This is a genomic window from Phormidium tenue FACHB-1052 (assembly GCF_014696675.1).
GTDB lineage: Bacteria > Cyanobacteriota > Cyanobacteriia > Phormidesmidales > Phormidesmidaceae > Nodosilinea > Nodosilinea tenuis_A.
Map to the genome: position 1 here is coordinate 1 of NZ_JACJQN010000009.1, position 57671 is coordinate 57671.

Annotated in this window: 49 protein-coding genes; 22 read left to right on the forward strand and 27 right to left on the reverse strand. The window is 56.8% G+C overall.

The window, feature by feature from the left end:
• Positions 1 to 252 precede the first annotated feature (252 nt).
• On the forward strand, positions 253 to 462 hold the full coding sequence (locus H6G07_RS13215) for a hypothetical protein (protein ID WP_073608635.1): 210 nt from the start codon (positions 253 to 255) through the stop codon (positions 460 to 462).
• 113 nt (positions 463 to 575) lie between these two features.
• Here the strand turns inward: H6G07_RS13215 and sigC are convergent, their stop codons facing one another.
• On the reverse strand, positions 576 to 1838 hold the full coding sequence (gene sigC, locus H6G07_RS13220) for an RNA polymerase sigma factor SigC (protein ID WP_073608636.1): 1263 nt from the start codon (positions 1836 to 1838) through the stop codon (positions 576 to 578).
• A 306-nt stretch (positions 1839 to 2144) separates the two neighbouring features.
• Here sigC and H6G07_RS13225 point away from each other — a divergent pair, with 306 nt between their 5' ends.
• The 3 genes from H6G07_RS13225 (at position 2145) to H6G07_RS13235 (ending at position 4409) form a co-directional block, all read left to right on the forward strand.
• Positions 2145 to 2315 carry a PCP reductase family protein gene (locus tag H6G07_RS13225; protein WP_073608637.1) on the forward strand — a complete coding sequence of 57 codons (171 nt, stop codon included), beginning with the start codon at positions 2145 to 2147 and terminating at the stop codon, positions 2313 to 2315.
• Positions 2316 to 2643: 328 nt separating this feature from the next.
• Positions 2644 to 3174, forward strand: coding sequence for a DNA starvation/stationary phase protection protein Dps (gene dps, locus H6G07_RS13230; RefSeq protein WP_073608638.1), 531 nt, complete (start codon positions 2644 to 2646; stop codon positions 3172 to 3174).
• Positions 3175 to 3353: 179 nt separating this feature from the next.
• Entirely contained in the window at positions 3354 to 4409 is a 1056-nt protein-coding gene (locus tag H6G07_RS13235) for a cation diffusion facilitator family transporter (RefSeq protein WP_084173166.1), read from the forward strand.
• Positions 4410 to 4550: 141 nt separating this feature from the next.
• Here H6G07_RS13235 and H6G07_RS13240 read toward each other — a convergent pair whose 3' ends face one another.
• The 5 genes from H6G07_RS13240 to tgt all read right to left on the reverse strand — a co-directional run bounded on the left by H6G07_RS13240 (position 4551) and on the right by tgt (position 9555).
• Positions 4551 to 5177 carry a GUN4 domain-containing protein gene (locus tag H6G07_RS13240; protein WP_073608639.1) on the reverse strand — a complete coding sequence of 209 codons (627 nt, stop codon included), beginning with the start codon at positions 5175 to 5177 and terminating at the stop codon, positions 4551 to 4553.
• On the reverse strand, positions 5167 to 6732 hold the full coding sequence (locus H6G07_RS13245; protein WP_073608640.1) for a GUN4 domain-containing protein: 1566 nt from the start codon (positions 6730 to 6732) through the stop codon (positions 5167 to 5169). The genes H6G07_RS13240 and H6G07_RS13245 overlap by 11 nt, the downstream gene beginning before the upstream one ends.
• A 59-nt stretch (positions 6733 to 6791) precedes the next feature.
• Complete coding sequence (locus H6G07_RS13250) at positions 6792 to 7913, reverse strand: hypothetical protein (protein WP_073608641.1); 1122 nt, start codon at positions 7911 to 7913, stop codon at positions 6792 to 6794.
• A gap of 249 nt (positions 7914 to 8162) precedes the next feature.
• Positions 8163 to 8300 (reverse strand): photosystem II reaction center protein K, encoded by a 138-nt coding sequence (locus H6G07_RS13255; protein WP_017299971.1) that lies wholly within the window; start codon positions 8298 to 8300, stop codon positions 8163 to 8165.
• 112 nt (positions 8301 to 8412) lie between these two features.
• A complete protein-coding gene (gene tgt / locus H6G07_RS13260; RefSeq protein ID WP_139297042.1) occupies positions 8413 to 9555 on the reverse strand; it encodes a tRNA guanosine(34) transglycosylase Tgt in 1143 nt (380 codons plus the stop codon).
• Positions 9556 to 9708: 153 nt separating this feature from the next.
• On the opposite strand from tgt, the gene H6G07_RS13265 reads away from it, so the two are divergent.
• A complete protein-coding gene (locus H6G07_RS13265; protein WP_073608642.1) occupies positions 9709 to 9957 on the forward strand; it encodes a UPF0175 family protein in 249 nt (82 codons plus the stop codon).
• A 451-nt stretch (positions 9958 to 10408) separates the two neighbouring features.
• Here H6G07_RS13265 and H6G07_RS13270 read toward each other — a convergent pair whose 3' ends face one another.
• Complete coding sequence (locus H6G07_RS13270) at positions 10409 to 13282, reverse strand: Eco57I restriction-modification methylase domain-containing protein (protein WP_073608643.1); 2874 nt, start codon at positions 13280 to 13282, stop codon at positions 10409 to 10411.
• A 523-nt stretch (positions 13283 to 13805) separates the two neighbouring features.
• Here H6G07_RS13270 and H6G07_RS13275 point away from each other — a divergent pair.
• Positions 13806 to 14141, forward strand: a complete 336-nt coding sequence (locus H6G07_RS13275; protein WP_073608644.1) for an ArsR/SmtB family transcription factor — start codon at positions 13806 to 13808, stop codon at positions 14139 to 14141.
• Positions 14142 to 14192: 51 nt separating this feature from the next.
• Here the strand turns inward: H6G07_RS13275 and H6G07_RS13280 are convergent, their stop codons facing one another.
• On the reverse strand, positions 14193 to 15665 hold the full coding sequence (locus H6G07_RS13280; RefSeq protein WP_084173169.1) for a peroxidase family protein: 1473 nt from the start codon (positions 15663 to 15665) through the stop codon (positions 14193 to 14195).
• 268 nt (positions 15666 to 15933) lie between these two features.
• On the opposite strand from H6G07_RS13280, the gene carB reads away from it, so the two are divergent.
• The 8 genes from carB to H6G07_RS13320 all read left to right on the forward strand — a co-directional run bounded on the left by carB (position 15934) and on the right by H6G07_RS13320 (position 24964).
• On the forward strand, positions 15934 to 19203 hold the full coding sequence (gene carB / locus H6G07_RS13285; RefSeq protein ID WP_073608818.1) for a carbamoyl-phosphate synthase large subunit: 3270 nt from the start codon (positions 15934 to 15936) through the stop codon (positions 19201 to 19203).
• 319 nt (positions 19204 to 19522) lie between these two features.
• Positions 19523 to 20086, forward strand: a complete 564-nt coding sequence (locus H6G07_RS13290; protein ID WP_073608646.1) for a hypothetical protein — start codon at positions 19523 to 19525, stop codon at positions 20084 to 20086.
• 71 nt (positions 20087 to 20157) lie between these two features.
• Positions 20158 to 20397 carry a hypothetical protein gene (locus H6G07_RS13295; protein WP_073608647.1) on the forward strand — a complete coding sequence of 80 codons (240 nt, stop codon included), beginning with the start codon at positions 20158 to 20160 and terminating at the stop codon, positions 20395 to 20397.
• A complete protein-coding gene (locus H6G07_RS13300) occupies positions 20397 to 20816 on the forward strand; it encodes a putative toxin-antitoxin system toxin component, PIN family (RefSeq protein WP_073608648.1) in 420 nt (139 codons plus the stop codon). Before H6G07_RS13295 ends, H6G07_RS13300 begins: the two co-directional genes overlap by 1 nt.
• 62 nt (positions 20817 to 20878) lie before the next feature.
• Entirely contained in the window at positions 20879 to 21073 is a 195-nt protein-coding gene (locus H6G07_RS13305; RefSeq protein ID WP_073608649.1) for a hypothetical protein, read from the forward strand.
• Positions 21074 to 21302: 229 nt separating this feature from the next.
• Positions 21303 to 22985, forward strand: coding sequence for a chaperonin GroEL (gene groL, locus H6G07_RS13310; RefSeq protein ID WP_073608650.1), 1683 nt, complete (start codon positions 21303 to 21305; stop codon positions 22983 to 22985).
• A gap of 97 nt (positions 22986 to 23082) precedes the next feature.
• The gene (gene corA / locus H6G07_RS13315) at positions 23083 to 24327 is read left to right on the forward strand and encodes a magnesium/cobalt transporter CorA (RefSeq protein ID WP_084173171.1); all 1245 of its coding nucleotides are present in this window, start codon (positions 23083 to 23085) and stop codon (positions 24325 to 24327) included.
• Between the two features lie 124 nt (positions 24328 to 24451).
• Complete coding sequence (locus H6G07_RS13320) at positions 24452 to 24964, forward strand: adenine phosphoribosyltransferase (RefSeq protein ID WP_073608651.1); 513 nt, start codon at positions 24452 to 24454, stop codon at positions 24962 to 24964.
• Between the two features lie 116 nt (positions 24965 to 25080).
• Here the strand turns inward: H6G07_RS13320 and H6G07_RS13325 are convergent, their stop codons facing one another.
• Positions 25081 to 25824, reverse strand: coding sequence for a PrsW family intramembrane metalloprotease (locus tag H6G07_RS13325; protein ID WP_073608652.1), 744 nt, complete (start codon positions 25822 to 25824; stop codon positions 25081 to 25083).
• 194 nt (positions 25825 to 26018) lie between these two features.
• On the opposite strand from H6G07_RS13325, the gene crtL reads away from it, so the two are divergent.
• The 3 genes from crtL (at position 26019) to H6G07_RS26915 (ending at position 29639) form a co-directional block, all read left to right on the forward strand.
• Positions 26019 to 27248, forward strand: coding sequence for a lycopene beta cyclase (gene crtL / locus H6G07_RS13330; protein ID WP_073608653.1), 1230 nt, complete (start codon positions 26019 to 26021; stop codon positions 27246 to 27248).
• A gap of 212 nt (positions 27249 to 27460) precedes the next feature.
• Positions 27461 to 28873 carry a type IV pilus twitching motility protein PilT gene (locus H6G07_RS13335; protein ID WP_199312080.1) on the forward strand — a complete coding sequence of 471 codons (1413 nt, stop codon included), beginning with the start codon at positions 27461 to 27463 and terminating at the stop codon, positions 28871 to 28873.
• The gene (locus H6G07_RS26915) at positions 28866 to 29639 is read left to right on the forward strand and encodes a circadian clock KaiB family protein (protein WP_244901925.1); all 774 of its coding nucleotides are present in this window, start codon (positions 28866 to 28868) and stop codon (positions 29637 to 29639) included. Before H6G07_RS13335 ends, H6G07_RS26915 begins: the two co-directional genes overlap by 8 nt.
• A gap of 18 nt (positions 29640 to 29657) precedes the next feature.
• On the opposite strand, the gene H6G07_RS13345 is transcribed toward H6G07_RS26915, so the two are convergent.
• Positions 29658 to 30026, reverse strand: a complete 369-nt coding sequence (locus H6G07_RS13345) for an MliC family protein (RefSeq protein WP_073608655.1) — start codon at positions 30024 to 30026, stop codon at positions 29658 to 29660.
• Between the two features lie 301 nt (positions 30027 to 30327).
• Here H6G07_RS13345 and cax point away from each other — a divergent pair, with 301 nt between their 5' ends.
• Positions 30328 to 31419, forward strand: coding sequence for a calcium/proton exchanger (gene cax / locus H6G07_RS13350; RefSeq protein WP_073608656.1), 1092 nt, complete (start codon positions 30328 to 30330; stop codon positions 31417 to 31419).
• 424 nt (positions 31420 to 31843) lie between these two features.
• Here the strand turns inward: cax and H6G07_RS13355 are convergent, their stop codons facing one another.
• The 3 genes from H6G07_RS13355 to H6G07_RS13365 form a co-directional block, all read right to left on the reverse strand.
• Positions 31844 to 32158 carry a DUF2442 domain-containing protein gene (locus H6G07_RS13355; RefSeq protein ID WP_073608657.1) on the reverse strand — a complete coding sequence of 105 codons (315 nt, stop codon included), beginning with the start codon at positions 32156 to 32158 and terminating at the stop codon, positions 31844 to 31846.
• On the reverse strand, positions 32151 to 32402 hold the full coding sequence (locus H6G07_RS27090) for a DUF4160 domain-containing protein (protein ID WP_073608658.1): 252 nt from the start codon (positions 32400 to 32402) through the stop codon (positions 32151 to 32153). Before H6G07_RS27090 ends, H6G07_RS13355 begins: the two co-directional genes overlap by 8 nt.
• 248 nt (positions 32403 to 32650) lie before the next feature.
• Positions 32651 to 34084, reverse strand: coding sequence for a hypothetical protein (locus H6G07_RS13365; protein WP_171973017.1), 1434 nt, complete (start codon positions 34082 to 34084; stop codon positions 32651 to 32653).
• Positions 34085 to 34290: 206 nt separating this feature from the next.
• Between H6G07_RS13365 and H6G07_RS13370 the strand changes: the two genes are divergently transcribed.
• Entirely contained in the window at positions 34291 to 36741 is a 2451-nt protein-coding gene (locus H6G07_RS13370; protein WP_073608659.1) for a glycoside hydrolase family 31 protein, read from the forward strand.
• A 71-nt stretch (positions 36742 to 36812) separates the two neighbouring features.
• Here H6G07_RS13370 and H6G07_RS13375 read toward each other — a convergent pair whose 3' ends face one another.
• The 5 genes from H6G07_RS13375 to gyrA all read right to left on the reverse strand — a co-directional run bounded on the left by H6G07_RS13375 (position 36813) and on the right by gyrA (position 42096).
• The gene (locus H6G07_RS13375; RefSeq protein WP_139297043.1) at positions 36813 to 37319 is read right to left on the reverse strand and encodes a hypothetical protein; all 507 of its coding nucleotides are present in this window, start codon (positions 37317 to 37319) and stop codon (positions 36813 to 36815) included.
• Positions 37320 to 37489: 170 nt separating this feature from the next.
• A complete protein-coding gene (locus tag H6G07_RS13380) occupies positions 37490 to 38791 on the reverse strand; it encodes an ABC transporter ATP-binding protein (protein ID WP_073608661.1) in 1302 nt (433 codons plus the stop codon).
• Between the two features lie 39 nt (positions 38792 to 38830).
• Positions 38831 to 39265 (reverse strand): PIN domain-containing protein, encoded by a 435-nt coding sequence (locus H6G07_RS13385; RefSeq protein WP_073608662.1) that lies wholly within the window; start codon positions 39263 to 39265, stop codon positions 38831 to 38833.
• The gene (locus H6G07_RS13390) at positions 39249 to 39470 is read right to left on the reverse strand and encodes a hypothetical protein (protein ID WP_084173175.1); all 222 of its coding nucleotides are present in this window, start codon (positions 39468 to 39470) and stop codon (positions 39249 to 39251) included. Before H6G07_RS13390 ends, H6G07_RS13385 begins: the two co-directional genes overlap by 17 nt.
• A gap of 94 nt (positions 39471 to 39564) precedes the next feature.
• On the reverse strand, positions 39565 to 42096 hold the full coding sequence (gyrA, locus tag H6G07_RS13395) for a DNA gyrase subunit A (RefSeq protein WP_073608664.1): 2532 nt from the start codon (positions 42094 to 42096) through the stop codon (positions 39565 to 39567).
• Positions 42097 to 42453: 357 nt separating this feature from the next.
• Between gyrA and H6G07_RS13400 the strand changes: the two genes are divergently transcribed.
• Positions 42454 to 42855, forward strand: coding sequence for a response regulator (locus H6G07_RS13400; RefSeq protein ID WP_073608665.1), 402 nt, complete (start codon positions 42454 to 42456; stop codon positions 42853 to 42855).
• A 79-nt stretch (positions 42856 to 42934) separates the two neighbouring features.
• Here H6G07_RS13400 and H6G07_RS13405 read toward each other — a convergent pair whose 3' ends face one another.
• From H6G07_RS13405 to H6G07_RS13420, 4 genes are all read right to left on the reverse strand, one after another.
• Positions 42935 to 45670, reverse strand: a complete 2736-nt coding sequence (locus H6G07_RS13405) for an MGH1-like glycoside hydrolase domain-containing protein (RefSeq protein ID WP_073608666.1) — start codon at positions 45668 to 45670, stop codon at positions 42935 to 42937.
• Between the two features lie 124 nt (positions 45671 to 45794).
• The gene (gene xseB, locus H6G07_RS13410; protein ID WP_073608667.1) at positions 45795 to 46004 is read right to left on the reverse strand and encodes an exodeoxyribonuclease VII small subunit; all 210 of its coding nucleotides are present in this window, start codon (positions 46002 to 46004) and stop codon (positions 45795 to 45797) included.
• Between the two features lie 53 nt (positions 46005 to 46057).
• Positions 46058 to 47299 carry an exodeoxyribonuclease VII large subunit gene (gene xseA / locus H6G07_RS13415; protein WP_073608668.1) on the reverse strand — a complete coding sequence of 414 codons (1242 nt, stop codon included), beginning with the start codon at positions 47297 to 47299 and terminating at the stop codon, positions 46058 to 46060.
• A 140-nt stretch (positions 47300 to 47439) separates the two neighbouring features.
• The gene (locus tag H6G07_RS13420) at positions 47440 to 49287 is read right to left on the reverse strand and encodes a diguanylate cyclase domain-containing protein (protein WP_073608669.1); all 1848 of its coding nucleotides are present in this window, start codon (positions 49285 to 49287) and stop codon (positions 47440 to 47442) included.
• A 393-nt stretch (positions 49288 to 49680) separates the two neighbouring features.
• Between H6G07_RS13420 and H6G07_RS13425 the strand changes: the two genes are divergently transcribed.
• Complete coding sequence (locus tag H6G07_RS13425; RefSeq protein WP_073608670.1) at positions 49681 to 50241, forward strand: CPBP family glutamic-type intramembrane protease; 561 nt, start codon at positions 49681 to 49683, stop codon at positions 50239 to 50241.
• Positions 50242 to 50379: 138 nt separating this feature from the next.
• Positions 50380 to 52269, forward strand: a complete 1890-nt coding sequence (locus H6G07_RS13430; RefSeq protein WP_073608671.1) for an AAA family ATPase — start codon at positions 50380 to 50382, stop codon at positions 52267 to 52269.
• A gap of 223 nt (positions 52270 to 52492) precedes the next feature.
• Here H6G07_RS13430 and H6G07_RS13435 read toward each other — a convergent pair whose 3' ends face one another.
• The 5 genes from H6G07_RS13435 to H6G07_RS13455 form a co-directional block, all read right to left on the reverse strand.
• Positions 52493 to 53821 (reverse strand): MATE family efflux transporter, encoded by a 1329-nt coding sequence (locus H6G07_RS13435; RefSeq protein WP_073608672.1) that lies wholly within the window; start codon positions 53819 to 53821, stop codon positions 52493 to 52495.
• 31 nt (positions 53822 to 53852) lie between these two features.
• Entirely contained in the window at positions 53853 to 54341 is a 489-nt protein-coding gene (locus H6G07_RS13440; protein WP_073608673.1) for a PIN domain-containing protein, read from the reverse strand.
• Positions 54338 to 54589 carry a UPF0175 family protein gene (locus H6G07_RS13445; protein ID WP_073608674.1) on the reverse strand — a complete coding sequence of 84 codons (252 nt, stop codon included), beginning with the start codon at positions 54587 to 54589 and terminating at the stop codon, positions 54338 to 54340. The genes H6G07_RS13440 and H6G07_RS13445 overlap by 4 nt, the downstream gene beginning before the upstream one ends.
• A gap of 139 nt (positions 54590 to 54728) precedes the next feature.
• Positions 54729 to 55448 carry an ABC transporter ATP-binding protein gene (locus H6G07_RS13450; protein ID WP_073608675.1) on the reverse strand — a complete coding sequence of 240 codons (720 nt, stop codon included), beginning with the start codon at positions 55446 to 55448 and terminating at the stop codon, positions 54729 to 54731.
• 78 nt (positions 55449 to 55526) lie between these two features.
• Positions 55527 to 57305: an ABC transporter ATP-binding protein gene (locus H6G07_RS13455; RefSeq protein WP_073608676.1), complete on the reverse strand. Its 1779-nt coding sequence runs from the start codon at positions 57303 to 57305 to the stop codon at positions 55527 to 55529.
• Between the last annotated feature and the right edge of the window lie 366 nt (positions 57306 to 57671).

Here is a 57671-nt window from a genome sequence, read left to right on the forward strand (position 1 = left end):
CCATGGAAATGAGGGTCCTAGGCTGAACTACTCAAAGCTTAGCGCTCATAGCCCTAGGCAAGCCTAAGCATTATTGCTCATCGCATAACTGGGATGCGCCCGTTGGATTACCCTTGGAATAGATAGTCGAGGTGTTATTCAGGTCGTCATTCACACCTTCGAGCAGGTTAACCCTAGCCTGTGCCAAATTCGGATTATTTCAGCTCGCAAGGCAACTAGAGCAGAGATCTTGCAATATCAGGAGGCTGAGGGATGAAAGCAGAGTACGACTTTTCTAAGGGCGAGAGGGGAAAGTTTTATCACCCCGAGGCCGAGCTTCAGTTCCCTATCTACCTAGAGCCTGATATCAATGCCACAATCAGCCGCCTGGCTGAGGAAAATGGCGTAGAAGTGCAAGCCTTGGTCAATGAGTGGCTGAGGGCTAACCTCAAACTGATAGACAGCGTGAGACGGGCAAGTTAGGCCAGCGGTTGTGCTTAAGAAAAATCCCTTCAAAAAAGGGGACGGGTGCCTGGGCAATAGCTCAAGTTTTGAGCTTGCCCCATAGGCACCCGTCCCCTTAGCGACGAGGGTCTCTAGTTCAGAGCTTCGAGGTAGTCGCGGACGCGGTTGCGGCGCTTGGGCTGGCGCAGCTTTTGCAGCGCCTTAGACTCGATCTGGCGCACTCGCTCGCGGGAAAGCTCCAGGGCACGGCCAATCTCGGCCAGCGAGTAGGGGGTGCCGTCGCCCAAACCAAAGCGCATGTTAATCACATCTTGCTCACGGGTGGTGAGGTCGGCCATCAGCTGTTGCAAATCACGGCGCAGCGACTCGCGAATCAGCATGTCTTCGGGCGACATGCAGTCGGTTTCGAGCAGGTCGCCCAGCTCGGTGTCGCGGTCTTTGCCCACTTTGGTTTCGAGCGAGACGGCGCGGGGTACGCGCAGCAGCACTTCGCGCACCTGGGCGGCGGTCATGTCGAGCTCGCGGGCGATGTCTTCAACCGAGGGGGTGCGGCCTTTCTCTTGGGAGAGCTTGCGCTGGGCCTTTTTGATTTTGTTGAGCTTTTCGGTGATGTGGACGGGCAGGCGAATGGTGCGGCTCTGGGTGGCGATCGCCCGCGTAATTCCCTGGCGAATCCACCAGTAGGCGTAGGTGCTGAAGCGGTAGCCCTTGGTAGGGTCAAACTTTTCCACCGCCCGCTCTAGGCCCAGGGTGCCTTCTTGGATGAGGTCGAGCAGCTCCAAGCCCCGGTTTTGGTACTTTTTGGCCACCGACACCACCAGGCGCAGGTTGGCCTTAATCATGTGCTCTTTGGCGCGAATGCCTTCGGAGATGGCCTTCTCCAGCTCGGGCACGGTGAGGGTAGTGAGGGCAGCCCAGGCACGCTTACCTTCAGCCAGGGTGGGCTTGAGTTCAGCAATGGGCACGTCAGCCTCGGCGGCCCAGCGCTCCAGGGAGGGGCGATAGCCCAGTTGGGAGGAGAGGCGATCGCGGGTTTGCAACAGCTTGCTGTAGGTGGCCAAAATGCCGCCGGTTTTCTCAGCGGCCTGGTTTAGATCGATTAAAAGCTGCATGTAGCCCTGGACGCACTGGGCTTCAGAAACCTCTTCGTGGCGCTCTAGCAGGCGCACTCGGCCAATTTCTTGCAGGTAGAGGCGCACTAGGTCAGTGGTGTGACGCCCTTTTAGCACCTCTACGGCATCGGCTTCGAAGTCGCCCTCGTCGGCGTCGGCAGCGGAGAAACCTTTGAGAGACCGGGATGCCCCCTCATCCTCATCTCCCAGTTTGGAGAGATTAAACTCTCGCTCAGGCCGGGCGGAGGCTTCGTTCTTGCTGTAGTGGGGTGTTGCTACCATGACGTGCTCTAGTAACGTGTACTAAACTTGTGCCGATAGGCCATTTGCCAACCTGGCTTCAGTATTCCCAAACCGCCAGGACTTTAGAACAGTGGTTGGAGTTCCGGGGGCTGGGCGGTGCTTTTGGGGCGGCCCGAGTCTACGGGGGTTGGGCTGAAGGAGGAAATTGCTAACCGACACCGTAATCTACGCCGTTTCTGCGGATAATTCCTGACGGAACGTTACACCTTGGCAAAAACCTTACATTGAACCCAAAGCAACCTATAGGATTAGGGCATTCGTTGCTATTGGGAGCAGACTTCGCTAATGGTTAACGGTCTTCCCTGGACGGCTGATGCCCAGGCCAAGCTCAAAAATATTCCGTTTTTCGTGCGTGCCCAGGCCCGCAAGCGGATTGAAGATGTGGCCCGCGAGACTGAGGCCGAAGCCGTGACGGCAGATTTGGTCGAACAGGTGCGGTTAGAGTTTGGCCAGTAGCCTTGGGGATGCTTTTCCAAACTCTTGCGGATAAACCGCCGACTCTGCCTTGGGGTATAGGCTGCTTTGCCGCCGCAGCGATAGAGTTAGGCTGTGTTCCCATGGCTACTGTAGCCCAGTGTGCTCTAACCCAGCACCCAGCGGTCTACGACCCGGCTAACGTTTCTCCAACTTACCCGACCGACCCAAAGGGTTGCAAGTCGAAGTCATAACGAGTATGATTTAGAAGAGCCGAGGCCTTAGTGGTACGATTTCAAGATTAGGTCCGACGGCAAAAGCACCAGTTTGTTGGTTATTCGTTCGATTGACAGAAACAAAGAGAGGCCCCATGGTTGCAACCGTTGAAAAAACAAAGACTAAGCGTGGGTTTTATCCCACCCGGATCGATATGTCGGCTGAGGTGCGATCGCAGGTTTGTGACGTGCTTAACCAGACTTTGGCCGCCACCCTCGACCTCAAGACCCAGACCAAGCAGGCCCACTGGAATGTCAAGGGCATGGACTTTTACCAGCTACACGAGCTGTTTGACGAGCTGGCCGGTGAGCTAGAAGGCTATGTCGATATGGTGGCCGAGCGGGTTACTGCCCTGGGGGGCACCGCCATGGGCACGGCCCGCATTGCCGCCAGCGAGTCGATTTTGCCCGAATACCCGATCGATGCTGTGGAAGGCGCTGAGCACGTCGAGGCTCTGGCTGAGCGCTTTGCCGCCTATGGGAAGCACGTGCGCGCCGCCATCGACACCACCGATGAGCTGGGCGATGCTGACACCGCTGACCTCTACACTGAGATCTCTCGCACCATTGACATGCGTCTGTGGTTCCTAGAGGCGCACTTGGTGAAGAAGTCCGATCGCGGTTAATGGCCGCAGTTCTCTAGTTCAGGACTAGCTAACGGTCGGGGGGGTAAGCCATACCTTCCCGACTGTGTCGTTTAAAGCAGGATTTTTGCCGACGGACTAGGCTTAAGTCTGCGGCCTTGCGGTGGCAAGACTCGGTTTTAAGCAGGTACCATAACGCTTCAGTAGCGCTGTTGCTCACTATGCCTAACCCGGCTTCTCAAGTTCCCAATTCTGACGCGGTCGAGGGCGCGCTTCGCGAAGCGATTCCTGGGGAAATCGCCCTGGTTGCCGCTGTTGAACACGATCATCACCATGATCACGATCGCCATCATGGTCATGCTCACGGGCACACCCACGGCGCTGTAGATCCTGAGATTGTGGCTTCAGAGCGGGGGCTCTGGGCGGTGAAGTGGTCGTTTGTGGGGCTGGTGATTACGGCGATCGCCCAGGCGGTTGTCTTTGCCCTCTCCGGCAGCGTCGCCCTGATGGCTGACCTGATTCACAACGTGGGCGATGCCATGACCTCGGTGCCCTTGGGGGTGGCGTTTTTGCTAGCTCGCGCTAAACCCTCGCCCCGATTTGCCTATGGCTATGGCCGGGCGGAAGATCTGGCGGGGGTGGCGATCGTAGCGGTGATTTTCTTGAGCGCCCTGATTACTGCCTACGAGTCGATTGAGCGGCTACAGCATCCCCAACCGCTGGATCATTTAGGGGCACTGGCGGCGGCAGCGGTGATTGGTTTCATTGGCAATGAAGTCGTGGCCTTGTTTCGGCTGCGGGTGGGGCGATCGATCAACAGTGCCGCCCTGGTGGCCGACGGGCTGCACGCCCGAGCCGATGGCATGGTGAGCCTAGCGGTATTGGTGAGCGCTCTAGGAGTGGGGCTAGGCTACCCCTGGGCCGACCCGGTGATGGGCTTGGTGATTACCCTGGTGCTGCTGCGGGTGGTGTGGCAATCGACCCAGACGGTGTTTACCCGGCTGCTCGATGGGGTGGAGCCTGAGATGGGCGATCGCTTGCGCCATGAAATCGCGCACGGGGTTGAGGATGCCGCCGCTACGGTGACTCAGGTGAAGGCGCGGTGGCTGGGCCATCGGCTGTATGGCGAGGTGAGTTTGGCGGTAGAGCCGGGGCTGTCGGTGGCGGCGGGGGAGGCGATCGCATCCCACCTCAGGACTCACCTTCACCAGCAATTGCCCTACCTGGCCGAGGTCACCATTCAGGTGCAGCCCCACGAACCTACCGTCTTGGACTAGCGACATTCCTTGAGTCTGTCCACGGTTAGGCGGCTTCAGGACAACTTTCTTGCTCCCCCATGGTGGAATGGTGGGCAGTGCCCACCCTACGGTGGCTACGGTCGCCAGATAAAGGGGGGAGCTGCTTTTCTAGAAGTCTCTCTAGCCGCCGAGTTGGTGGCAGCGCGACAGCCGTAGCATCATGGCGTCGAGGCGGGCCAGATCGCCAAAGGCTCCTCCCTGGCCGGTCAACAGGCCACCCATTTGCAGCGAGGCAATGCGTGGTACCCGCCAGTACCACAAGGCGGGGAGGTGCCCCCGGGGGGCCTCAAGGTCAAAGTCTAGCCAGCTATAAAACCGCAAAAACCCGATAGGCCGCAAGGGAAACAGCATCAGCCACCCCACCTCTTCAAAAAAGGGATGGGGGGTAGACCAGTTGCGTAGGGCCGGGTCAAAGTCGATGGTTTCTAGGGTAGCGGCATAGATCTGAAGCTGGGCCGAAAAGCCAAAATGCCCGCCGCTAGCTCTCTGCCAGCGATCGTCGATAGCGTGCAGCAGTTGGCAAGGCAGACCCGCTAGAGCATCGGTTGTTAGGTGAGGCTGGTGAGGTCGACGGCGCGGCTCTGGCTCGGGCAACAGTACAGGTTCACCGCTGTAGTTCTGCACCGCCGCGTCGAGCAGCAGGTCTGCCGTCAGCCGATCCGCCGTCTCCCAGTCTTCTTCATTAAGCAGCAGGCTGAGTTCGGCGAGGCTTTCGTCTAAATGGTTATGAAGGGAGTTAGACAGCACGGGTTTGCCCTCCGGTGAGCACCGTGGGGGCGGCTGGGTCAACGGCTGGAGTTGGCGCTGGGTCTAGGGGCATGCATAGGCTCAGGTGGTGGATGACGGCGGCCATGACGTCGAGGCTCAGGCGGTAGCGATCGCTCAAACTTAGGCAGCACCAGCGCCAGGTCGGCAGGTGGCCCAGGGGCGCTTCAAGGCTGAAGTTGAGGTCATGGTAGGGCCGGTAGCCTTGGTAGAACAGCGACGGCGGCTCGCGCCAGCCCAACGCCTGCTGAAAGGCCAACCACTGCTGGCGATCGTCCTGCTGAATGTGCTGCTGGGCTCGGTGCACCTGCTGCTGGGCCTTGAATCCAAAGCGCTTGTTGCTGTGGCGGCTCCAGAGGGCATCGATGGTGGCTAGATCGACGGCGGGTAGCCGCTGCACGGTGGCGGCGGTGACGGGCTGCATGTCGCAGTTGAGAGCCTTGAGAATAACGGCTTCTGTTTCCATGTCGGCCTCTTGCCAGGCCTGTTGCAGCAGCAGGTCGCGCAGGCGGCTGTAGTCAACCCCAGCGGCAGACTCAATGCCGCCGTATAGCTCATTGCGCACGGTTGTCTCCAGGGCGATCGCCTCCTCAATAGATAGCCCCCGCAGTCGGCGGGCCTGGTCGAGGCGTCCCTGGTCAAACGCGGAAGGGTACAGGCTGCTGGCCATGGTCTGGCGACAGAGCGCTAGGTACTGCTCTAGGTGTTCTCGGGCCTGCTGCACCTGATGTTGGCGATCGCCCTCGGCTTTAGTCTCAGTGGCCAGGCGGGCCGCTGCAGCGGTTTTGGTGGCCTGCTGCTCGGCTTTGAGTTTGACCTCGTCGCTGTAGCGCTGCCAGTGCTTTTGGTAGATGGCCTCAGCCTCAGGAACCGGCAGGGCCAAGTTTTCAGCCAGTTCTTGCAGTACTGGCCAGGGGTCTTTGGCAGCAAAGGGCTGGTCTGCATCCATCTGGCGCAGACGGTCAAATTCGGCGGCAGCGGTCTCGTCAAAATAGCGGTGTTTTTCGGCCTGGGTTTTATAGGGGCCGACGACTCTGGCATTGAGCCGTTCTGCCTGTTCTGCCGAAAGGCCGAGGCGCTGGCGCAGCAGGTTGAGATTGTCGAGTTCGGTGGACGAGAGTTCACCCTGGGTGCGGCTGTAGGTTTCGGCTTCGGCGAGATAGTCGCGCTCTGGGGAGAACAGCAGCCCGCTTTGGGCGGTGGCCATCAGATCGATGAGGTCGTCGGCGCGATCGGTTTGAATTTGCAGGTTGAGGTCTGAAATCTGGAAGAGAAACCAGGTTTCGAGGGGCTTGTAGTAGAGGCGATCGCGCAGACGCCTCAAGATAGAGACCAACAGATCTGAAGGGGCGACAAACCTGGTGCCTACTTTGACCTGGGCCGCTTCTCTAGTTTCTAAAATGGGGTCAAAGCGAACCTGGCCCATGCCATCGAGATCGCGCAGGTCATCAATTAAGTAGCGAACCTCGGTGTCTAGCTCATCGTGCTTGAGCTGGGGTTCGACAAACTTGATCAAACAGGCGATGTTTTGCGCCAAGTCAACACCTCACAGACGCACCAAGGCTAGGCTCCAGCCAGTGGCTCATTCCTTGCAACCTATAGTAAGTCAGATAATAAATACAGCTCATCTAAAACGGGTTTCTCCAGAGCTTCGGCCTCTTGCGGGTTGAGATGATAAGACTCCCGCGCCTGGGTCAGGCGACCCCGGTTAAAATCAGAACCAGCCATTTGAGCCATGATGCCCTGGCGAAACAGCGCCGCATCGGGGCGGTTTTCAGCGATTCCAATGCGCTCTGGGGCAACACTTTCTGGAGCAACACCTTCTGGGGCAACGCTCTGGGGTTTCAGCGCATCGATGACCATGGCTTCAAACTGGTGGCGGTAGCCCAGCGATCGCTCCTGCTGATCGCGCTGCCGCTGAGCCTCGTCGGCGGCCTTGGCTTCGGCCTGCCGCTGCGTCTGCTCAGCCTCCTGGCGGAGAGTCTTCAGGCGCTCGTCTTTGAGAAACTGAGCATCGGCCATGGGCAAACCCATGGTGACCGCTTTGGCCCGCATCACCTTCCAAAAAGCCTCATCGAGATCGCTGACCTGCTTGCACACCAGCAGTTCTCGGCGAAAGTGCTGATATTTCTCGGCCAGGGTTCTAAATGGCCCCATGGCGGTGGCGTTGAGTTCGTTGGCCTCTTCGGTTGATAGCCCCACCCGCTGCTGCACCAGGCTTAAGTTGGCCTTAGCCGCCGGAGTTAGCTCCCCAAAGGTGCCTATATAGGCCTCGGCCTGGGTGCGATAGAACTCGTGGGGTGGCAGGAGAGCCTCGCCGAGGATGAGCAATTGAGCCAGCGCCCGAGCCTGGTTGGTCTGAATAGTAATAGTGTGGCTGGGCGGAATTTCTAAGACAAAAAGGGTTTTGTGGGCGGTGCGCTCTAGCCAGTTACCCACACACCGCAAAACAACTCTGAGTTTATTCAACGGAATCTCGCACTGAAGGCCAGCATATAGGCTGGGTTCGCCCCCGCTATGGTGGGCCGTGGCCTCGGCCAAAATGCTGTACTGCGGATTGGGAAGAAACGCAAACTTGGTCTGCTCAAGACTGCTCAACTGGGTAATGCGGCTACAGAGAGCCTGCACCCCAGCATGGGTAACCCTCGGGTCTGCCTCAGCCTCTAGGGACTTGATCGACAGCCTAAAACTGTTGCCTGAGCCAAAATTTTCGATCATCGCCGGTGGGTGCCATAGAGCAGATTAGCGCTGGCTCAGTATATCAATGCCTAGCGGTAACAGCTTTGCTATGTCGCAACCTCAACTTGCCGGGGGAAAAGTCGCTGGGTGTTGGGCTCTCAGCCAACCCGGTGGGCTCAATCTAGGGGCTGGGGCGTGCGCGTCTATGGCGGCTTGCTAGAGCCCCTCAAACAAAGCCCCAGCGTTAGTAACGCCGGGGCTGAACTCTATATTAAAAATGTAAAAGGGTTATTTGAAACCGACGGAAGCCTGCCACACAAAGGCCAGCAGCAGGAAAAACACAGGAATGATGGGCAGCACGTCTACCAGGGGGTCGAACAGGGAGTAGGCCTCGGGCAGTTTGGCCAGCAGCATTGCGACTTCCATTGAATGATTATCCTCTCATTACACAGCCGGAACCAGCCTCAGACCTAAGCCGAGCCTTACCCTGAGCGCCCTGGCCGAAATCTGAGAATTGGTAAATTTTCTTCGCATTTTATCACGACGGGGGGGCGTCCAGGTCGGCAGCGATCGCGTTTGGCGCTAACCAGTGGGCAAATTCTGTGGTGAAGCGATCGCCCAAAATCGCCTCCCGGATCCGCTGGGTAAAACGCACCAGCTCGGTGATGTTGTGGATCGAGATCAGCGTAAAGGCCAGCATCTCCTTGGCGTGGATCAGGTGGCAGAGGTAGGCGCGGGTGAAATTTTGGCAGGTGTAGCAGGGGCAGGCGGCGTCGATGGGGGTGTAGTCGCGGCGAAAGCGCTGGTTTTTCAGGTTCCAACGTTCCCCAGCCACCAGTGCCGCGCCGTGGCGGGCCAGCCGGGTGGGGATGACGCAGTCGAACAGGTCTACCCCGGCGGCGATCGCCTGAGTCATCTCCCGATAGGTGCCTACCCCCATTAGATAGCGAGGCTTGTGCTCGGGCAGGCAGGGGGCGGTGGCTTTGACGATGGTTTCGATCAGCTCTGGCGGTTCGCCCACGCTGACGCCGCCGATCGCATAGCCCGGCAGATCCAACGTCGCTAGCTGCTGCGCGGCCTCGGTACGCAGGTCGGGGTAAACGCCCCCCTGCACAATGCCAAATAGCGCTTGATCCGGTCGTTGGTGGGCCTCAACGCAGCGCTGGAGCCAGCGCCAGGTGCGATCGGTGGAGGCTTTGATCGTCTCGCGGCTGCACGGGTAGGGGGGGCATTCGTCGAAGGCCATGATCACATCGGCCCCCAGATCGTTCTGGATCTGAATTGAGGTTTCGGGACGGATATTGATGATGCGACCATCCTTGGGCGATTTAAACGTCACCCCGTCCTCAGTAATCGTGCGCATCTGGCTGAGGCTAAACACCTGAAAGCCGCCCGAGTCGGTCAGCATCGGACCATCCCAGCCCATGAAGCGGTGCAGCCCCCCCGCCTCGGCCACAATGTCTTCCCCCGGTTGCAGGTGCAGGTGATAGGTGTTGGAGAGCACCATCTGCGCCCCGGTAGTGGCGAGTTGGGCGGGGGTGACAGTTTTGACGTTGGCCAGGGTGCCCACGGGCATAAACCGAGGGGTGTGCACGGGGCCGTGGGGGGTGGTGAAGGTGCCTGCCCGCGCCTGGGTGTGGCTACAGCGAGCGTCGCAGCTAAAAGAAAAAGCCTTGGTCAAAATGAAGCGATCCGAAAGTGAGAAAACGGGTCTCATCATATCACCCGACATTCTTGGTTTTATCGATATCCTGGTGCTCAGACTTAGTGTTGTAGCCCTGTCTGCCTAATTTTTGTGAGTTATGCTGAAGTATGAGCTTGCAGGGATAAAGCTATGAGCGTTTTAATTTCAGACGAAATCTTACGAGCGTCTCAACTTACTCCAGCCGAGTTTCGTCAAGAAATTGCTGTGCATTTGTTTCAAACAGGGCGTTTGACCCTGAGCTATGCCAGCCAGCTTGCAGAACTGCCTCTCAATGACTTTCGCCAACTCTTGAAACAGCGAAATATACCTTTCTACGTGTATGACGTTGAAGATTTTGGGTTAGATCTGAAGAATTTACAGTCGTTAGGTCGGTTGTGACTGTTTTTAGCGATACGTCGGCAGTAGCTTAAAAAGCTGTAAGGTGCGTCGTTGCTGTTAAGCCAAATTGGCTCGCTGCCACTACCCGGACGCACCGCTTACTGTAGTGGAGCACCTGCTAATATGCTGCTAGATTTAAATTGGCGATTACAGGTAGCTATAGCAGATCTGTGCTGAGTAACCGTTTAGAGAAGAACAAAATCTCAAAGTTTTCAATTTCGCCAGAGTCAGGGTTTAGGCGAACGACTTATTTCATCGCCAATTTCTTCTGATTCTTGCTCTGGGCAGGGTTGACATTTGCCGATGTAGAGAATGTCGTCGATCTTGTCGCATCGGAATGTTAGCTTTTCTGCTATAGGATTTGACCTCAGGTGACTTCCATTGTTTCTGCGCTCCACATAGGAATACCGTTAGCGTCTCTCTTGCGTCCTTTGTTGAAGAAGAAACCAATCTATAGAGATTCTTCTACAATTGCAATCTCTTCGTCGGTTAAGCCGTACAACCCATAGACTAAACGATCAATTTGTTTGTCCGCTACTTTTATTCTCTGCGATTTTACACCCTTTTCTGATGGAGTTTTTGCTGTTTCAGCTCCCTTGCAAAGCAGCAACATCTGATCCACTAAATCGATAATATTGTCGTAGATAGCTTTTTCTTCAAGAATGTCGAACCTAGGTATTTTTAAGGGCAAAGATGCTATATGCTCTCTTTTTACTTGGGCTAACGCTTCTCCTTCTTCAGAATTAACGATTTTTTGATAAAACCAATTCAGTAACTTGGAATTGATAACTCCTAGCAAAAACCTAAGGCTGAGATTTTCATCTCTAGGAACGATAGTATATGAATTATCTCTGACAATGAATTGTGATGTATCAAGCGTAGCAACTAAAGAATCTCCTGTTTGGCGAATAACTATTTTTTCTAGGGCATCATATTTTGCAGAATATCTTGGCTCTGCTAACCAGTTCCCAAAACTTATCCAATAATTCTTATTCCATAAAATTTTATATTTTTGGATTAGGCTACCCCGAAGTAATGGCCTAAATGTAGAATCTTCTTGCGTATCCGAGACGAAAGGTTTATTGTTGACAACTTCCCTAGTCTGCTTAGGCTTTCCTTTCCCGATCTGAAAGGGCTTCGCTCCCTGAGTTACCAAAAAATTTTTGTCAAGAATAGTCCCCGATCTCATTTTTTTGACTATACAGGAGAATTTAGGATGCTCAAAAACATTAACGGGTTTACCTTTTCTCTCGATCCAGTTGATTTGTGGGATTTCATATGAGATCTCTTTCTTTTTGTCTACTATAGAAATAGAAATAAGGTGATCAGCAGTTGATCTTTTGTTCTCAAGTATCACTACTTCTGTATTGACTGTCACCTTCTTGAAAACTGAAAAAAGATAGTGGCGGACAAATAGTATTTTCTTCTCCTCAAAAAGATAAATTCTAATTCTTTCCGAAAGTAAATTCAACAGCCACGTGTTAGGGATGATCATGCCCCAGAAGCCATTTGGCTTCATCTTTTGGAGTGATCTTTCTAAAAAAGCAAGGTAAGAGTCAAGTTGATAGTTTTGGTACAGGTATGCCTTATTGATATACTTGGCTTCAGACTCACTTAAAAAACTTCCATAAGGGGGATTTCCTATAACGATGTTGAATCCCCCTCTCTTCTTGAAAACCTTGCTAAAGTTATCTTCCCAATTAAAAGCATTAACTCTATATATCTCTTCGTCGTTAAGAAGATGCATTTGTACAGAGTCATAATAATCTTCATCTATAAGAGAATTTCCACATCTAATATTTTCTCCAAGATCAGGAAGCGCCCTATCATGGAGAAAGTCTAATTGCTTAAACAAGGTTTCATTTGACTCATCTTCTAGCAGCTTTAGGCATAAGGATAGTTTGGTTGTTTCGACAGCCTGAAGATCAATATCTATGCCATAGATATTTTTAGTTAAAATATCTTTTTTCTCCTCAGGCGTCAAAAAATATTCACCTTTCTCTCCAAGATAGGTTTTGCTTTTGTGTCCATCCTTGGCTGGATCTTCTCTGTATTTCTGTAGATACCAATTCAAAAGATATTGATATGCTGCAATCAAGAATGACCCGGAGCCACATGACGGATCAATTATCCTCAAGCTAAGCTTAGCTTGACGAGTCGTTTTATCTTCTAAAAACTTTCCAATTGTATTTGCGATAATATAGTCAACAATAAAAGGAGGAGTATAATAAACACCTCCTGCCTTTCTGACTTCTGGCTTGTCTTCAATAATTGCTTCATGTTTATCGGTAAGTCGAATAACTTTGCCTAAAAACTGCTCATAAACCTGACCCAAGATTTCTATTGGAATAACTGAAAATTCGTAAGGGCTATCAGGATAATATAAATTTTGAATGATCCGCTGTAATGGCTCATCCCCAATCTCTAGACTAAGTGTAAGCTCATCGTGCTCATCTCTGTCCTTCTCAGATTTAAAGTGAAACAGGCCAGAGTTATAACGATAATCTGCGCTTCGGAATAGAATACAAAGATTCTCATAAACACCTGTCGTGAGAGTTGTATTCTTTAACTGTTCATAAGGTTCTATATTTCGATCTTCAGCAATTCGCAAGAAAACTATGCGATTGATTGTCATCTGCACAGCAAAGTTTAGCTGTCTTTGGTTCAAATCAGGATTTCGTATTGATAAATCAGTCGCCAATTGTTCTCGCCATCCCTCAATCTCTTTCAGAAAGGCTGTGTCGACTGTAGCAGCCCCTCTATTGCCGTTTTCTTCTATGAATTGATCAAGGGATCCTGCTAAAACTGCTTCTTTAGAAAACAAATCATAAATTTCATTCCAGCTATCAACATATCTTTCAAAATTAAAATATTTAAGCCTTGCCTTAGATGCCTTATCCTTTTTGTCAGGCATTACACGACAGTCATAAACTGCTAATTCTTGGAAGTCAGTTAAAATGCTTATAGGTAGTTTTGCTGGCCAGCCATAGCGCCTCACTTGATAAGCTGCATCCTTGCTTGCTTCAAGATTAACCGATGGTTTTTTAGCTTCTACAAAAAACTTGCGAATTCCTCCAATTTTAAAGCAGTAGTCAGGCGCTTTCTTATGTTTTGACCCTGCAACGCTAATCGAATCTTCAACGATGACTTCTTTGTACAGTTCTGGTAAACTCTGTCTATTATCTAGATCCCATCCTAACGATTCAAAAAAAGGATTCAAAAATTCTTGTCTTAGCTGAGCCTCTTTATAGCTGGTTGATGTATAGATTTTTTCATTGTCTTTAAAGCGCTTGACTAATTCCAAAAATCTTTCAGGGATAGCCATAATCTTCTTTGATAGTATTTGTTGGCAATCTAATGTACTTAACCGTTCTTAGTATGATGGCTTATCAATAGCTAAATTACAGGATTCAAATAATTGGCATCAAGCCCGCTTGCACAAGCCTCGATATTTTCCTGATTTAATAATTATCGATTAATACGGTGAACTTCCAGGACACATCTAATGCATTGCACCTTGCGGAGAATGGTTCTAGGCGGGGAAGAGAGGGGGTGGTGCTCCTCAAATCCCCTGGTCATTCCGACTTAAGCTAGCTAAGCCGCAATGACTAGACCTATTGTAGTTCTAGCTTTCGGTTTAGCACCCTCACGGGATGCTAGGCGAGTTTCCCGTTTTCTTTACCGAAGGTGAATTCCCATGACTTATGAACTTACGTTGCCCATGCGCAACCAAGAACTGGTGCGCCTGATTGCCATTGACGTCTACAGCGCCGTGCGCCCATTCCATAACAGGTCTAGTCAGCTCTGCTAGGCTAGGCTAGAAGCCAATCCTTGTAAAGCTCAGGCCAATGTCAACCGCCCTGCAAACCGCCTCATCGGCCACCACCATCGCCAAATTTAAGGCCCTGTCCGACCCGCTGCGGCTGGAGGTGATTGAGCTGCTGCGATCGCAGGAAATGTGCGTGTGCGATCTGTGCGATCGCATGGCGATTGCCCAGTCAAAACTCTCCTTCCACCTCAAAACCCTGCGCGAAGCCGGGCTAATCTCCGCCCGGCAAGATGGCCGCTGGATCTACTACAGCCTCAACCCCGCCGAGTTTGGCGAACTCGAAGACTACCTCAGGACTTTGCGTCACCTCAGCCCCCAGCGGCCTGCCTGCCCCTGCCCCCCCGATCGCCTGTAGGGACGCAGCATATTGCGTCCCTACAGGTCAGATAGCGATTAGAGCTGTACCCTAGCTCGCGGATGCCTCGGCGGGTTGAGGTGTCTCAGCGGGTTGCACAGGGGCCGGAGCGGGTAGGGTAGGCAGAACAGGAGGCTCAGCGACTTTCGCAAACTTCAGCAGGTCGGCCATCTTGAAGTCACCGCCGGTTCCCAATCTGGGTTTCCAGTCGGGCTCTTGGCAGAGGTACGACAGCTCGTCAGATTGCAGCAGGCCGATAAACACCTCGGCCACAATGCGACCGCCCACAGGACCGAGCGATCGGCCATCGGCGCGCTTGTCGGCCTCCCGCAGCACGTAGAACCACAGGGGCGTGTTGTGGGCCAACTCGGTACTGATCGCCGCCACATCCGCCAGGTCAGCGGCAGACAAGGGTGCAATTCCCATTTTGCCTGCGACGGTTTGACCTGAGGGTAGCCCAAAGGTCAGGTGGCGCAGCAGGTTTCGCTGGGCTAGCGAGGCCGGGTTCGACGCCATGTTGGGCGGAATAAACGGCAGCTGAAACAGGGGTCGCGAGATGGTGGCATCGATGCGCTGGCTGAGCTGAGGCGTGGCAGTTTCATTCACTTTGAAAAAGTTGCGCCAGTCCATCACCCGCTCGGGAGGTAACGGTTTGCCGCTTGACAGGTCGTTACCGCCCGAGCCAGGGGCCGCAAAGATCGCCGCCCTAAACCCGCTATTGATGACATATCCGCCGCGCACCTGGCTGTGGCCAAAGCGGTAGGCTGCCACCGAAAATTCCACTGGAATGTAGGGTTCACGCCGCCAGCGAGTGCTGTAGAAGCGGCGGCCCCGCTGCAGCACGGTGTCAACCACATTCTGGCCCACCAGCAGCGGCAAAAACTCATGCAGCACAATCCACTGGTAGTGCCAGCGCACCAGCTTTTGGGCTTCGTCAAATAGCTGGCTGGGGTTGACGCCATCGGCCTTGAGCTTGTCGATCATCGCGTTGTGAAACTTGACGAAGGCCAGGTGCAGCTGCGACACAATCAGGTTTTCGTCGTTGCGGGGGTCGCCCAGCAGCGCGATGCCCTGGCTGTTCCGGGGCAGGTCGTGGGGGCGAGCCGCGTCGATCAGCAGCTTGCCGCGATTTTCAGGGCGGCTGTCGTAGAGAAAGGGGCTGGCAGTGGGGCCAGCGCCATAGACACTATCCAGCTCAAAGGATGGGGTGCGGAAGTTTTCGATCGCTTCAGGGTCAGACTGGCGCTCCAGGCTGGAGGTGGGGTCGAAGGTGAGGTCGTGGTCGATGAACTGGCCCAAAAAGGTAAACCCAGCCGGAATCGCGGGGTTATCGGGGTTGTTGGCGGGGCCGGGGTCCATAATGCCTTCGGCTTTGCCCAGCTCCATCAGGGCCTGGCGAATGGCGGGGGTGTCTTGGGCAAAGGGGCGGGTGCAGCGAAACATTCTGCCGAAGCGGCCCCGAGCCGGAACCCGAAAGCGCGGAGGAGCAGTGTCTCTGAGATACATTTGACCGTGGCGTGTCATGGCCTACCTCGTGTAGTTCAACTCGATGGATGGCCCCATCATGGCAAGGGGGTCGGGGCGATCGCATTACCCGCGCGGGTACTTTTTGCCCCCAAAAGCCCTCGGTGATAGTGCGGAAGTTTTGCTTAAATTCACTAAACGCTGACATTGGCCCGCAGCCCTGGGAAATCCCGCCCAGAATCGCGTCGGAATGCTGCAACCTAAGCAAACGAATCTGGCAATTAGCCCTTAGAATGATTTGGATTTTTCCTACGCACCCGTGCAGCCTATGCCCCGCCGTGATGACATCAAAAAGATTCTGCTGATCGGCTCTGGCCCGATTGTCATTGGTCAGGCCTGCGAGTTTGACTACTCTGGCACCCAGGCCTGCAAAGCCCTGCGGGAAGAGGGCTACGAGGTGGTGCTAATCAACTCCAACCCGGCGACGATTATGACCGACCCGGAGACGGCGAATCGCACCTACATCGAGCCCCTGACCCCCGAAATCGTGGAGCGGGTGATTGAGCGGGAGCGCCCCGATGTGCTGCTGCCCACCATGGGTGGTCAAACGGCGCTGAATCTGGCGGTGACCCTGGCCAAAACCGGCGTGCTAGAGCGCTACGGCGTCGAGCTAATTGGGGCCAAGCTCGATGCTATTGAAATGGCGGAAGATCGCAAGCTGTTTAAAGAGGCGATGGCGCGCATTGAAGTACCCGTGTGCCCGTCGGGCCTGGCCGAGACCATGGATGAGGCCAAGCAGATTGCCAAGCAGATTGGCACATTCCCTCTCATCATTCGCCCGGCCTACACCATGGGCGGCACCGGCGGCGGCATCGCCTACAACCAGGAAGAATTTGAAACCATTGCGCGATCGGGCCTCGATGCCAGCCCGGTGTCGCAGATTCTCGTCGAGCAGTCGCTGCTGGGTTGGAAGGAGTACGAGCTGGAGGTGATGCGTGACTTAGCGGATAACGTGGTGATCATCTGCTCAATCGAAAACCTCGACCCCATGGGCGTCCACACTGGCGACTCGATCACCGTGGCCCCGGCTCAAACCCTGACCGACAAGGAATACCAGCGCCTGCGCGATGCCTCGGTCAAGATCATCCGCGAAATCGGCGTGGAGACGGGCGGTTCCAACATTCAGTTTGCGGTCAACCCTGACAACGGCGATTTTATTGTCATTGAGATGAACCCTCGGGTGTCGCGCAGCTCGGCGCTGGCGTCTAAGGCAACGGGCTTCCCGATCGCAAAATTTGCCGCCAAGCTAGCGGTGGGCTACACCCTCAACGAAATTTCCAACGACATCACCAAGAAAACTCCGGCCAGCTTTGAGCCCACCATCGACTACGTGGTGACCAAGATTCCCCGGTTTGCCTTTGAAAAATTCCCCGGCACCACCTCGACCTTGACCACCCAAATGAAGTCGGTGGGCGAGGCGATGGCGATCGGTCGCACCTTCCAGGAGTCGTTCCAGAAAGCGCTGCGATCGCTGGAGACTGGCCGGGCGGGCTGGGGCTGCGATCGCGCCGAAAAGCTGCCCAGCCTCAACGAAATTCGCCCCAAGCTGCGCACTCCCAACCCCGAGCGCATCTTCGATCTGCGCCACGCCATGCAGCTCGGCCTCACCGTCAACGATATCTACGACCTCACCGCCATCGACCCCTGGTTTCTCAACCAGCTCTCAGGCCTGCTGCAGACCGAAAAGTTTCTCAAGCGCACCCCACTGACCGAGCTGAGCTACGACGACATGCGGGCGGTCAAGCGCCAGGGCTTTAGCGATCGCCAGATCGCCTATGCCACCGGCACCCACGAAGACGAGGTGCGCCAATACCGCAAGGGTCTAGGCGTCATTCCCGTCTACAAGACCGTTGACACCTGCGCCGCCGAGTTTGAGGCCTTTACCCCCTACTACTACTCCACCTACGAAGACGAGACCGAGGTGCTGCCCAGCGATCGCCCCAAGGTGATGATCCTCGGCGGCGGCCCCAACCGCATCGGCCAGGGCATCGAGTTTGACTACTGCTGCTGCCACGCGTCGTTTGCCCTACGCGACGATGGCTTTGAGACGATCATGGTCAACTCCAACCCCGAAACGGTCTCGACCGACTACGACACCAGCGATCGCCTCTACTTTGAGCCCCTAACCAAAGAGGACGTGCTCAACATCATCGAAGCCGAAAACCCCATCGGCATCATCATCCAGTTCGGCGGCCAGACCCCCCTCAAGTTAGCCGTCCCCCTCCAGCAATACCTCGCCTCCCTGCCCGCCGCCGACCCATCCGCCCATCCACCCATCCACCCACCCACCAAAATCTGGGGCACCTCCCCCGACTCCATCGACACCGCCGAAGACCGCGAACGCTTCGAGGCCATTCTGCGCGAACTCGACATTAAGCAGCCCCCCAACGGCATGGCCCGCAGCTACCAAGATGCGCTCAAGGTGGCCCAGCAGATCGACTACCCGGTAGTAGTGCGCCCCAGCTACGTGCTCGGTGGCCGCGCCATGGAAATCGTCTACTCCGACACTGACCTAGAGCGCTACATGACCTACGCGGTGCATGTGGAGCCCGACCACCCGATTTTGATCGACAAGTTTTTGGAGAACGCGATCGAGGTGGATGTGGATGCGATCGCCGACCACACCGGCCAGGTCGTCATCGGCGGCATTATGGAGCACATTGAGCAGGCGGGCATCCACTCCGGCGACTCGGCCTGTTCGCTCCCCACCATGACCCTGCCCGACGCCGCCCTCGCCACCATCCGCGACTGGACGGTGAAGCTGGCCAAGCGCCTGAAGGTGATCGGCCTAATGAACATTCAGTTTGCGGTCAAGGGCGATCAGGTCTACATCATTGAGGCCAATCCCCGCGCCTCGCGCACGGTGCCCTTTGTCTCGAAGGCGATCGGCCACCCGCTAGCCAAGATCGCCGTGCGGGTCATGTCGGGCAAAACCCTGGCCGAGCTAGGCTTCACCAAAGAGGTGATTCCCCAGCACATTTCAGTGAAAGAAGCCGTGCTGCCCTTCGACAAGTTTGCGGGTACCGACGCCCTGCTCGGCCCCGAAATGCGCTCTACCGGCGAAGTCATGGGCATTGACGCCGACTTTGGCAAAGCCTTCGCCAAAGCCGAACTGGGAGCCAACCAAAAGTTGCCCCTCGCCGGCACTGTCTTTATCTCCATGAACGATCGCGACAAAGCCGCCGTCATCCCCGTTGCCAAAGAACTGGCCGACATGGGCCTCAAACTGATCGCCACCTCGGGCACCCGCGCCGCCCTCATGGATGAAGGGCTCACCGTAAACCTCATTCTCAAAGTCCACGAGGGCCGCCCCAACATCGAAGACGCGATCAAAAACAACGAAATTCAGCTAATTATCAACACTCCAGCGGGTAGCACTGCGATCGAGGACGATCGCTCTATTCGTCGCACGGCCCTGGCCTACAAGGTACCAATTATCACCACCATCGCCGGAGCCAAGGCTACAGCCTCCGCCATCCACTCCCTGCAACAGCACCCCCTGCAAGTGAAGTCGCTTCAGGAGTATGTGAGGATGTAAATTAGCGATATAGCAGGCTCCGCTGTGAGAGAGCTTATAACGCAGAGATAGCTTAGGCGATGCTGGATAATATCTTGAAATTAGGAATTATCCAGCAAATATGACATTTGGTTCCCTAAAAACTAAGTAGTGTCCTGTGAAGCCGCCGAATAATCCTGGATGTATGGATCTTATCCAGTGAATCTGACACTTAATACATAGCTGTATCGCTTAGTTCTCGGTTGGACAGTCCGTAAAGGTCGCTGGTTAGTACCTGGGGCTAGGCCATCTTGAATATACTTGAACAAGTAGCTCAGATAGATGGGTAGGGAAGTCAGTTATGGTGTTGGACGACCCGGAAGAGATCTTCCAGCAGCAGATTTTTCAGACTCCACCAGATGTCATTGACGAAACATGGAAACATGGAGCAATTCTTGGTGGAATTTTATACGATGTTTATACAACGCTACGAGTTGCAAATGCCTTTAAGCTAGCGGGAGACATTCTTGTTGATAAAGTTCTAGCATCTGATACTGAGGCTTATGAAATTATTTATCCAGTTCTCTATAACTACCGGCATTGTTTAGAACTGTATTTGAAAGCTGTGTTGAAAGATGCTAGAGGGCACAATCTCTTAAATATGACGGAGAAGTTGGAAGAACAAATTCAGAAACAATTAAAAGCAAAGTTGCCGACATGGTTTAGGAAATGGATTCTTGAGTTTGATGAGTTTGATAGGGGTTCTGATACATTCCGGTACACCGACAAATATGTTGAATCTCGGCACACTCAGAATATGGGCGAGTTCTGGATTGACTTTGTTCTTCTTAAAAAGATTATGGCCTTATATCAAGAAGCATTTCATCGTCTCGCTAATATCTCTCTTCAGAAGCAGACAGAGTGAGGTTGCATTAATCTCATACTTCAAATAGCAAATACTTTGCCACAAAATCTACGCAAAAGAGGTGAGGCAGAATGGCAATCTTAACCCTGAGTAATGGGCAAGTTATTGAATTGGTCAAGCAGCTTCCCCCTCAACAGCAGGCTGAAGTATTCAAGTACCTAATACTTCAGCAATGGAGTACGTGGGACTCGCTCTCTAACTACGGAACTGAGAAAGTCAGAATAGTTGCTCAAGAGCGTGGCCTCAACTGGGATGCTATGACCGAAGAAGAGCGCGAAACTTTTATAGATGACGTGTTGCACGAAGATTAATGCACTACGTTGCCGTCTTTGACACCAATATTTTGATCTCTGCCTTGCTATCCAGCACCGGCACTCCTTTTCGATGCCTGGCAGCGGCAAAAATAGGGCAGGTCGAATCCGTAACCTGTCAGGCCATTCTGGATGAGTTTTTGGAAAAGCTGATAAACAAATTCAAATTCTCCGAAGCAATGGCCCAAGCTGCTGTGAGTGAGGTACAGAGCTTTTCTAGGATGGTGAAAATTTCAAAGACACTCAAAGCAGTCCCCAATGACCCAGACGACGACATGGTTGTGGAGTGTGCATTACTCAGTAGCGCTACTCATATTGTTACAGGAGACAAACATCTTTTGTCGTTAACTAACTACCAAGATATTGAAATTGTAAAAGCCATAGATTTTTTGGCATTAATATCAACGGATGGAAGCTGACCAGCTAATAAGTCTGCACTAGCGCCTGTAGTAAGGTTTAAGTAGGCACTGAGCAAAAACCTATGACGGCCACAGCCCAAGAGCTTCTCAACACCTTTGATGCATTGCCCGACACAGAACAAATTGCGATTGCCCTGGCAATCTTGAGACGGCTAGCTAATCTAGACTTTCCACCCTTGACCGACGACGATCTAGCCTTGAACGCAGAAACACTGTTCCTCTCACTAGATGAGCAAGAAGCAGACCACGAGCATTGATGAGGTGGCAACTCCTTTCTTTCCCGCATAGCATCACTCCCGGCGGTCTTGACCTACTAGCAGCACGGCAGAAGTTCAACTGTATTGCTAAAGGAATTTGCCCCCTTTGCCGTAGAGGATCGGTTATTGCGACTTACCGGCTGTCTCGCGCAGCGGTAATCTGGCAAGGTTAGCACTCTGGCATAGCGAGTGCTAAGTTTGTCTCTGGAGAGCTGAAAGACAGGACGACATGGCAAAAAGAATTTCCTTTGATGAGGCTTCGCGGCAGGCCCTCGAGAAAGGCGTCAACGCCTTAGCCGACGCCGTTAAAATTACCCTCGGCCCCAGGGGTCGCAACGTCGTACTTGAGAAAAAGTACGGGGCACCACAGATTGTTAACGACGGCATCACCATTGCCAAAGAGATTGAGCTAGAAGACCCCTTTGAAAATATGGGCGCTCGCCTCATGCAAGAGGTGGCCTCTAAGACCAAAGATTTAGCGGGCGATGGCACCACCACCGCTACTGTGCTGGCTCAGGCCATGGTCAAAGAAGGTCTCAAGAACGTGGCCGCAGGCACCAACCCCGTCAGCCTGCGTCGCGGCATCGACAAAGCCGTTGCCCTGCTGGTGAGCGAAATCGCCGCTGTGGCTAAGCCCGTAGAAGGCAATGCCACCATCGCCCAGGTCGCCACCGTCTCCGCTGGCAGCGACGAAGAGATCGGCAAAATGATCGCCGAAGCCATGGATAAGGTGACCAAAGACGGCGTCATCACCGTGGAAGAATCGAAGTCTCTCTACACCGAGCTGGATGTTGTCGAGGGGATGCAGTTCGATCGCGGCTACATTTCCCCCTACTTCGTCACCGACCAAGAGCGTATGGTGACCGAGCTTGATAACGCTCGTGTGCTAATCGTCGACAAAAAAATCAGCTCAATTCAAGATCTGGTGTCGGTGCTAGAGAAGGTGGCTCGCGAGGGTGCTCCCCTGCTGATCATTGCCGAAGACATTGAGGGCGAGGCTCTAGCTACCCTGGTGGTCAACAAGGCCCGGGGCGTGCTGAATGTAGCGGCGGTGAAAGCGCCGAGCTTTGGCGATCGCCGCAAAGCCATGCTGCAAGACATCGCCGTACTCACTGGCGGCCAGGTAATCTCTGAAGAAGTGGGCCTCAGCCTCGACACCGCCGACCTGTCCATGCTGGGCCTGGCTGTTAAAGCCACCATCACCAAAGACACCACCACCCTGGTGTCAGATGCGGGCAACAAAGCCGACATCGACAAGCGCATCGAGCAAATTCGTAAAGAGCTGGCCGTCACCGACTCTGACTACGACAAAGAAAAGCTCGCCGAGCGCCTGGCTAAGCTAGCGGGCGGCGTCGCCGTCATCAAAGTCGGAGCCGCCACCGAAACCGAGCTTAAAGACCGCAAGCTGCGCATCGAAGATGCCCTCAGCGCCACCAAGGCTGCGGTAGAAGAAGGCATCGTCCCCGGCGGTGGTGCCACCCTGCTGCACCTGGCCCCCAAGCTGGAGTCGCTCAAAGCTTCTCTCAGCGCTGAAGAGGCGATCGGTGTAGATATCGTCATGCGGGCTGTGGAAGCGCCCCTGCGCCAAATTGCCGACAACGCGGGCCAACCCGGCTCGGTGATTGTCGAGAAGGTCAAGGAGATGAGCTTCCCCACGGGCTACAACGCCCTTACGGGTGCCTACGAAGACCTGATTCAAGCAGGCATTATCGACCCCGCTAAAGTCGTGCGATCGGGTCTGCAAGATGCGGCTTCCATCGCCGGTCTGCTGCTCACCACCGAAGCCCTAGTGGTCGATATCCCTGAGCCTCCCGCTCCCGCTGGTGACCCCGGCATGGGCGGTATGGGCGGCATGGGCGGTATGGGTGGCATGGGCGGCATGGGTGGCATGGGCGGCATGGGCATGATGTAGCCTGCCCCTAGTCATCTCTGAATAAATGCTTAACCCCTAGGGGCACAGTTACGGCTGTGCCCCTATGCTTTATGTGGAATCGTTGGAAGTTAGAGTTATGTCGCGCCGCACACCAAACCCAGGGGCCAACCCCTCCTCCTCGCCAGACCGAGCCGATCGGCCATGGGCCGGAACCGTTGACGCTGAGGCGCTGAGAGCGGCGGCTTCTAACACCCTCAAAGCCGCGCCCCACGAGGGTAGGAAGAAACTAATCGACTTCAACTATTCAACCCCCGGCACGCTCCCCGGCACGCTAAATATTCCCGACGATGCCTTGCCCACCGAGCTGCATTTGATCGACTACGGCCCAGAAGCCGTGCGTACCGCCACTATCGATCACCCATCTGAGTGCGAAGCCCTTGGCAGGCCCGAAAGCGTCACCTGGCTTGATGCCCGAGGGCTGGGCAGCGAAGACTCCCTGCTGCAAATTGGTCAGACCTTTGGCCTCCACCCCTTGATGCTCGAAGACATTGTTAACGTGCCCCACCGCCCCAAAATCGACTTTTACGACGACAAAATTCTGATCATCATGCAGATGGTGCAGTCTAAAAAAACCGGCTCTGGGGTGGGCAGTGAGCAGGTGAGCTTTGTCATGGGCAGTGGTTTTCTGATCACATTTCAGGAAGAGCCTGAGTGGGACTCATTTAACCCGGTGCGCGATCGCATCCGTCGCGGCACCGGCACCATCCGCGCCCAGGGAGCCGACTACCTAGCCTACGCCCTAATGGATACCATCGTCGATAGCTTCTTCCCAGTGCTAGAGGTAATTGGCGAAACTCTCGAAGACCTTGAAGAAGAAGTAGTGGCCAACCCCACCAATGCCACCATCAAAAAAATTCACCGCATGCGCCGGGCGCTGATGAAACTGCGCCGCTACATCTGGCCCCAGCGTAGCGTCATCAACAGCCTGATTCGCGACAGCGACGATCTAATCAGCCAGGAAGTGCGCGTCTACCTACAAGACGTCTACGACCACATAGTGCAAGTCGTTGACATCATCGAAAACTACCGCGAAATCGCCTCTAGTCTGATGGACGTCTACCTCTCCTCCATCAACAACCGCATGAACGAAGTCATGAAACTGCTGACGGTGATCTCTTCTATCTTCATTCCCCTCACCTTTATTGCTGGCGTCTACGGCATGAACTTCAATACCGAAAAATCACCCTTAAACATGCCAGAGCTGGGGTGGTACTGGGGCTACATCATCTGCCTCTCAGTGATGGCCGTGATTGCCGTGCTGCAAATCTACTTCTTCTGGAAACGCGGCTGGTTTGACAACTTCTCCACAACGAGGCGGTAGAAGAATGACGAGATAGGGCATGAAATCTTTGCCATCTTCCTCAGCTTCACCATCTCCCCTATCTTCCTCACCGCCCCATCCCCCACGGTGATACCATATCAACGCCCTTGACCCCGCATTCCTGATGGATCTCAAAGCCCATATCCGCGACATTCCCGACTTCCCCAAGCCTGGCATTCTCTTCCGCGACATCACGCCGCTGTTGAGTGACCCCACCGCGTTGCAGTACACCATCGACTTGTTTGCTGAGCAGGTGGCAGAGTATCGCCCCAATTACATCGTAGGCATCGAGTCGCGAGGATTCATCTTTGGCATGCCCCTGGCCTACAAGCTAGGGGTGGGGTTTGCCCCAGTGCGCAAGCCCGGCAAGCTGCCCGCCGCCGTGCACACCGCCAGCTACGCGCTGGAATATGGCAAAGATACCCTCGAACTCCACCAAGATGCTTTTCCGGAGGGTAGCCGAGTGCTGATTATCGACGATCTAATTGCCACCGGGGGCACCGCTGCGGCCACCGCCAAGCTAGTCGAGCAAACCGGCTGCACCGTTGCCGGGTATGGCTTTGTCATTGAGCTAGTGGGTCTAGAGGGCCGCACTAAGCTCCCCGATGTGCCAGTCACCGTCCTATTGCAGTATTGATTCTGTGTAAGGGAGCAAGGCAAAAGACTGTCTCACAGCAGTAGATCAGCCCTTCCGTAGGGGCAAACGGTGTTTGCCCTTCCCCTTTTTCCACCCCGTCATTCTCTAGAACCGCCCTAGGTTTCGGGCGTCAGAGCCAGGGCATAGCGCAAACAGCGCATGACCACAAACCACAGCACCGCAACCACCAGCACCAAACCCACTCGGTTGAGCCACCAGCTCGACTCCAGCGCCAGAGCATTAAAGGCAGCATGGGAGAGCATGGCTGCTACCAGGCCATTGCGCACCAGCCCGCTACCCTGGCTAGCAGGAGAAAATTTTGCCATCCCCAGGGCATAGCCCCAGAGCGATGACCACAGGGCATGCCCCGGAGCGCTCAGTAATCCCCGCAGGGCAAACATGCTGAGCACGGCGGGCCAGGCTGCCGCCCAGGCATTCCCCGGCACCCCCAGCCGCGCCACAGCAAAGTAGGCGTAGAGCATCGAGCCAATCACCTCTAGGGTGGCGAATCCCAGGCCAGCCGCAGCGGCAAAAATAATTCCATCCACGGGTTCGTCAAACTCAGGGTGGTTGTAGACGCCTGCCTTCACCACCCAAAATTTTGCTAGTTCGGCCAGCACGGGTACTACTACCACCGCCATCATCCAGGCCGGTAGGGGAACAAACTGCCGCACCAAAAATACTGGAATGAAAGCCAGAATCCCGAAGCCAAAAATTCTCAGCACCAGCCCGCGTGGCTCTGGGTTGAGCTTGTCGCGAGTGTAGAAAAACCACAGCAAAAACGCCAAAGGGGCTAAAGCTAGGGCCACAATGCCCACCACCGTAGCCAGTACATTGGGATCGCTTGCAAGATTTGCCATGGCCACATTTGGGTTAAATCGCCTCTGAATGATACATTGCCCGGCTGCGGCAGGGGGAAATTAGAGCCGAGGAGCACCTCAAAGCGACTATCACCTGCCTCCCGCACCCTTGCTCCCCTCACCCCGATCTGCTCAATAACGACCGCAATCTTTGTAAGATAGGGGTTCACAGCAAACGAGGTTGCAGGCAGTTCATGCAGGATGTGTTGGTCATTGGCGCGGGGCCGGCGGGGCTGTCGCTAGTGGCAGCCCTGGCAGAGACGGGGCTGGCGGTGCAGGTGTTGGCCCTGGGCGATCCGGCGCACCCCTGGCCCAACACCTACGGCATCTGGGTCGATGAACTCGAAGATGTGGGTCTGGTGCCGTTTTTAGAGCATCGCTGGAAGGATTGCGTGGTGCATGTCAACAGTGGCCCCGTGCCCCTGCATCGCGAGTATGGGTTACTGAGCAACGATCGCCTGCAAGCCCACTGGCTAAACCAGGCTGAGCAGCACCAAGTCACCTGGTGCCGAGATAAAGCCATTCACATTGAGCACAGGCCCACCCATACCCAGGTCACGACCGCATCGGGTGAAAAGCTTACTGCTCGGCTGGTGGTCGATGCCACGGGGCATCAGACGGCGCTAGTGCAGCGTCCGGCTGCCTCAGACCTGTCGTTTCAAGCGGCCTACGGTATTGTGGGGCGGTTTTCTAAGCCGCCTACCGACCCTCAGCAAATGGTGCTGATGGACTTCCGCGACGACTATCTCACACCCGCCCAGCGACAGGAACCGCCCACCTTTCTCTACGCGATGGATTTGGGCGATGGGGTGTACTTTGTGGAAGAAACCTCGCTGGCCCACCACCCGGCCATTTCTATAGAGGTGCTGACGCAGCGGCTGCACCAGCGGCTGCGCCACCGGGGTATTGAGGTCGAGTATATTCACCATGTCGAGCGGTGCCTGTTTCCGATGAACCAGCCGCTGCCCGATTTTACCCAGCGGGTGGTGGGCTTTGGTGGGGCTGCTAGCATGGTGCATCCAGCATCGGGCTATATGGTGGGGGCACTGCTGCGGCGGGGGCCGGGGCTGGCTGGGGCGATCGCCGCTGCCCTTAGCTCACCCCACACGCCCCCTGACCAAGTGGCCCACCAGGCTTGGCAAGCCCTATGGCCCGCCGATCGCGTTCGCAAGCACTACCTCTATCTTTTCGGCCTCGAAAATCTGATGGCCTTTGACGCGCCGCAGCTGCATCAGTTTTTTAATGCCTTTTTTAACCTGCCCACCGATGACTGGGCCGGGTTTTTGACCGACAATCTCTCGCTGCCTGAGGTAGTGCAGGCCATGCTGGGGCTGTTTGGCCGCGCCCCTAATCCGGTGCGCTGGGGGCTGATGCGATCGGTCTTTAGCCATGGCCACCTGCTGGGGCGCACCTTGATGAGCTAATTGGGTACAGGTTGTATACTCAGGGGTTATAACCAGCCCATCAAACCCTGCAACTGTTGTTAGACTGTCGTGGCATTGCCAGAGGTCATGGACTAGCTAAGTTCTGCACCCAATGTGGGCAACCTGACTGTATTCCACGGGCAAACGGGCTGCCCTGCCCCGCCCCAGCTGTCGTACCTGTCGCTGTCGAGTCCATCATGGAGAACCCTTTTATGGCTGAGTTACCCAACGCCCCCGGGGCCCAACCTGCACCACCGCCACCGCCCAGACCTCCTCAAACGGCGGCTCAGGCCCAAGCCTCAGCGGCAGCTCGGGCTCAAGCTGCCGCGCGTGCCGCAGGTCAGGCGGCAGCCCAGGCAGCAGCAGCCGGTCACGCTCCAGTGGCCCAGTCGGCTCCGGTCGGCCAGGCTCCGGCAGCCCATCAGCCTCCGGTCGGTCAAGCTCCGGCAGCCCATCAGCCCCCCGCTCCAGCGGCTCAGGCTGCACCTGCCCCAGGGCAAGCTCGCCACCGTCCGCCTTCGCCGCCACCCATGCCTAAGGCGGCAGACACCCTCAAGGTGGGCAGCGGGCTAACCCTAGAAAAAATTGTGCGCGAGGCCTTTGACAAGGGCTTCTCAGACATTCACCTGGGCGTCGGGGAAATTCCGCGCTTCCGCGATCGCGGCGACATCTCAGCCACCGAGTACCCCGTCACTGACGAAGCCACCTTCTACGCCTGGCTCGCAGAAATTCTCAAGCCTGACGAAATTCAAGAGTTTCGCCAAACCATGGACTTTGATGGGGCGGCCCAGTACGACTTCACCCGCATCCGGATTAACATCTTTGACACGCTGCGCGGCCCCTCCATGGTGCTGCGCCTGATTCCGGTGAAGATTCTCACCCTTGACCAGCTGGGCTTCTCACCGATTTTTCGCGATGTGTGCCACTACCACAAGGGGCTGGTGCTGGTCACAGGGCCAACGGGTTCGGGTAAATCGACCACCATGGCGGCGATGATCGACTACGTCAACACCGAGATGCCTAAAAACATCATCACCATTGAGGATCCGGTGGAATTTGTGCACACCAGTCGGCGATCGCTGATCAAGCAGCGGGAAGTGGGCATGCACACCCAGAAGTTTGACAACGCCCTCAAGGCTTCCCTGCGGGAAGACCCCGACATCATTCTGGTCGGTGAGATGCGGGACAAAGAAACCGTCAACACCGCCCTCAAAGCTGCCCAGACGGGTCACCTGGTAATGGGTACCCTGCACACCAACAGCGCTGTTAAGACCGTAGAGCGGATTCTCAACCTCTACGAGCCGGAGCAGCAGGCCCCGGTGCGGGTTTCCCTGGCGGAGTCGCTGGTGGCGGTCATTGCTCAGGGCCTCTGCCGCACCACCGACGGCAAGCGGGCCGCCTTCCACGACATTCTGATCAACACCGATGCGATCAAAGACTACATTCTGCGGGGGCAGCTCGACGAAGTCGAAGCGCTGATTCCCAAATGTACCTTCGACGGCATGTGTACCATGAACCAGTCGCTCTACGCCCTCTATGAGTCGGGGCGCATCACCGAAGAGACCGCGCTGGAAATGTCGCCCAGGCAAAACGAGATGGCCCAAATGCTGCGAGGCCGTGTCTAACGGTGCTGCGGTAGGCCCAGCGGTGGGTGCAGTCGCCTCTAGCTTTAAAGGGATTGCCCTCTTTACCCCAGGGGGTGACTGCGTCTACTGCATTGACGAGCAAAAACGAGCCCACTGGCACCTGGATCTCTGTGCGGCTTTGCAAACCCATCTAGAGCTGCCCGAACCGCCCTATTTTTTGCTGCCCTGCTTTACGGCCACCGTCGATCGCTGGGTTAACCCCACAACTCAAACCCCGGTGACCGTAGCCGAGGCTTACCCCCGTGTGCTGCGGTTTCAACCCCTGCTCAATGCGCTGTTTGGCCTGGGGGAATTGCAGTGGCAGCCCAACTACACCAGCGTTGAAGAATGTTCGGTAGCGCTGATTGAGTCATACCAGGCCGCTTTTCCCCAACTGTGGGAGTGCCATGAGTTGGTGATGCGCGTCGAGCAGGCGATCGCAGCCTCTACCCCCGCTGCCCCGCTGCCAGAAACACCGCTAGCGGTGGCCCCGCTGCCCCCAGCGCACTGCTTTAGGCTGTTTGTCAGCGCCACCGACACCGCTGTCACCGAAAGAATGCTGCGGTTTTTGTACACCACCCTAGAATCAACCCTGCCCGGTGCCTATACCCTCCAGGTGATTGATGTCACCACTCACCCCGACGAAGCCGAGGCCGCTAATATCAGGGCGACCCCAACGCTGATTCAGACTTCTCCAGGCCCCGTGCGCCGGGTAGTGGGCAGCGTACTCAGCCAAGAACAGATGATGCAGCTGCTGGCGGGGTAGTCGAGCGGCCTGCACCGTTTAGCGTTGGGCTTGGCAGCCGGAGAACACCACCGTGCCATTCACCTCGACCATCGCCTCGTTGCCCTTGTTCCAGAAGGTGGTGTTGCCATCGCTGTAGCGGGCACCAGAGGCGGCTACGGTGGCGGGTAGGCGAATTGGTTCCTGGTCGGGCAGGGTGACCACGGCGGTATTGGCCTCGCTAAACTGGGCGGTAATAATTTCGCCATCGGGGCATTCAAACACAACCGGCCCATCGGCAATCAGGGGTTCGTCGGGGGCGGTGGGGGTATCGCCAACGGGATTGTCCGACGAGGGGGCGGTGCAGCCAACTAGGGTCAAACCAACCAGGGCGATCGCAACGGCAGCGGCTTTTAACGGGGCTTGCATGGCAATTCTCCAGGCGTAGTTGGGGGCTAACAGGAAAAATGTTTACAGACAGGGATCTTAAGTTTTGTAGTCTTAAAGATGGTTTTGCAGGCTGCTATTCTATCGACTGCAATGCTCGATCAGAACAGGCACCTGGGCCAGTTTTGCGGCTGCGCCACAGGTGCTCTCCAACGGTGAAATTTGCTAGAAAGATGGCCAGGAGATTGCGCGGAACCGCCTCTCCATCGACAATGGGCAGAAAAATGCCGCACGGGGAACTATCGCCCCTCCCTAGCCCACCTATTCCTTTATCTGGTTATCTATGTCGATTAAAAATATTGTCTCCCTGGGCCTGCTGCTGTTTATTCCGATCTCGATCGCAGCGGAGCGGCTGGAGTGGGGTGCCCTAACGGTGTTTGGGCTGTCGGCGCTGGCCATTGTGCCCCTGGCGATTTGGCTAAGCACCGCCACCGAGGAGCTGGCCGTGGTCACCGGGCCGACCATTGGCGGGTTGATCAACGCCGTCTTTGGCAACGCCACCGAGCTGATTATTGCCCTGGTCGCCCTCAAGGCCGGGCTGATCGACATTGTCAAGGCCAGCATTACCGGGTCGATTTTGGCCAACCTGCTGCTGGTGCTGGGGCTGTCAATGTTCTTTGGCGGGCTGCGCTACAAGGAGCAGGAGTTTAACCAAAACGTGGCGGGCATCAACGGCAGCACCATGGCCCTGGCGGTAACGGCGATCGTGCTGCCCGCCATGGTGATCAACACCTCGAATATTGTGGAGCCAACCGCCATTAGCCGCCTGTCGCTGACCGTGGCGGTGGTGATGATTGTGGTCTACGGGCTGACGCTGCTGTTTTCCCTCAAGACCCACAGCTATCTCTACGACGTGGGGGTGAGCGATCTGGAGGGCGAGCACGGCGCTGGGGAACACGGTGAAGGCGAAAAGCCCAACGTGGCGCTTTGGCTGGGGGTGCTGCTGGCGGCCACGATTGGGGTGGCGGTTGAGTCAGAAATCTTTGTGGGTGCGGTGGAAGAAACGGCCAATATGCTGGGGCTGACCGACCTGTTTACGGGGGTGATTTTGCTGCCCCTGGTGGGCGGCGCGGCAGAATACGTTACTGCTGTGCGCATGGCCGTGAAGAACAATATGGATCTGTCGGTGTCGATCGCTATGGGGTCGAGCCTGCTGGTGGCGCTGCTGGTGGCCCCCATTCTGGTGATCATCGGCTACTTTATTGGCCAGCCCATGGACTTGAACTTTGGCCCCTTTGAGGCGATCGCGGTTGTCATCGCCGTCGCCGTCGTCAACCTCATCAGCCAGGATGGCAAATCGAACTGGCTAGAGGGGGTGCTGCTGCTCTCCACCTTCGCCATCCTCGGAGCCTCGTTTTTCTTCCACCCGGTGTAGGGTGCATTCGCGCAGCGGAGCGGAGCAATGCACCGAACCCGTAAAGGGAGAAATTTGCGATGGGTGGGCAGTGCATTGCGGCCAAGCGAGAGAAATTTGGGTTTTGTAGAAACGGAGAATCGGCTGCGAATACACCCTACGGCGAAATGTGTTTCTCTGTGGTTTGAGCCGCATTAAAGAGAGAAACCCAGTTTTTTGAAAAAATCGGGTTTCTGGTTGCCCCGCTGGTGCCAAGTAACAGATCGCCAGACGTGGTGGGTGTGTAGTCGGGCGACGATCCAGCCATGGGGGATTTTTTCTAACTTGCGTTACCTCATGGTATTCGCAAGTTACTGGATAGCTGTAGCGTTTTCCCCACACCGATCTGGCCCAATTACCACCAGCTTCACCACCTCCTAAATGGCTTGGCTGTAGGCTGCACAGGTTATTTTGTCGTTGCCATGAGCTTTTTCATCCATTCCTCCCGTCCATAGACCCCAGCCAGCAAATCAGCAACCTTAAAAACCTGCCCTAACTCATCCCACAGGATGTATTTCCCGCCACCATACACCTCCACCTCTGCCAATTGCTCGTCCGTCAGCCCTGTTACTGGAAACCAGGCATCAGCCCCACTCTGCACCATTTCTAGTAGCCTTACAGGCCAAGCATGACGGGAATCATCCCTGAGGGTGACCACGACTTCTCGGGTAGTGGCATCGTAGACAACACTCTTAGCCAGCTTAAATTCTTCGCTAGACATAATATTTCCGGGCTTCTGTTTTTAGATACTGAAGATTGGCTTGACACAACGCCAGTGCTACCCTGGTATGCTTGGCGTTAGTCGTGTTTTGGTGTTTTTGACCTTTCTCTAACACGCACGCTTCATCTCCTGATATGTCAATCTTTACTTCAAATTCACTGCTGATGACATGGACGTGTAAAGGATCGTGATCCCCAGGATTGACCAAGACTCTTAAATTCTTGTCTCTTAATAAGATTGGCACTGTTGGTCATTCGTTGCCATAGCTATGGTGGGGGGCAGGTTAGGATGGAAAAACATCGTTAAGCCAGGAGCATTGGTGAGTTCATCATAGCAATGGGCAACGAGCGCAGATTTTAGAATAGGGCTAGACCTGCCCCGCCGCCTGAAGCAGCGCCACCAAGTCTGTTTAATGATTTACGATCTAGAAGCGCCAGTTTACTGAGTTTGCTGTGGGCTAAGCTCAGATGCTCAGGGCGAATTCTACAAGCGTTAGCTCAGCCAATCTACAGCGTAGCGATCGCCCCTTTCGCCCAAAAATTCTCCAAGCTGGTGCAGGGTTAGCGGTTCAGGCATGGGGAACTGCCCCGGCACCTGCTTCAGATCGAGATAGTGCTGGATGATCGAGGCATTGTCTCGCGGAAAGCGCTGTTCTTTGACGCCCAAGAATTCGCCGCGGCGGCGGGCCTGAGCCAAGATTTCCGATCGCCACTGCTCAATAGGCGCAATTCCCAGGGAGTTGATGCCGTTGGAGAACAGGGTGAGATAGATGTCGTCGTAGGGTGTGGTGGTTTGCAAATAGTCTTTGAGCAGGCCCAGGGAGGTTTGGTCGTTAAACACCGTCCAGTAGGGCACTAGACCCAGGCGCAGACATAGCCACGGGTGCAAATAGACAAACGACTCAGCTAATAGGCGATCGCTGGGCACACCCAACTGCTCGTACCACCAGCGATGCAGGTCAGCCACCAGCGGGCTGAGAGATTGCGGATCGTCAAACACAATCCGCTGCACCTTGAAGCCGTTCTCCTCAGCAAAGGCGATCGCATCCTCACGCAGGGCGGGTTCAAACCCCCATTCCGCCTCAGGCCAGTCGCCATCGGAGGGGGGGCTGTGCCAGCGGCGATGCTCAGACCCCTGCCGCTGGAGAAACTCGGCCACCCGAGGGCTACCCTCGACGTACTCTTCGCGGTGAATGCCGCCCTTGCCGCCCACCTGGAAAAAATGGCGATCGCTGACCTGGGTGGCGGGCCAGCTATAGTTGCATTCCACCAAAAACAGGGTGCCCCCCGGCATCAGATTTTGCTGCAAAAACTGCCGATAGGTGGCCCCCAACCGCCTACGCTTCAGCCGAAAATAGGCCACCCGTCCCACTTTCAGCCGATCCTGGTTGGGGTCGTGCATTTGGTAAGCCGCCAAGTCAGGGTTGGCCGCTAACAACCGCTGCACCCGGTCTTCGGCCCAGGTCATCACCTGCTTGGGGTTGTCTTTGTCGCCCGAGTGGCGGGCACAGACAAGCAAAGTTTGGGGTAGCCAGGGAATGCCCAAAGCGGCGCACAGATGAGAAATCGCCCCGTTGGAAGAGCCCACCATCATCGCCGGGTATCGCCGCTGGGGATATTGATTGACCGCCCACTGGGCTAGAGTTTCAGATCGCACCTGCTCCAGCGCTCCTGGGCCAGAGGCATCGAGCCAGCCTAACCCGGTAATAATGGCGTCATTGACTGCATTGGGCAAACTGCCGATCGCCTGGGCCAGCCCCACGGCTAGCTGAGGCACCGGCCCCCCCGAGGGCAAATCCTCTCCTTTGAGAAAGTTGGCTGCCGACTGTAGCCCCTGGGTGGCAGAGTCCATGCCGGTCACGTACTGGGGCTTCATGCCTCGGGCAGCCCGCTGTTGATTGATAGCCAGGTAGGGTGAGAAGGACACGGCTGCTCCCAAAGTAGGGCAAGACTCGCCTCATTAAACCCTAGCGAGAGCGTTATCCCATCTAGCTGCGGGCAGAGGGAATTAGAGAGAGGGGCTGACAGTGAATTCTCTCTATGGGTAGACAAATGCCTCGCGCCTTTAGGGGAAGCCGTAGCCCCCGCTTGCCCCTAGGCTGACGGAGAGCGATCGCTGGGAAAAACAGAACTATGGCTGTGCTAAAACCACTCTGGCTAAGGCTGAAATTTGTGCTGCAAGCCCTGTGGTTTTTGAGGTACATGCCTTACGCCATCTGGTACTCGTGGCAGCGCGATCGGCGCGATCGCCTCTACCAGACCCCGCCCGCAACTGCCCCCATCCCCGTCGGCAAAGGGCTTCAGGCTACCCCCACCGAGCGAGGCGCTGAGATTGAGTTTGAGCAAGCTTCTTTAGAACTCGCCTTTCTAAGGCCTGACTTTGTTCGTGTCACCTGGCAACCCGGTCGGCTGCCCCTGCCTTACGCCCTGGCCGACCATCCCTGGCCTGCCGTCACCACCCATTTAGAGGAACAGGCCCAAGGTTGGGTGCTCTCTAGCCCCGAACTCACGATCAGCGTGGGTTGGGATGGCAGCCTGGCGATCGCCGATCAGACTGGCCAGATTCGCCAAGAACTGCCGCCCCAGCGATTGGGGGAGGGGTGGCAGCAGACCACTCCCCTGCGGGACGAAGAATGCCTCTACGGTTTGGGGGAACGGGCGGCGACCTTTAACCTGCGTCAGCCTGTAGTTTCAGAACGGAGTGGCCCAGCCCAAACTAAAACCTACCAGTTCTGGAACTACGACCCCGGCAATATCTACGAGCCTGGCACTGACCCAATGTATATCTGCATTCCGGTGTATCTGGGCCTGCACCGGGAGGGTAGCTATTTGGTGTTTTACGAAAACACCTTTCGGGGCGAGCTGCGGCTGGGGCAGCAGGCCACCACTACCTTCGAGGGCGGTGCCCTGCGCTACTACCTGGCGATCGGCGCGCCGCCCCAGCTAATGCAGCGCTACACCCAACTCACCGGGCGGGCACCCCTGCCGCCCCGCTGGGCCTTGGGCTATCACCAATCGCACTGGGGCTACCGCACCGAGGCCACCCTGCGCCAGGAGGTGCAAAACTTTCAGCAGCATGACCTGCCCCTCAGCGCCCTGCACGTGGATATTGACTGCCAGGTCAACCACCGCGCCTTCACCATCGACCCCCAGCGGTTCCCCAAATTTCGGCAGTTTACGGCGGAGCTGGCGGCGGCTAACGTGCGGCTGATCGCGATCAACAACCCAGGCATTCAGCACAACCGCCACAGCAACCTGTTCTTAGAGGGGCAAATTCTCGACGCCTTTTGCACTTACGCCGACGGTGAGCTGGTGGTGGCTCCGGTCTGGCCAGGGCGATCGGTCTTCCCCGACTTTACCGATCCGATCGTGCGCGACTGGTGGAGTCGCCAGTTTGCCTACCTGCTCCAGGCAGGGGTAGCCGGTTTTTGGAACGATATGAACGAACCCGCTGCCTTTGTGGCCTGGGGCGACCCCACCCTACCCCTGGCAACCCAGCACAATCTGGAGGGACACGGCGGCGACCACCGCGAAGCCCACAATATCTATGGCATGCTCGAAACCCGTGCCGCCTTTGAAAGCCTGCGGAGCCACCGGCCCCATATTCGTCCCTTTGTGGTGACGCGATCGGGCTGGGCTGGGCTCCAGCGCTACGCCTGGACTTGGACGGGCGATATTGTCTCGACATGGGAGGCGCTGCGGCAAACTGTGGCCACGGTTTTGGGCCTGGGGCTGTCGGGGGTGGCCTTTTGCGGCCCTGATATTGGTGGGTTTTTGGGCAATCCGGGGGCTGAGCTTTATCTGCGCTGGTTTCAGATGGCCACGTTTATGGTCTTCTATCGCACCCACAGTGCCGTCAGCGTGGGACACCGCGCCCCATGGAGCTATGGCGAACCCTGCCTCAGCATTGCGCGCCGCTTTTTGCAGCTTCGCCAGCAGCTCATGCCCTACCTCTACACTCTGGTGTGGGAGACCGCTGACCAGGGATATCCCCCCGTGCGCCCGCTGTTTTGGCTAAACCCGACCGATGAAAGCCTGTGGAACCGAGAGGATGCCTTTTGCCTGGGCGATGCGCTGCTGGTGTGCCCGGTGATGATTCAAGGGGCGCGCAGCCACCAGATTGCGCTGCCCGCTGGCGACTGGTACAGCTTTTGGAATGACACCCTATGGCAGGGCGGGCAAACCGTTGAGCTACCGGCTCCGCTGGAGCAGATTCCTCTTTTGGTAAGGGGGGGCAGCATTTTGCCCCTGGCCGAGGGCGAAGACTTAACCCTACACCTCTACCCACAAGTCTTGGGACTTGACGGGGAGGGAGAAAGCCAGGGCCAACTCTACAGCGATGCCGGAGAAGGCTACGGTGACTGGCGGCTAGACCAGTGGCACCTGAGCCAGCAGGGGCAGACCCTGACCCTCACCTGGCGATCGCACGGAGACTACGCCTTTCCCTACGGGCGGGTAAATCTGCACCTGCACGGGTCAACCCTGGAGCAGGCCTGGGTCGATGGCCAGGAAGTAGCCGTTCAGGGAGCAGTGCTGCACAGTGCAGTCTTTGAGCAGCTCAAGCTAAAGGTGCGACAAAATTGATGGCCTGTGATGAGGTGATTGGGGCAATGTGGCAGGGGGTTGGTGCGATCGCACCCTTGGTCATTCATCCGCTAATTGCCCATATACGACTCGCCGGTCAGCGATAGCACAAACAGCAGCCCCATCCACAGCAGCAGCAAGCCGTAGAAGATCAGCGCTAGGCTTTGCAGCAACAGCTTGAGCAACACTAGGCGCTGATTTTGCCTGCGGCTCATCGCTCGCAGCAGCTCAAGGGCGGCGGCGATTACTAAGATTAGGGTAGCGATCGCCGCCACAACCCAGCTACTGTAGAGCACCGGCAGGGATCTGGCACCCAGCAGGGCGATCGCAGCGGCTACCCCCAGCAGCCCCGCCCCGATCAGCTCGGCGATCGCAAGCACTCCATTGAACTGGCTTAAACGGCTCTGGTTGAGAGTATTTTTGGCGGTTAAAGCACCCTGCGCTCCGGGGAGGGCCAACAGCACCAGGGTTCGCAGCGGGTGCGCCCAGGGAGCCTGCACTATGAAAAAAGCTACGACCATAGTGCCGATCAGCGTCAGCCCTGAGAGTAGCTGAGTCTTACCACGGGTGTTACGCAAGGTGCTTTCCCTTGTTGGCTAGTTGGTTAGCGTAGCTGGTTAACGTAGATCTCTGCGGTTGCGCATCTCTGCGGATGTATAGCAAGTGAAGTCTAAGTTAGAACATTCCAAAATGCCAGACTTCAATACCGACGAACGGCTTCTTCATTTTTCATTCCCCTGTGTCCAAGTCAGCGACTCCATAGGGAGACCTCACTCTCTGGGTCAAACAGATGGGCTTTTTCGGCGGCGATCGCCAGCCACACCTCATCGCCAATGCGCACCACCTCGTCGGGGGGAATTTTGGCCAGCAGCGTCAGCGCCTCAGTCTGCACCGTTAGGTAGGTTTCACTGCCCAGGGCCTCCATGTGGGTGATGTGGCCGCGAATATTTTTGGGCGCGGGCAGAGCCAAACTGAGGTGTTCGGGGCGAATGCCCAGCAGCGCTTCGCGGTTGTCGTAGGGCAACAGGCGATCGTCCCAACTACTGGGCAGCGACAGGCGAAACTCAGGATGCACCAGCAAAAACGGAGCCTGCACCTGCACCGGCATCACATTCATCGGCGGCGAGCCAATGAAGCCAGCCACAAAGCGATTGGCCGGGCGGTTATACAGCTCTAGCGGAGTGGCCACCTGCTGAATTTGGCCCAGGTTCATCACGGCGATTCGGTGGCCCATGGTCATGGCCTCCACCTGATCGTGAGTGACGTAGATGGTGGTAATGCCCAGTTGCCGCTGCAAATTTACAATCTGGGCACGGGTTTCCATCCGCAGTTTGGCATCCAGGTTTGACAGGGGCTCATCCATCAAAAATACTTGAGGGTTGCGAGCCATGGCCCGACCCAGGGCCACCCGCTGCTTTTGCCCGCCCGAAAGCTGCCGGGGCTGGCGGTTGAGCAGTCCGTCAATTTGCAGCATCTTAGCCACAGAGCGCACCCGTTCGTCGATTAGCCGCTCGGCCTCAGAGACGTAGCGCAGGTTGAGGGGCAGTCGACGCGTGATCGAGACTAGGGGCTTCTCCCACCAGCGGCTTTCGGTGAGCAGGCGCTCTAGCTCCTGGTTGGCGGGAGAGTCGCTGGGGGAAAGCTGCTTACCTGACTCCAGGGAGGGCAGAGATTGTTCGAGGTCGGCCCCCATGCGGCGCAGGCCAAAGGCGAGGTTGTCGTAGACCGTCAGGTGGGGGTAGAGGGCGTAGCTCTGGAACACCATGGCGGTGTCGCGTTGCTTGGGGGGCAGATCGTTGACTTTGCGATCGCCCACCCAAATGCTGCCTCCCGTAATGGCTTCCAACCCCGAGATCAGCCGTAGCAGAGTGCTTTTGCCACAGCCTGAAGGACCCACCAGCACCATAAACTCGCCATCCTCAACAGTGAGGTTGATGCGCTTGAGCACCGCCGCTGTATCGTGGTCGGCCTCTAAAGCAGTCTCGGCCTCGTGAACTTGGCGAGACTTGGGGAAGGTTTTGTAGACGTTTTCGATTGCGACTTGGGCCACGGCAGGTTGGGCGATGAAACTAAAGGTCTACTGACAAATCTAGAGGAATGGGTTAGTAATCGTGAGTTGATCGAAAACCCTGAGATTGTTTTGCATATCCTCCGAGTAGAGGGTAGCTACATTAGCCGTTAGAGCGGCAGCAACAATCAGCCCATCCCAAAAAGACAGACTGTAGCGGTCACGGGTCTCAGACGCAAGGGTTAGCAGAGCCTGATCAGAGGCGATTACTCGACAGCCATTGTAAAAGTCCTGAATCAAACTTTGAACTTGAGATTCATTAAATCGTGCTTTTTTGGTGAGATTGACGCAAACCTCGTTAACTACCTGAATGCTAATAACAACCCCTGGGGCATCAATTAAGTCATTAGAAACCTGGGCTTTGTGAAAATCTTCTGGGGTGGGCTGGCGGTTTTTCAGCAGAGCATATAGCCAGATATTTGAGTCTAGAAAGTAGGTTTTAGAGGTTGCGGTCATGCACTTCCTCTCGGCTGAGGGGCACGAAGTTATCGACTACGATAGGATTTTCGAGCAATTTTGCAATTAAGCCTGTCTTCGCCGTGTTGAATTGAGTCGAAATTGTCACTTCGACCTGGTCAGTACCGCTTAGAGCCTGTTTGTATTCTGCAGGAATCTCTATCATCCCATCTTTGATCGGTGCTTTGAACGTGATGAATGACATCAGTATTCCTCAGTTGAAGTTGAGTAGAACGTCATTTAACACAAACCAGGTACTAACCCAGAACCAACGCCTACTCTACAAAACTATCCTATCTTTAGTCTGATGCCGCCCCATTGCTAGCATCTGGATCAAGCGTAGTCACACGAATCACCTGGGTGATGGTTTCGCCCTTGTTGGGTTTGACGATGCGATCGCTCTCCCCAGTCCTACCTTGGCGGGGCACCGAGCCAATGGGGATGACGGCGGTGCGCTCAGCGCTGGTAAACACCGTCACGGCTTCCTTGGGCACGGCGGGCAGCAGCGCCATTAGGCTGTCAGTCTTAAGGCTAAATTGAAATGACTGAGTGCCAATGTCGCCGCGCTTGGCCACCCGCAAACCCTCTACCGGCAAACGCTTGGCATAGCCCGCCGCCGACACTAGCAGCAGGCAATCTTTGCTCGACTGCACAGCCACACAGCCGGTCAGGGTTTCCTGCTTGCCCATGCGAATCCCCTGGGGGCCTTGGGCGGCGCGGCCCATGACTTGCAGGTTGTCATCATCAATTGGGAAGCGCAGCAGTCTGCCGCCGGTTGTTCCCAGAACTAGGTCGTCACCTGGCTCAGCCAGGGTGACGTAGGCCAGCTCGTCGCCGTCTTTGACCTTGATGGCGGTGAGGCCGCGCCCGGTGAGGTTGGTGAATTCTTTCAGCGGAGCACGCTTGATTTTGCCCCTGCGGGTGACGAGAATCAGGTCGTGCTCTAGCAAATCGTCGCGAAGCACCAACCGAGCCACGATCGCATCGGCAGCAGATGGCACCGAACCCGGCAGCAGTTGTACCAGAGGTGCCCCTTTGCCCTGGCGCGGGTTGGTAGGAACAGCCCCGACATCAACGGTAAAGGCGCGGCCATCGCGGGTGAGGGTGAGCAGTTCGTGGGTCGTGAGGGCAGCTTCAACCTGCACCACCGGGTCGTCATCTACCTCGTGGAGTTTAGCGCTGGTGTCAACCTCTAGCCGAGCCTGCCGCCGCTGGTAGGCTTTTTGCGAAAACCGCCGCACGTAGCCCTTTTGGGTGAACTCCACAACCGTCGCTTCTTCAACGGTTTCGGCAATGATCTCTTCGACCTGCTGCGATTCTTCCGCCCGTTCAGCCTCGGTTTGAATGCGGGTACGGCGGGGGTCATTGAACTTCTTTTTGAGCACCTTCAGCTCTTTTTTCATCGCCTTGAGCAGCTCTTTGCGATCGCTCAGCAGTCGATTCAAATCGTCGCGGCGCTGGCTAAGTTCGGCAAAATCGTTCTCTAGGCCCTGGCGCTCCATGCCGGTGAGCTTGCGCAGGGGCATGGCCAAGATCGCGTCCGACTGGCGCTCGCTGAGGTCAAACCGCTGCTGAAAAATTTGCTTAGCGGTGGTGCCGTCGGCGGCATTGCGCAGAATGTCGATGATCGCATCCAAGTTATTTAGCGCGGTGAGCAGCCCCTCGGTGATGTGCAGCTTGGCCTCGGTTTTTTCGAGCTGGTGCTGGTAGTGGCGGGTGAGGGTGGTTTCGCGAAAGTCGAGAAACGCCTGCATGACGTCGCGCAGGGGCATTTGGCGGGGCTGACCATCATCCAGCGCCAGCATGATCACGCCGAAGTTGGTTTGCAGCGGCGTGGTGCGGTAGAGGTCTTGCAACACCCGCTGGGCGGGGGTGTCGCGCTTGAGTTCGATCACGACCCGCATGCCGTCGCGATCGCTCTCATCGCGAATATCCGCAATTCCCTCCAGCCGCCCCGCATTCACCAGCTGAGCAATTTTCTCAATCCACCCGGCCTTATTCACCTGGTAGGGCAGCTCGGTAACGATAATCGCGTTGCGCCGCTGCCGCCCCCGACCGGGATGCACTTCTTCAAACTGGCAGATGCCGCGAATGGGAATGCTGCCCCGCCCGGTGCGGTAGGCATCCAAAATCCCCTCGGTGCCGATGATCTCGCCCCCGGTAGGGAAGTCGGGGCCGGGGATCAGGCGAAACAACTCGTCGTCGGTGATAGCAGGGCGATCGATCATCGCCACCAGGCCATCGACCACCTCGCCCATGTTGTGGGGCGGAATGTTGGTAGCCATGCCCACGGCAATGCCCGAAGACCCGTTGAGCAGCAGGTTGGGCAACTGGGTGGGCAGCACCACCGGCTCCTGCTGGGAACTGTCAAAGTTGTCGCTAAAGTCGACCAGGGCTTCGCTGATATCGGTCAGCATGGCCTCGTTGCTAATCGGCGACAGGCGGGTTTCGGTGTAGCGCATGGCCGCCGGGGGGTCGTTGTCGACCGAGCCAAAGTTGCCATGGCCGTCGAGCAATGGGTAGCGACTGGAGAACGTCTGAACCATGCGCACCAGAGCCTCATAGACCGCCTGGTCGCCGTGGGGGTGATACTTACCCAGTACGTCGCCGACTACGCGGGCGCATTTGCGGTAGGGGCGATCGGGGGTCAGCCCCAGCTCGTGCATGGCGTAGAGAATGCGGCGATGCACCGGCTTGAGGCCATCGCGCACGTCGGGCAGTGCCCGGCCCACAATCACGCTCATGGCGTATTCCAGGTACGACCGCTGCACCTCGGTGTGGAGCGAGGTAGGCACAATCTGCCCAGCAATGATGTCGAGTTGGTCAGCCATGGGCAGGGGTCCTGGATTGAGACTAAGGGGGGACGGGGTGGGCGGGATAGACCGAGTCGTAGCTGAGTTTAGCCATAGCCTAGGCCCAAATCGGCACTTCGAAGCCTAACGCACGGTCTAAATTTAAACGGCCTTGATGAATCGGCGGTAACAATGCTGTAACTTATAGGCAAGCTGATGGGTCTGGCAAGCGTCTAGGAAATTTAGTCTACCTGCCATGGGTTACTCATCTAAAAAAGCTTACCCAGGCAGGCTAGGGCTGACGCTACCCCAGCTACCTCAATAGAGCTGGCGCATCAACTCAATCATTTCCGTTCAAAGACCATATTCCTCTGATGACAGGGATGGATACACGCAATGAAGACCGTCTTACTCGTTGAAGACGACCTGGTAAATGCCCGAGTATTTTCGAAAATATTGACCAAGCGCGGGGGCCTGGCGGTTAAGCACACAGAAGATGTTGAAGAGGTGATGACCATTGCCCGCAGTGGTGAGGTTGACGTGGTGTTGATGGATGTGTCGCTGGCCCACAGCATGTACCAGGGCAAACCCATGGATGGCATCAAGATTACCCAGCTGCTCAAGGCCGACCCTACTACGGCTCACCTACCGGTGATTTTGGTCACGGCCCACGCCATGGAGGGCGATCGCGAGAATTTTTTGAGCCAGAGCGGTGCCGATGGCTATATCTCGAAGCCGGTGATCGACCATCAGGAATTTGTGGATCAAATTAAGGCGACTATGGGAGATGCCGAATAAGTACACTTGTACTTTATCTGCTGCGTTTTCGCAACCTTTCCATGGCCGTGAGGGGCGAGCCAGCGGTTGTCCCTAGGGTTTAAGCGCGATCGGTGTCATACTCCCCCTGCTGCTGAATCAGTTTGGCGACTAGCCCCGTCCAGCCGGTTTGATGGCTAGCCCCTAACCCAGCCCCATTGTCGCCGTGGAAGTATTCGTAAAACAGCACGTAGTCGCGCCAGTAAGGATCATGCTGAAAAGGGTTGCTACTGCCGTTGACGGGGCGTTTAATCTCTGAATCTAGCTCAAAAATAGCAATCAGCCGCTGAGATAGCTCACTGGCCACCTCCCACAGATTCATCCACTGCCCAGAGCCGGTAGGGCATTCGACTTTGTAGTCGTCGCCCAGGTAGTGGTGAAACTTTTGCAGCGATTCAACAATCAAATAGTTGACCGGAAACCAGATTGGCCCTCGCCAGTTGGAGTTGCCGCCAAACAGGCCACTGCTGGACTCGGCGGGTTCATAATCCACCCGGTATTCTTGCCCGTCGGCGTGGAAGCTGTAGGGGTGCTCGGCGTGGTATTTCGACAGGGCGCGAATGCCGTAGGGGCTGAGGAATTCGGACTCATCCAGCAGTTTTTCGAGCAGGCGGCGGAGGCGATCGCGCGGTTCGACCTGGCCCAGGGTGGCGTAGCACAGGGCCAGCATGCGCCGCGCTCCCTGTCCCTTCGTTTCCATACAGGCCACATTGCGCTTCAGCTTGGGGCGATTTTGAATAAACCACTCCAGCCGTTCGGTAAAGTTGGGCAATTTCTCCAGGGTTTTGGGCTCCAGGGTCATGACCGCGCAGAGGGGAATCAGCCCCACCATTGAGCGAATTTTCATCTGAATGCGGTGGTCGTGGGCAGATCCTGGGCGATCGCCGTCGGGCAGGTGCAGCACGTCGTAGAAGAACCCGTCTTCCTCGTTCCACAGACGGGTTTGGTCGTCACCAATGTGGTTCATGGCATCGGCAATATAGATGAAGTGCTCGAAGAACTTGGTAGCCATGTCTTCGTAGACCGGGTTCTCTAGGGCCAGTTCTAGCGCCATCTCCAGCATGTTGAGGCAGTACATCGCCATCCAGCTGGTGCCGTCAGACTGCTCCAGGGTGCCGCCCGTGGGCAGCGGGGCGCTGCGGTCAAACACGCCGATGTTGTCGAGGCCCAAAAAGCCGCCCTCAAAGACGTTTTTGCCCTCGGCGTCTTTGCGGTTGACCCACCAGGTAAAGTTGAGCAGCAATTTTTGAAAGACGCGCTCTAGAAAGGGGCGGTGGTCTACGCTGGGCCCGGTCATCTTTTGGGCGATTTTGTAGACCCGCCAGGTGGCCCAGGCATGGACAGGCGGGTTGACATCGCCAAAGGCCCACTCGTAGGCGGGCAGTTGACCGTTGGGGTGCATATACCACTCCCGCGTCAGCAGATCGAGCTGCCGTTTGGCAAACTCGGGGTCAACCATGGCCAGGGGAATGCAGTGGAAGGCCAGATCCCAAGCGGCGAACCAGGGGTATTCCCACTTGTCGGGCATGGAGATGATGTCGGCGGTGTCGATGTGTCGCCAGTGGCGGTTGCGGCTGCGACCCTCCGGCGGCTCTGGCATGGTGGTATCGCCTTTGAGCCACTGTTCCACCGAATAGCGGTAGACCTGCTTGCTCCAGAGGAGACCTGCGATCGCCTGTCGCTGAATCTGCCGCTGATCGTCACCCATCTCAAAGGGAGTGAGGGCTTTGTAGAAATCATCCGCCTCCTGCCGCCGAGTTTGAAGTGTCGTCTCAAAGTCAGCACCGAAAGGATGCGCCAGAGTGGGCTGATTCGTCAGGCGCAGGCGCACCATCTGCCGCTCCCCTGCCCCCAGAGAAAGTTGGTAGTGGGGCGAGACTTTGGTGCCCACCTGAGCAGGGTTGACCGCATCAGTTTGGCCATGAACTAAGGCATTGTGAATGCCGTCTTTGACGTAGGGTGAAGCATTTTCGCCCCCAAACACGGCAGCGTAGTTGGTCTCGTTTTCGGTGAAATACAGAGGCGGGGTTTCAGCATTAGTCGAGCTGCCCTCGCAGTGGAGCCAGTAGTTTCCCAAAGTGAGGTGGGATGCTTCAATCACAGCATCCCCTGTAGGAGCAAACGACTGTTTACTCCTCCGTAACCCCGGCTTTTCTACCTCATCACCCCAAGCCCAAGTGTTGCGAAACCACAGGGTTGGCAGCAGGTGAATTGTGGCTGCCTCAGGGCCGCAATTGACGACTTCAATGGCAATTAAAATGTCTTCGGGACTAGCCTTGGCGTATTCCACAAATACGTCAAAGTAGCGGTTTTCGTTGAAAACACCAGTATCTAACAGCTCGTATTCGGGCTGATCGCGCCCGCGTTGCTGGTTCTCGGCCACCAAATCGGCGTAGGGATATTCGGCCTGGGGGTATTTGTAGAGAAACTTGAGATAGCTGTGGGTGGGAGTGCTGTCGAGGTAAAAGTAGTATTCCTTCACGTCTTCGCCGTGGTTGCCCTGGTCACCGGTCAACCCAAACAGGCGCTCCTTAAGCACGGGATCATTTCCATTCCACAGAGCCAGGGCAAAGCAGAGGATCTGTTGGTCGTCGCAGATGCCGCCTAGGCCATCTTCGCCCCAGCGGTAGGCCCGCGAGTGCGACTGCTGGTGAGAGAAATAATTCCACGCTGCACCCGTGGCGCTGTAGTCTTCGCGCACGGTGCCCCACTGGCGATCGCTCAGGTATGGCCCCCATTTCTGCCACGGCGTTTGCGATGCGTGGGTCGCTTTGAGGCGCTGGTGCTCTGGGTTCATAGGGGCTTGAAGAGAGTCTGGTCTTCTCTAGGATGGGCCTTAATTCTAAGAATGGCTTGAGGCTGACTTAGAAAACCTCAGCTTGCGCGGTTGGGAAATAGCGACTAATTGCTGTTTAAGGGCGCTATTCGGCCAGGGTTTCAATCAGCAGATCTACCTGCTGCTGCTTCTCTTGCAGGTAGGTTTCGCACTGCTGAAGGGCCTGCACGGCCTGCTCAAACTGGCTCAGCACTGCGGCCAGTGGCAGGCTACCTGATTCGAGGTCGGCGATGATTGCTTCTACATTGGCGACGGTGGTTTCGTAGCTCCAGGTGTCGGCGGCTTTCTTGGGCATGGGGGTGAAGGGGTGGATGGGTAGGGGGTGGATGGAGACGGGAGATAAGGGAGTTAGGGGGTGGAGGGGTGGACTTGGGTGACTTTGACGGTGAGGTGGCCTTGGGCGAGCTGGATCTGAAGGGTTTGGCCGGGAGTGGTGGCTTGGGCTTGGGTGACAAGCTGGCTGGCTTCGTCGCGCACCAGGGCATAGCCTCGCCTGACGACGGTGTCGGGGTCAAGGGTCATCAGGTGGCTGCGCAGGGCGGCGGTGCGATCGCTCGCCTGTCGCATTTCCACCTGTATCCCCTGCACCAGGCGATGTTTGAGCTGCTTGAGGTAAACGATTTGCTGCTGCATGCGCTGGTCGAGGCGGGTGCGCAGTAGTCGCTGGCCGAGGCGGTGCACATCGCTCTGGGCATCGAGCAGGTGCTCGGCGGTGAGGGTTTTGAGCAGGGTTACGCGCTGGCGGTGGGCTTCAACTAGATCGGCCAGGGCGGGGACGGCGGCGATCGCGGCGGCAGTCGGCGTATGGGCACAGAGATCGGCGGCCAGATCGGCCAACGATTCGTCGCGCTGGTGGCCAATGCCGGTCACGACTGGAATGGGGCAGTTGGCGATCGCCCGCACCACCCGCTCGTCGTCAAAGCATTCCAAATCTTCGCTGGCCCCGCCGCCGCGAGCCAAAATCAGCACCTCGGCGCGACCGTCGCGGGCCACTCGCTCCATGGCGGCCACAATGGAGGCGGGGGCGGTGTCGCCCTGCACTGTAGCGGGCGAAAACAGAACGTGCAGGCCGGGGTGGTGGTGGCGCAGCGATCGCTGAATGTCGCCCCAAGCTGCTGCCTGAGGCGACGACACGACCGCAACGGTCTGGGGCAGGGCGGGCAGCAGGCGCTTAAACTCGGAGTCAAACAGGCCCTCGGCGGCAAGCCGCTGGCGCAGCTGGCGATAGCGCAGGGCCTTGAGGCCGTCGCCGCTGGGCAGCACCTGCCACACCGTCAGCTGGTAGCTGCTGCGCTGGGGATAGACCTTCACCGTGCCTAGGGCGATCACCTGTTCGCCGACGGTGGGCAGGGTAGTGAGCCGCGCCTGCTGACTGCGCCAGGCCACCGCGTTGATAGTGGCACCGGTATCGGGGTCGGTGAGGGTAAAAAACAGCCCCTTGGCGTGGGGGTTGGCGCTAGACACTTCGCCCACCACCCACACCTGGCGCAGGGTGGGGTCGTCTTCTAGAACGGCCTTGATGTAGTCGACCAAACCGCCGACGCTCAAGGCCGCTGGGGCCATAGCTACATTAAATTCAGGGTTAGTCATGGAATCTCATGCTCAGCCAAATTCCAGTGTGGGCCAGATGGCGGTGAACATCAACCGGCTGGTTGGGCTGGGAGACTCTGTATCTACCCAAAACTGGGGGTTGAGGGGCAAATCATGCTTGCGTTCAGCAACGCCGTTATTTAGGTCAAGCTGTCGCCCACCACATACCGGTTGCGGCCCTGGGCCTTGGCCTCGTAGAGAGCCAGGTCGGCGCGATGGATCAGCTCCCTGGGGGAGTGCTCTTTGACGGTGGGGCAGTGGCACACCAGGCCAAAGCTCAAAGTTAAGTTTGAGCTGACCTCTGAGTAGTCGTGGGGCAGCGGGCACTGGGCGATCGCCGCCTGAATTTTTTCGATGATCTCAATGGCGCCGTCGAGGGTGGTGTCGGGCAGCAGCAGCACAAATTCTTCACCGCCGTAGCGGGCCGCCAGATCGCCGGGCCGTTTGACCACGGTGCTGAGTATCTGGGCCACCTGGCGTAGGCAGTCGTCGCCCGCTAGGTGGCCATAGTTGTCGTTGTAGGGCTTGAAATAGTCGATGTCGCAGAGAATCAGCGCCAAATTTTTTTGCTGACGGCGGGCCCGCTGCCACTCTAGATCGAGGGCCTGGTCAAAACTGCGGCGGTTGGCAATTTCGGTGAGACCATCGACGGTGGCCAGCCGGTTCAGCTCGGCATTGACCAGCTTGAGTTTTTGGTTGAGGTCGGCCTGGGTGACTTCGGCCCGCTTGCGCTCGGTAATATCGCGCACAATCACTAGCACCTCGCTCTGGCTAATGGGCACCACTCGCGACTCTTCGTGGCGCAGTTCACCGTCGATCTCGATGGCGTGTTCGTAGCGCTGTCGGGTGCCCGTAGCCATGGCCAGCCGCACGTATTGCATACGCTGGTCGGCTAGCTCCTTGGGAAGAGTAGCGTAGAGAGACTGGTGGTGATTGAGGGTGAGCAGACTGTAAAGGGTAATCTCACCCCCCGAAATCAGGTTAAGAATATTTCCGTCTTCGTCGATGCGCATCATCAGGTCGGGGATGGCATCGAGAATCGCCTGCTGGGTGGCTTGGTGGTCTTTGAGGGCAAACTCGGCCTGTTTGCGATCGCTAATATCCAGCGTAGTGCCGTCAATGCGCAGGGGAGCGCCCGCGCCATCGCGCACCAGGCGGGCCTGCCCGCGCACCCAGCGCAAAGCGCCATCGGCGCGAAAGATGCGGTACTCCCGGTCGATTTTATCCTGGTAGCTCAGCGCCTCAATGTCGGCCAACAACAGCGGGTAGTCGTCGGGGTGAATGCAGTTAAACCAGAGGTCAGCATCGGCTAAAAACGCCTCCGGGGGGTGGCCATAGAGCGCCGTGGCGGCGGCGTTGACGTAGATAGTCTCCAGGGTGATGGGGTCAACCGACCACACCACGCACTCTAGCGAGTTGAGAATGCTGTCGATGCGCTGCTGCTGCGATCGCAGCTCGGCCTGGGTAATCTCTAGTTTTTCAGAGCTACTGATCACCCACTGCTCTAGCTGCCGCGATAGGGCATCGCGCTCGGCTTCAAACCGCTTGCGATCGCTAACGTCCCGCAAAATCGACAGGTGGTGATTGGGCTGCACGTGGGCTGTTGCTGCGAACTCCACCGTTTTGACAGTGCCGCTGTCGAGTCGCAGCTGCTGTTCCCCTCGCATCTGCCCCGTCGCCAAAAAATTCTGCCAAATCGGCTCAAACTCTGTGCCCAACGGCAAAAAATCGGCCACTCGTCGCCCAATCAAAGCCGCCTCAGGCAGCTCTAGCAGCGCACAGGCCGCTGGGTTCGCCGCCAAGTAATACCCCGCGTCATCGACAATCAGCATGGCATCAAGGGCAGCATCAAAGATGCTTTTCCAGGGTAGAGCTGAGTCTAGCGGCGGGCTAGCTCCTGCCCTGTTCGCGCTAGCACTGTCCCCGTCAAGGTTTAACGGGGATACTTCCAACTTCGCGGGGGGCTCTGACTCGGCGGGCAAAGGCATGATGTGGCTAGTGACTTCATCTTAGGAACTTCTGACCTTGCCAGAATGAGCAGGCAATACCCATCAGAACAACCCACGTCAAATCAAAGGATTGTCTTTGTTAGCATGCCCGAATCTTGGCGGATGCTTAAATCTAGTTGTCCTCAAATCCTCTTAAAAGTAGACTGGTTTTCCTAATTTTTCTCTACGCAGTCTAAACCGAGCGCTACCAATCTCAGAGCTGCGGCTGGAGATAGCAGCCACCGTCACACCACCCCCCTAGCCAATCTGTTTACTATAGAAACAGACGCCCTGGGGGATCGTCACCCTAGAGCGCGTCGAAGCTACCCTGCTCAGGTTGATAACTTGTCCAGGGAGGCTGCAACTGTTTGCTGCCACTACCCGTTGGTACCGTTGCCACACCTTCGCCTTAGCGCCTATATTGCCCTCCGGCTCACCCTGCACCGGCTGAGCCAGGCCGCTACTACTTGGCCCCCAGCCCAAGACTGGGGGCTGGCGGCTGGGTTAACGGTGGCCTTTGGTTTAGTCACAATTCCCTTGGGGTTGAGCAGCCATTTTTTGGCCCCGACCCTGGCCGACATTACCTGGGGCGACGGGCTGCGGCTGGCGGCGCGGGTGCTGGTGGTACCCGCCCTCCTCGAAGAGGGGTTTTGGCGGGTGTTGCTGCTGCCCCACCCGACGGAGATCATGAGCGATCGCCGCCGTTGGCGGCTGGGTCTGCCCATGCTGGGGCTGTTTGTCGTCATGCACCCCCTCAATGCCATGACCCTCTATCCTGTGGCCTTTGCCACCTTTAGCAACCCGGTGTTTCTGCTATCGGCGGCCCTGCTGGGCCTGATCTGCACCATCGTCTACTGGAAATCGGGCTCGTGGTGGGTGGTAGCGGCCATGCACTGGCTAGTCGTGATGGTGTGGCTGGTGTTTTTGGGCGGCTACAGCGCCCTCAGCCTCTAGGGCAACGTTTCTCAATTTTTATAACGACTAGGGCAGGGCGCAGCGCTTTGACCAACCGGGAGTGAACCCTAGATTTGGGGAACGCTAAGCGGCACCTCTCCCCTCGCTGATAGCCCCAACCTGTGATGAATAACGCCCATGAATGACTTCTTTAAAGGCTTTGAACAACTGCTCGAACTGGCTAAGACGCTAGAAGAAAAAGCCGAAAGCGGCGAACTCAAAACCAACGTGCAGATCAACGCCCGCAGCATGGGCAGCATTCCGGGCCAGGGCAACATCCCCAACATCGGCGTCAGCCGCATGAACCGCACCCCCGGAGATAGCGCCCCCCTCAACGACCCCGCCGTCGAAGAAGTCATCATCACCCCACCCCCCACCAGCGGCGACTTTCCATCCTCCTCACCTTCCCCATCCTCCCCACCCCCCTCATCTCCCCATCACCCCACCATGGCCGATGTCGGCGGCCTCTCCCCCACCCTGCAAGAGCTGCGCGAACTGGTGGAAATTCCCCTCAAGCGGCCCGACGTGTTGGCCAAGCTGGGGCTAGAACCGACGCGCGGTGTGCTGCTGGTCGGCCCTCCCGGCACGGGCAAAACCCTGACGGCGCGATCGCTGGCCGAAGACCTGGGGGTCAACTACATCGCCATCGTCGGCCCTGAGGTGATGGGCAAATACTACGGCGAGGCCGAGCAGCGCCTGCGGGCCATCTTTGAGAAGGCCAAAAAAGCGGCACCCTGCCTGGTGTTTATCGATGAAATCGACAGCCTGGCCCCCGATCGCAGCAAGGTCGAAGGCGAGGTCGAAAAGCGCCTAGTCGCCACCCTGCTGGGCTTGATGGACGGTTTTGCCCAAACCAAGGGCGTGATTGTGCTGGCCGCCACCAACCGGCCCGACCACATTGACCCGGCCCTGCGCCGCCCAGGTCGCTTCGATCGCGAGGTGCAGTTCCGCGTGCCCGATCGCCAGGGACGGTGCGAGATTTTGCAAATTCAAACCCGCGACATGCCTCTAGACGGCGTGGATTTGGATGCGATCGCCGATCTGTCCGTCGGCATGGTGGGGGCCGACCTCAAGGCCCTCTGCCAAAAAGCGGCCTACTTTGCCCTGCGCCGCCAGGTGCCAGATCTGGCTGGCCCCGTACCCAACACCATGACCTTGGTGCACGCCGACTTTTTACAGGCCATTAAAGAAATCAAGCCCTCGGTGCTGCGATCGGTAGAGGTGGAGTCGCCCGCGATCGACTGGGAGGACATCGGCGGGTTGGAGAGCGTCAAGCAAACCCTGCAAGAATCAGTCGAAGGGGCGCTGCTTTACCCCGAACTCTACGCCCAAACCGGGGCCACAGCGCCGCGCGGGCTGCTCCTGTGGGGGCCTCCCGGCACCGGCAAAACCCTTTTGGCCAAGGCCGTTGCCGCCCAGGCCCGCGCCAACTTTATCGCCGTCAATGGGCCAGAATTGCTCAGCCGCTGGGTCGGTGCCGCCGAGCAGGCAGTGCGTGAACTCTTCGCCAAGGCCCGACAGGCTGCCCCCTGTGTAGTGTTTATTGATGAAATCGATACTTTGGTGCCTGCCCGAGGCCAGTATCAGGGCGACTCTGGGGTGAGCGATCGCGTCGTCGGCCAGCTTTTAACCGAACTCGACGGCCTGCAAGGCTGCACCAACGTATTGCTAATTGGGGCCACCAACCGCCCCAGCGCCCTCGATCCCGCCATTCTGCGCGCCGGTCGCATTGACCTTCAGCTCGAAATTGGTCTGCCCGATGCGGCGGGACGGCTGGCGATTTTGCAGGTACACAACAGCGATCGCCCCCTAGAGGCCGTCGATCTCAAGGACTGGGCCAGCCGCACCGACGGCTGGAATGGTGCCGACCTGGCTCTGCTCAGCAACCAGGCGGCCCTCGAAGCCGTGCGGGAATACCGCGCCCAGGCCATGGCTGACCCCAGCCAGATTCGCATTGCAGCTCACCACTGGGAGCAGGCCCACCAGGCCATGCTCAGCCAGCGCACCTCGGTGGCGAACCGAGGATAAGCCTGCAACGCATAAAACTGGGTTTCTATTGAGTTCATCAACCATTTTTTGAGCTATGGAAACCCGGTTTTTCGGGTCTATGTCTACGCCGCTTCGCTAAAAATGACTTCAGAATTGCGCAACCGCTTGTCGGTGCGATCGCGATTTTATAGATCTCGATTTGAGAAGAAGAGAGAAACCGCCTCCTATAAAATCACCCAGCCGCCAACAAACAACCCTTCGGTCAGGCCAAAGATTTTGGCACCGCCCAGAGTAGGGTGAGGGCACGGGCCGCCATCAACCCCACCAGGGCCAGCCACAGCAGGTGCGCACTGCCGAGAGCCTGGGCCAGCAGGGCCAAAGGCAAAAACCCAACCCCGGCAGCTAGCACCGTGGCATTGCGCAATATTCGGCCAGCGGTGAGGCCGAGAAAATAGCCGTCGAGCATATAGGCGATCGCCCCCAATCCTAAAATAGGAATCAACCACCCTACATAGGTTTTTACGATCGCAATCACGTCTTGATGGCCCGTCAGCAGGCCAAACAGCGGGGCTGGAAACAGCACAAAGGAGAGCGCGAAGGATAGCCCTAAGGCGATGCTGGTGAATCCTCCCAGGGTTAGTAGACGGCGCAGATGGGTGCGATCGCCGCTGCCATAATACCGGCCCGCAAAGCTCTCCGTGGCAAAGGCGATGCCGTCAATAAAGTAGGCCGAGAGCGTCACCACCTGGAGCAGCAGCGTATTCGCCGCCAGGGTTTCGCGGCCCAGGGCCGAGCTAAAATTGGTAAACAGCGCAAAGCTCAGCACCAGGGCAAAGGTGCGCACCAAAATGTCGCGGTTCAGCAAAAATAGCCCTTTAATGGCCTGCAAATTCCACCCCTGGGGCACTACTGCCCAAAGCTTTTGGAAGCCGCCTTCTCTAGCCAACAGGCTCAGCCCCACCGCTAGGGTGACGTACTGACTGAGGGCAGTACCCAACCCTGCCCCGGTGCTGGCCCAACCCAACCCATTGATGAAAATTGTGTTGAATACCACGTTGCTGCCGTTGCCTACCAGCGACAGCGCAATCACCCGGCGACCCTTTTCGCGGCCTAAAAACCAGCCCATTAGCACTAGGTTCATCAGCACTGCTGGGGCATCCCAAATGCGGGCGTTGTAGAATGCCATGCCCGCTGCTCTGACCTCGGGTTCAGCACTGAGCAGGGCAAAGCTAAGGTCGCGAATCGGCACCTGAAGCAGCAAAATCGCCAGCCCAAAACTCAGGGCGATCGCCCCGTTGCGCAGCAAGATCAGCCAAAGTTCCTCGGCATCGCCCCGACCCCGCGCCTGGGCCGTTGTACCTGTGGTGCCCATGCGCAAAAAGCCAAAGCTCCAGTAGACCACGTTGAAAATCACCGTAGCCAGGGCCACCCCACCCAAGTGACTAATGTCGTCTAGATGACCGAGAAAGGCCGTATCTACGAGACCCGCCAGGGGCACCATCAGGTTTGAGATGATATTGGCAGCTGCCAGCCTCAGAAAACTGGGCAGAAAGGCAGGGGCAATTAGGCTGTCAGTAGTATTCCTGGCCATTGCGGGTAAAGGCTTGGCCTCCTATGTGATATCAAGCTTCACCGACATCTTGCAGAATTTGGCGGTACAAGTCAGGATGAACCCGAAACTTAGCCTGACTAACTAATGCATCTAACAGTGGCTTCAGTTCAGTAATCAAATTACTCTGCTTAGCGGCGACCAACACCCCAAGTAGCCCGGTTACCTTTAAGCCAAAACGTTGGACCGCTTGTCTGCCCAGACGTTCATCCATCAGTAGGCGATCGCCGCCAACTTCAATAGACAATGCGATCGCCTCAGCTTCCCCTAGGTCCAGCTCATCCTTCAATTCCGTAACCAACAATTGATTTTGAACCGCTTGAACAACAATCCAATCGGTCTTCAGTAGCCAGGAAGTTTCAATACCAAAAGCTTCCAACCTGCTGATCTCCTGATAGACACCTTCAGGAATGAACAATTTGCCATAAAGTGCTTTCAACAGGTGCAGCTGCTCAATTCTTAAAAGGTTACTGAGCGGCGACGTATCGCTGATGACAATCATCGCCAGCAATTATTGCGCAAGCTTTCAATATCGGCTTGATAATCCGCTAAGCCGTAATGAAGGTCGATGCCACGATCAAACAGAAGTTCTTGAAAGGCCATCTGATGCATTCCAGCAATAGCGCTGGCTGTGCCTAAGGTAATGAGCTCCTGCCGAAACAGCGCAATGGCAATCTCTCGCAACCAATCGGCTTGAGAGAGCGTCTGCTCTTGAAGCGCTTCGTCAGGAATCTCTAGGGTAATTTTCACCGAGTAAGCTCTCTTGATATGAGGTCATACGGCATACCTTACTTTAGCGTAGGACACACTATTGAAAGAGCATCAGCGATAGCGATAGATGGCTACGCAATAGGGTTCAGTGAGGCGAGTAAATTGGAAACAGCTTGCATTACCTTAAGGCAATAGACTCGGCCAAATCGTTGGGGCTGAGGTGGTCGTTGAGAATTTCGCCGTCTTTGAACCAGATAATGCGCTGGCTGGCTCGGGCCACATCGGGCTCGTGGGTAACCATGACAACGGTGATGCCTGCGGCATGGAGGTCGGCGAAGATACCCAGCACGTCCTCGGTGGTGCGAGTATCTAAGGCTCCTGTGGGTTCGTCGGCCAGCAGGAGGAGCGGGTTGTTGACAATCGCCCTAGCGATCGCTACTCGCTGCTGCTGCCCCCCCGATAGCTGGGTGGGCTTGTTGTTGATGCGATCGCCCAGCCCCACTCGCACCAATGCCTCCGTCGCCCGCTGGTGGCGCACCTCGCTGCGCACCCCGGCGTAGATCATCGGCAGCTCCACATTCTCCCGCGCGGTGAGCTGGGGCAGCAAATGAAACTGCTGAAACACAAAGCCTATTTTCTGGTTGCGAATGAGGGCTAGAGTGTCATCATCCAGGGTGGCTACGTTCTGATTGTCAAAGAAATATTCCCCTGCGGTGGGGCGATCGAGGCAGCCAACCATATTCATGGCGGTCGACTTACCCGAGCCAGAGGGCCCCATGATGGCGCAATACTCACCGGGGTAGATTGACAGATTCACGTCCCACAAAGCCCGTACCTCGGTGTTGCCCGAGCCGTAGACCTTTTGTAGCTGACGAAACTCGATTAAGGGAGTGGGCATAGGCAAAACCGTGAGGGACTTGGGCAGTGAGGGACATGGGATCGCTGTCAATCCCATCGATTACGTCTCCCGCTCAGGCTAGCGCAGGCCAGACTGAACCCGCCACAGGCTGGCGTAGATGCCATTCATTTCCAGCAGTTCTTCGTGGCGGCCCCGTTCGACAATTTCCCCGTGGGCCATGACGTAGATGCAGTGGCAATGGCGAATGGTGGAAAGGCGGTGGGCGATCGCCAGAGTTGTACGGTTTTGGGTGATCACCGCCAGCGATCGCTGAATCGCTGCCTCAGTCTCGTTATCCACCGCTGAAGTGGCCTCGTCGAGCACCAGAATCGGCGGGTCTTTGAGAATGGCGCGGGCGATCGCCAGCCGCTGCCGCTGCCCTCCTGACAGCTTCTGCCCCCTTTCGCCCACAATGGTGTCGTAGCCCTGGGGCATCTGCACAATAAACTCGTGGGCCTCCGCCAGCTTAGCGGCGTGGAGGATGTCGTCGAAGGTGGCATCAAAGCTGCCGTAGGCAATGTTCTCCGCCACGGTGCCCGAGAACAAAAACACATCCTGGCTAACCAGGCCAATGCAGCGGCGCAGATCCTGGGGCAGCAGGTCTTGAATCTCCTGGCCGTCGACCAAAATGCGGCCCTGCTGAGGCTGATAAAAGCGCAGCAGCAGCTTCACCAGCGTGCTCTTGCCTGAGCCGGTAGCCCCCACTACCCCAATGCTCTGTCCGGCAGGAATATGGAGGGAAAGATTCTTGAGCACCGGCTGGCGGTTGGCGTAGGCAAAGCTGACGTTTTCGTAGCGCACCTCGCCGCGCACCTGCTCTACCGGCAGCGGGTTGCGGCCCGGAATCAGCTCGATCGGCTCGTCCAGCAGGCCCAGCACCCGCCGCACCGAGGCCATGGCCCGCTGGTACTCATCCATGATTTCGCTGAGCTGGGTAAAGGGCCACAGCAGCCGCTGAATGATGAACACCATAAAGCCGTAGGTGCCCGCCGACAGAGTGCCGTCGGCCACTGCCAGACCGCCCAAAAACAGCATCAGGGTAAAGCCTACCAAAATGAAAATCCGAATCAGCGGAATAAAGGCGGCGCTGAGGGCGATCGCCCGGCGGTTGCTGTAGCGGTAGGCATCGCTGTCTAGGGTGACGCGATCGCGCTCATACCCCTCCGCCGTAAAGCTTTTAATCGTGGCAATCCCCGACAGGTTGTTGGCCAGCCGCCCGCTGATCAGCCCCGCCTTGTCGCGCACCTCAGCGTAACGGGGAGCCAGCCTTTTCTGAAAAGCGATCGACCCCCACAGCACAAAGGGAATCGGCAGCATCGCCATCCACGACACCCCCGGCGCCAGGATTAAGAACGTCGCCCCCACCCACAGCACCGTGGTAAAAAACCGCAGCAGATTGTGGGCCCCGGTATTGAGAAACCGCTCCAGCTGGTTGATGTCGTCATTCAAAATCGACAGCAGGCCACCCGTGCTGCGGTCTTCAAAATAGCTGAGATCCTGGCTTTGCAGATGGCTGTAGGTATCGATCCGCAGGTCGTGCTGCAAATTCTGAGCCAGGTTACGCCACAGCCACGCATAGATATACTCGCTCAACGACTCCAGCGTCCAGATCAAGAACGTCAGCGCCGACAGCACCCCCAGCTGTCCCGGAATGCTGGTGATCCCCACGCGGGTAATCAGCGAGCTTTCGTTGTTGGTCACCACGTCGATGGCGATCCCGATCAGGTAGGGCGGGGCCAGATCGAAGATAGTGTTGAGAACAGAGTTGATCACCGCCCCCCAGATTTGAGGCCGATAGTTACGCCCATAGCGCAATAGCCGCTGCAAGGGGTGTCGCGCCGATTGAATTCTGGCCATAAAGTTGAAAAAACGAAGAGCGAAAAACGAAGAAGCTTAATAATCTTCAGGATAAAGACTGTGCCGCTGAGCCGTAACCCGCTGGTGGCCAGTGCCCACCCTACGATCAGCTAAGGCACGTCACCAAAGCCGCTAATCAGCCAGTTTGCAGAACACAGGTTTAAACCGATGATCGATCAGTTCTTTCCGTGAGGTGCAGGACGACGGAACGTCCTGCTCGATGGGGGTCTGGGGCCAGCGAAATGGCCCCAGCAGCAGATCTGGCTTTTTACCCCAATTGTGCGCCGCCAAACCTAGGCAAGAGACCGGGTGCAGTGGTGCATTGCGGCCCTCTAGATCTCGCCACCGCCTGAAAAAGGCTGTAGG

Bases quoted from the DNA above. Each gene is read 5' to 3' on its own strand.
- H6G07_RS13290 (WP_073608646.1), top strand. From the start codon at position 19,523: ATGGTGTTGGACGACCCGGAAGAGATCTTCCAGCAGCAGATTTTTCAG.
- H6G07_RS13225 (WP_073608637.1), top strand. From the start codon at position 2,145: ATGGTTAACGGTCTTCCCTGGACGGCTGATGCCCAGGCCAAGCTCAAA.
- H6G07_RS13275 (WP_073608644.1), top strand. From the start codon at position 13,806: ATGTCAACCGCCCTGCAAACCGCCTCATCGGCCACCACCATCGCCAAA.
- H6G07_RS13450 (WP_073608675.1), bottom strand. From the start codon at position 55,448: ATGCCCACTCCCTTAATCGAGTTTCGTCAGCTACAAAAGGTCTACGGC.
- H6G07_RS13265 (WP_073608642.1), top strand. From the start codon at position 9,709: ATGAGCGTTTTAATTTCAGACGAAATCTTACGAGCGTCTCAACTTACT.
- crtL (WP_073608653.1), top strand. From the start codon at position 26,019: ATGCAGGATGTGTTGGTCATTGGCGCGGGGCCGGCGGGGCTGTCGCTA.
- H6G07_RS13405 (WP_073608666.1), bottom strand. From the start codon at position 45,670: ATGAACCCAGAGCACCAGCGCCTCAAAGCGACCCACGCATCGCAAACG.
- H6G07_RS13345 (WP_073608655.1), bottom strand. From the start codon at position 30,026: ATGCAAGCCCCGTTAAAAGCCGCTGCCGTTGCGATCGCCCTGGTTGGT.
- gyrA (WP_073608664.1), bottom strand. From the start codon at position 42,096: ATGGCTGACCAACTCGACATCATTGCTGGGCAGATTGTGCCTACCTCG.
- H6G07_RS13440 (WP_073608673.1), bottom strand. From the start codon at position 54,341: ATGATTGTCATCAGCGATACGTCGCCGCTCAGTAACCTTTTAAGAATT.
- H6G07_RS13250 (WP_073608641.1), bottom strand. From the start codon at position 7,913: ATGATCGAAAATTTTGGCTCAGGCAACAGTTTTAGGCTGTCGATCAAG.
- dps (WP_073608638.1), top strand. From the start codon at position 2,644: ATGGTTGCAACCGTTGAAAAAACAAAGACTAAGCGTGGGTTTTATCCC.
- H6G07_RS13455 (WP_073608676.1), bottom strand. From the start codon at position 57,305: ATGGCCAGAATTCAATCGGCGCGACACCCCTTGCAGCGGCTATTGCGC.
- H6G07_RS13325 (WP_073608652.1), bottom strand. From the start codon at position 25,824: ATGGCAAATCTTGCAAGCGATCCCAATGTACTGGCTACGGTGGTGGGC.
- H6G07_RS13400 (WP_073608665.1), top strand. From the start codon at position 42,454: ATGAAGACCGTCTTACTCGTTGAAGACGACCTGGTAAATGCCCGAGTA.
- H6G07_RS13430 (WP_073608671.1), top strand. From the start codon at position 50,380: ATGAATGACTTCTTTAAAGGCTTTGAACAACTGCTCGAACTGGCTAAG.
- H6G07_RS13305 (WP_073608649.1), top strand. From the start codon at position 20,879: ATGACGGCCACAGCCCAAGAGCTTCTCAACACCTTTGATGCATTGCCC.
- H6G07_RS13295 (WP_073608647.1), top strand. From the start codon at position 20,158: ATGGCAATCTTAACCCTGAGTAATGGGCAAGTTATTGAATTGGTCAAG.
- xseB (WP_073608667.1), bottom strand. From the start codon at position 46,004: ATGCCCAAGAAAGCCGCCGACACCTGGAGCTACGAAACCACCGTCGCC.
- H6G07_RS13300 (WP_073608648.1), top strand. From the start codon at position 20,397: ATGCACTACGTTGCCGTCTTTGACACCAATATTTTGATCTCTGCCTTG.
- H6G07_RS13270 (WP_073608643.1), bottom strand. From the start codon at position 13,282: ATGGCTATCCCTGAAAGATTTTTGGAATTAGTCAAGCGCTTTAAAGAC.
- H6G07_RS13390 (WP_084173175.1), bottom strand. From the start codon at position 39,470: ATGTCATTCATCACGTTCAAAGCACCGATCAAAGATGGGATGATAGAG.
- corA (WP_084173171.1), top strand. From the start codon at position 23,083: ATGTCGCGCCGCACACCAAACCCAGGGGCCAACCCCTCCTCCTCGCCA.
- H6G07_RS13420 (WP_073608669.1), bottom strand. From the start codon at position 49,287: ATGCCTTTGCCCGCCGAGTCAGAGCCCCCCGCGAAGTTGGAAGTATCC.
- H6G07_RS13355 (WP_073608657.1), bottom strand. From the start codon at position 32,158: ATGTCTAGCGAAGAATTTAAGCTGGCTAAGAGTGTTGTCTACGATGCC.
- H6G07_RS13435 (WP_073608672.1), bottom strand. From the start codon at position 53,821: ATGGCCAGGAATACTACTGACAGCCTAATTGCCCCTGCCTTTCTGCCC.
- xseA (WP_073608668.1), bottom strand. From the start codon at position 47,299: ATGACTAACCCTGAATTTAATGTAGCTATGGCCCCAGCGGCCTTGAGC.
- H6G07_RS13280 (WP_084173169.1), bottom strand. From the start codon at position 15,665: ATGACACGCCACGGTCAAATGTATCTCAGAGACACTGCTCCTCCGCGC.
- H6G07_RS13370 (WP_073608659.1), top strand. From the start codon at position 34,291: ATGGCTGTGCTAAAACCACTCTGGCTAAGGCTGAAATTTGTGCTGCAA.
- H6G07_RS13385 (WP_073608662.1), bottom strand. From the start codon at position 39,265: ATGACCGCAACCTCTAAAACCTACTTTCTAGACTCAAATATCTGGCTA.
- H6G07_RS13320 (WP_073608651.1), top strand. From the start codon at position 24,452: ATGGATCTCAAAGCCCATATCCGCGACATTCCCGACTTCCCCAAGCCT.
- sigC (WP_073608636.1), bottom strand. From the start codon at position 1,838: ATGGTAGCAACACCCCACTACAGCAAGAACGAAGCCTCCGCCCGGCCT.
- H6G07_RS13255 (WP_017299971.1), bottom strand. From the start codon at position 8,300: ATGGAAGTCGCAATGCTGCTGGCCAAACTGCCCGAGGCCTACTCCCTG.
- cax (WP_073608656.1), top strand. From the start codon at position 30,328: ATGTCGATTAAAAATATTGTCTCCCTGGGCCTGCTGCTGTTTATTCCG.
- carB (WP_073608818.1), top strand. From the start codon at position 15,934: ATGCCCCGCCGTGATGACATCAAAAAGATTCTGCTGATCGGCTCTGGC.
- H6G07_RS13335 (WP_199312080.1), top strand. From the start codon at position 27,461: ATGGCTGAGTTACCCAACGCCCCCGGGGCCCAACCTGCACCACCGCCA.
- H6G07_RS13235 (WP_084173166.1), top strand. From the start codon at position 3,354: ATGCCTAACCCGGCTTCTCAAGTTCCCAATTCTGACGCGGTCGAGGGC.
- groL (WP_073608650.1), top strand. From the start codon at position 21,303: ATGGCAAAAAGAATTTCCTTTGATGAGGCTTCGCGGCAGGCCCTCGAG.
- H6G07_RS13215 (WP_073608635.1), top strand. From the start codon at position 253: ATGAAAGCAGAGTACGACTTTTCTAAGGGCGAGAGGGGAAAGTTTTAT.